Origin of the sequence: Chitinophaga sp. 22308, from assembly GCF_052045305.1 — a bacterium.
Lineage (GTDB): Bacteria > Bacteroidota > Bacteroidia > Chitinophagales > Chitinophagaceae > Chitinophaga > Chitinophaga varians_A.
Map to the genome: position 1 here is coordinate 115,343 of NZ_JBQEOP010000007.1, position 57,671 is coordinate 173,013.

48 protein-coding genes (2 of these 48 running past the window's edge) are annotated in these 57,671 nt (G+C 50.2%); 24 read left to right on the forward strand and 24 right to left on the reverse strand.

Translation table 11 applies throughout. The annotated features are described in order from the left end of the window. The 8 genes from ACTJJS_RS26415 to ACTJJS_RS26450 form a co-directional block, all read left to right on the forward strand. A protein-coding gene (locus tag ACTJJS_RS26415) for a DUF3823 domain-containing protein (protein ID WP_440666336.1) crosses the window boundary here: on the forward strand, nucleotides 1–62 show its end. The gene continues 661 nt to the left of window position 1, outside the view; 62 of the gene's 723 nt are visible here — the last part of the coding sequence; its start codon lies beyond the left edge, outside the window; it ends in the stop codon at nucleotides 60–62. Nucleotides 63–490: 428 nt separating this feature from the next. Then, nucleotides 491–2,164 (forward strand): ribulokinase, encoded by a 1,674-nt coding sequence (locus ACTJJS_RS26420; RefSeq protein ID WP_440666338.1) that lies wholly within the window; start codon nucleotides 491–493, stop codon nucleotides 2,162–2,164. Nucleotides 2,165–2,169: 5 nt separating this feature from the next. After that, nucleotides 2,170–2,868, forward strand: coding sequence for an L-ribulose-5-phosphate 4-epimerase (locus ACTJJS_RS26425; protein WP_440666339.1), 699 nt, complete (start codon nucleotides 2,170–2,172; stop codon nucleotides 2,866–2,868). An 11-nt stretch (nucleotides 2,869–2,879) separates the two neighbouring features. After that, nucleotides 2,880–4,358 (forward strand): L-arabinose isomerase, encoded by a 1,479-nt coding sequence (gene araA, locus ACTJJS_RS26430; RefSeq protein ID WP_440666341.1) that lies wholly within the window; start codon nucleotides 2,880–2,882, stop codon nucleotides 4,356–4,358. Nucleotides 4,359–4,442: 84 nt separating this feature from the next. Next, entirely contained in the window at nucleotides 4,443–6,125 is a 1,683-nt protein-coding gene (locus ACTJJS_RS26435) for a sodium:solute symporter family transporter (RefSeq protein ID WP_168874020.1), read from the forward strand. Nucleotides 6,126–6,178: 53 nt separating this feature from the next. Continuing rightward, on the forward strand, nucleotides 6,179–6,898 hold the full coding sequence (locus ACTJJS_RS26440; RefSeq protein ID WP_168874021.1) for an NUDIX hydrolase: 720 nt from the start codon (nucleotides 6,179–6,181) through the stop codon (nucleotides 6,896–6,898). Between the two features lie 142 nt (nucleotides 6,899–7,040). Then, nucleotides 7,041–9,020, forward strand: coding sequence for an alpha-L-arabinofuranosidase C-terminal domain-containing protein (locus ACTJJS_RS26445; protein ID WP_440666342.1), 1,980 nt, complete (start codon nucleotides 7,041–7,043; stop codon nucleotides 9,018–9,020). Nucleotides 9,021–9,028: 8 nt separating this feature from the next. Continuing rightward, the gene (locus ACTJJS_RS26450) at nucleotides 9,029–13,750 is read left to right on the forward strand and encodes a beta-L-arabinofuranosidase domain-containing protein (protein ID WP_440666344.1); all 4,722 of its coding nucleotides are present in this window, start codon (nucleotides 9,029–9,031) and stop codon (nucleotides 13,748–13,750) included. A 71-nt stretch (nucleotides 13,751–13,821) separates the two neighbouring features. Here ACTJJS_RS26450 and ACTJJS_RS26455 read toward each other — a convergent pair whose 3' ends face one another. Next, nucleotides 13,822–14,799: a hypothetical protein gene (locus ACTJJS_RS26455; protein ID WP_440666346.1), complete on the reverse strand. Its 978-nt coding sequence runs from the start codon at nucleotides 14,797–14,799 to the stop codon at nucleotides 13,822–13,824. Nucleotides 14,800–14,871: 72 nt separating this feature from the next. On the opposite strand from ACTJJS_RS26455, the gene ACTJJS_RS26460 reads away from it, so the two are divergent. After that, entirely contained in the window at nucleotides 14,872–15,213 is a 342-nt protein-coding gene (locus tag ACTJJS_RS26460) for a hypothetical protein (RefSeq protein WP_440666348.1), read from the forward strand. A 34-nt stretch (nucleotides 15,214–15,247) separates the two neighbouring features. On the opposite strand, the gene ACTJJS_RS26465 is transcribed toward ACTJJS_RS26460, so the two are convergent. The 6 genes from ACTJJS_RS26465 to ACTJJS_RS26490 all read right to left on the reverse strand — a co-directional run bounded on the left by ACTJJS_RS26465 (nucleotide 15,248) and on the right by ACTJJS_RS26490 (nucleotide 20,966). Next, nucleotides 15,248–16,084: an SDR family oxidoreductase gene (locus ACTJJS_RS26465; RefSeq protein WP_440666349.1), complete on the reverse strand. Its 837-nt coding sequence runs from the start codon at nucleotides 16,082–16,084 to the stop codon at nucleotides 15,248–15,250. A 75-nt stretch (nucleotides 16,085–16,159) separates the two neighbouring features. Beyond that, nucleotides 16,160–17,065 (reverse strand): helix-turn-helix domain-containing protein, encoded by a 906-nt coding sequence (locus tag ACTJJS_RS26470; RefSeq protein WP_440666350.1) that lies wholly within the window; start codon nucleotides 17,063–17,065, stop codon nucleotides 16,160–16,162. A 51-nt stretch (nucleotides 17,066–17,116) separates the two neighbouring features. After that, nucleotides 17,117–17,758, reverse strand: a complete 642-nt coding sequence (locus tag ACTJJS_RS26475) for a DUF2461 domain-containing protein (protein ID WP_440666351.1) — start codon at nucleotides 17,756–17,758, stop codon at nucleotides 17,117–17,119. Between the two features lie 144 nt (nucleotides 17,759–17,902). Then, nucleotides 17,903–18,718, reverse strand: a complete 816-nt coding sequence (locus ACTJJS_RS26480) for an AraC family transcriptional regulator (protein WP_440666352.1) — start codon at nucleotides 18,716–18,718, stop codon at nucleotides 17,903–17,905. Between the two features lie 15 nt (nucleotides 18,719–18,733). Beyond that, a complete protein-coding gene (locus tag ACTJJS_RS26485) occupies nucleotides 18,734–19,198 on the reverse strand; it encodes a hypothetical protein (protein ID WP_440666353.1) in 465 nt (154 codons plus the stop codon). Between the two features lie 49 nt (nucleotides 19,199–19,247). After that, nucleotides 19,248–20,966 (reverse strand): peptide MFS transporter, encoded by a 1,719-nt coding sequence (locus ACTJJS_RS26490; protein WP_440666355.1) that lies wholly within the window; start codon nucleotides 20,964–20,966, stop codon nucleotides 19,248–19,250. A gap of 170 nt (nucleotides 20,967–21,136) precedes the next feature. Between ACTJJS_RS26490 and ACTJJS_RS26495 the strand changes: the two genes are divergently transcribed. Then, a complete protein-coding gene (locus tag ACTJJS_RS26495) occupies nucleotides 21,137–22,564 on the forward strand; it encodes a S41 family peptidase (RefSeq protein WP_440666357.1) in 1,428 nt (475 codons plus the stop codon). 16 nt (nucleotides 22,565–22,580) lie between these two features. Here the strand turns inward: ACTJJS_RS26495 and ACTJJS_RS26500 are convergent, their stop codons facing one another. Beyond that, the gene (locus ACTJJS_RS26500) at nucleotides 22,581–23,276 is read right to left on the reverse strand and encodes a MarR family winged helix-turn-helix transcriptional regulator (protein WP_440666358.1); all 696 of its coding nucleotides are present in this window, start codon (nucleotides 23,274–23,276) and stop codon (nucleotides 22,581–22,583) included. A gap of 156 nt (nucleotides 23,277–23,432) precedes the next feature. Here ACTJJS_RS26500 and ACTJJS_RS26505 point away from each other — a divergent pair, with 156 nt between their 5' ends. After that, nucleotides 23,433–23,933 (forward strand): transposase, encoded by a 501-nt coding sequence (locus ACTJJS_RS26505; protein ID WP_440666360.1) that lies wholly within the window; start codon nucleotides 23,433–23,435, stop codon nucleotides 23,931–23,933. Between the two features lie 63 nt (nucleotides 23,934–23,996). On the opposite strand, the gene ACTJJS_RS26510 is transcribed toward ACTJJS_RS26505, so the two are convergent. Both ACTJJS_RS26510 and ACTJJS_RS26515 read right to left on the reverse strand, forming a co-directional pair. Beyond that, nucleotides 23,997–24,434 carry a hypothetical protein gene (locus ACTJJS_RS26510; protein ID WP_440666362.1) on the reverse strand — a complete coding sequence of 146 codons (438 nt, stop codon included), beginning with the start codon at nucleotides 24,432–24,434 and terminating at the stop codon, nucleotides 23,997–23,999. Nucleotides 24,435–24,677: 243 nt separating this feature from the next. After that, entirely contained in the window at nucleotides 24,678–25,817 is a 1,140-nt protein-coding gene (locus tag ACTJJS_RS26515; RefSeq protein ID WP_440666364.1) for a glycoside hydrolase family 43 protein, read from the reverse strand. 166 nt (nucleotides 25,818–25,983) lie between these two features. Between ACTJJS_RS26515 and ACTJJS_RS26520 the strand changes: the two genes are divergently transcribed. After that, nucleotides 25,984–26,445: a hypothetical protein gene (locus tag ACTJJS_RS26520; RefSeq protein WP_440666365.1), complete on the forward strand. Its 462-nt coding sequence runs from the start codon at nucleotides 25,984–25,986 to the stop codon at nucleotides 26,443–26,445. Continuing rightward, nucleotides 26,429–26,938 (forward strand): hypothetical protein, encoded by a 510-nt coding sequence (locus ACTJJS_RS26525; protein ID WP_440666366.1) that lies wholly within the window; start codon nucleotides 26,429–26,431, stop codon nucleotides 26,936–26,938. The genes ACTJJS_RS26520 and ACTJJS_RS26525 overlap by 17 nt, the downstream gene beginning before the upstream one ends. 156 nt (nucleotides 26,939–27,094) lie before the next feature. Here the strand turns inward: ACTJJS_RS26525 and ACTJJS_RS26530 are convergent, their stop codons facing one another. The 4 genes from ACTJJS_RS26530 to ACTJJS_RS26545 all read right to left on the reverse strand — a co-directional run bounded on the left by ACTJJS_RS26530 (nucleotide 27,095) and on the right by ACTJJS_RS26545 (nucleotide 32,542). Then, the gene (locus ACTJJS_RS26530; RefSeq protein ID WP_440666368.1) at nucleotides 27,095–27,277 is read right to left on the reverse strand and encodes a hypothetical protein; all 183 of its coding nucleotides are present in this window, start codon (nucleotides 27,275–27,277) and stop codon (nucleotides 27,095–27,097) included. A 39-nt stretch (nucleotides 27,278–27,316) separates the two neighbouring features. Continuing rightward, on the reverse strand, nucleotides 27,317–28,072 hold the full coding sequence (locus ACTJJS_RS26535) for an SDR family oxidoreductase (RefSeq protein WP_440666370.1): 756 nt from the start codon (nucleotides 28,070–28,072) through the stop codon (nucleotides 27,317–27,319). 159 nt (nucleotides 28,073–28,231) lie between these two features. Next, entirely contained in the window at nucleotides 28,232–30,352 is a 2,121-nt protein-coding gene (locus ACTJJS_RS26540; protein WP_440666372.1) for a sigma 54-interacting transcriptional regulator, read from the reverse strand. A gap of 51 nt (nucleotides 30,353–30,403) precedes the next feature. Next, the gene (locus ACTJJS_RS26545; RefSeq protein WP_440666374.1) at nucleotides 30,404–32,542 is read right to left on the reverse strand and encodes a prolyl oligopeptidase family serine peptidase; all 2,139 of its coding nucleotides are present in this window, start codon (nucleotides 32,540–32,542) and stop codon (nucleotides 30,404–30,406) included. Nucleotides 32,543–32,893: 351 nt separating this feature from the next. Here ACTJJS_RS26545 and ACTJJS_RS26550 point away from each other — a divergent pair, with 351 nt between their 5' ends. Next, nucleotides 32,894–34,321 (forward strand): T9SS type A sorting domain-containing protein, encoded by a 1,428-nt coding sequence (locus ACTJJS_RS26550; RefSeq protein ID WP_440666376.1) that lies wholly within the window; start codon nucleotides 32,894–32,896, stop codon nucleotides 34,319–34,321. A 264-nt stretch (nucleotides 34,322–34,585) separates the two neighbouring features. Continuing rightward, nucleotides 34,586–35,242, forward strand: coding sequence for an Imm19 family immunity protein (locus ACTJJS_RS26555; protein ID WP_440666377.1), 657 nt, complete (start codon nucleotides 34,586–34,588; stop codon nucleotides 35,240–35,242). Here the strand turns inward: ACTJJS_RS26555 and ACTJJS_RS26560 are convergent. Then, nucleotides 35,235–35,990, reverse strand: coding sequence for a response regulator transcription factor (locus ACTJJS_RS26560; RefSeq protein ID WP_343746599.1), 756 nt, complete (start codon nucleotides 35,988–35,990; stop codon nucleotides 35,235–35,237). The two genes, ACTJJS_RS26555 and ACTJJS_RS26560, sit on opposite strands and share 8 nt — an antisense overlap. Nucleotides 35,991–36,077: 87 nt before the next feature. Between ACTJJS_RS26560 and ACTJJS_RS26565 the strand changes: the two genes are divergently transcribed. The 4 genes from ACTJJS_RS26565 to ACTJJS_RS26580 all read left to right on the forward strand — a co-directional run bounded on the left by ACTJJS_RS26565 (nucleotide 36,078) and on the right by ACTJJS_RS26580 (nucleotide 40,144). Then, on the forward strand, nucleotides 36,078–36,815 hold the full coding sequence (locus ACTJJS_RS26565; protein ID WP_440666379.1) for a DUF3667 domain-containing protein: 738 nt from the start codon (nucleotides 36,078–36,080) through the stop codon (nucleotides 36,813–36,815). A 296-nt stretch (nucleotides 36,816–37,111) separates the two neighbouring features. After that, a complete protein-coding gene (locus ACTJJS_RS26570) occupies nucleotides 37,112–38,533 on the forward strand; it encodes a hypothetical protein (protein ID WP_440666381.1) in 1,422 nt (473 codons plus the stop codon). 186 nt (nucleotides 38,534–38,719) lie between these two features. After that, entirely contained in the window at nucleotides 38,720–39,538 is an 819-nt protein-coding gene (locus ACTJJS_RS26575; RefSeq protein WP_440666382.1) for an alpha/beta hydrolase, read from the forward strand. A gap of 114 nt (nucleotides 39,539–39,652) precedes the next feature. Further along, nucleotides 39,653–40,144, forward strand: coding sequence for a hypothetical protein (locus ACTJJS_RS26580; RefSeq protein WP_440666384.1), 492 nt, complete (start codon nucleotides 39,653–39,655; stop codon nucleotides 40,142–40,144). A gap of 79 nt (nucleotides 40,145–40,223) precedes the next feature. On the opposite strand, the gene ACTJJS_RS26585 is transcribed toward ACTJJS_RS26580, so the two are convergent. After that, complete coding sequence (locus tag ACTJJS_RS26585; protein WP_440666385.1) at nucleotides 40,224–41,705, reverse strand: FAD-dependent oxidoreductase; 1,482 nt, start codon at nucleotides 41,703–41,705, stop codon at nucleotides 40,224–40,226. A gap of 203 nt (nucleotides 41,706–41,908) precedes the next feature. On the opposite strand from ACTJJS_RS26585, the gene ACTJJS_RS26590 reads away from it, so the two are divergent. Next, nucleotides 41,909–42,499, forward strand: a complete 591-nt coding sequence (locus tag ACTJJS_RS26590) for a YdeI/OmpD-associated family protein (RefSeq protein WP_168874051.1) — start codon at nucleotides 41,909–41,911, stop codon at nucleotides 42,497–42,499. Between the two features lie 53 nt (nucleotides 42,500–42,552). Here the strand turns inward: ACTJJS_RS26590 and katG are convergent, their stop codons facing one another. From katG to ACTJJS_RS26605, 3 genes are all read right to left on the reverse strand, one after another. After that, entirely contained in the window at nucleotides 42,553–44,823 is a 2,271-nt protein-coding gene (gene katG / locus ACTJJS_RS26595; protein WP_440666387.1) for a catalase/peroxidase HPI, read from the reverse strand. Nucleotides 44,824–45,042: 219 nt separating this feature from the next. Beyond that, the gene (locus ACTJJS_RS26600) at nucleotides 45,043–46,191 is read right to left on the reverse strand and encodes an FAD-dependent oxidoreductase (RefSeq protein ID WP_440666389.1); all 1,149 of its coding nucleotides are present in this window, start codon (nucleotides 46,189–46,191) and stop codon (nucleotides 45,043–45,045) included. An 81-nt stretch (nucleotides 46,192–46,272) separates the two neighbouring features. Further along, entirely contained in the window at nucleotides 46,273–47,133 is an 861-nt protein-coding gene (locus ACTJJS_RS26605) for an AraC family transcriptional regulator (RefSeq protein ID WP_440666391.1), read from the reverse strand. A 101-nt stretch (nucleotides 47,134–47,234) separates the two neighbouring features. On the opposite strand from ACTJJS_RS26605, the gene ACTJJS_RS26610 reads away from it, so the two are divergent. The 3 genes from ACTJJS_RS26610 (at nucleotide 47,235) to ACTJJS_RS26620 (ending at nucleotide 50,642) form a co-directional block, all read left to right on the forward strand. After that, entirely contained in the window at nucleotides 47,235–48,461 is a 1,227-nt protein-coding gene (locus tag ACTJJS_RS26610) for a thioredoxin family protein (protein ID WP_440666392.1), read from the forward strand. 61 nt (nucleotides 48,462–48,522) lie between these two features. Continuing rightward, on the forward strand, nucleotides 48,523–49,080 hold the full coding sequence (locus ACTJJS_RS26615; protein WP_168874056.1) for an SMI1/KNR4 family protein: 558 nt from the start codon (nucleotides 48,523–48,525) through the stop codon (nucleotides 49,078–49,080). An 80-nt stretch (nucleotides 49,081–49,160) separates the two neighbouring features. Next, nucleotides 49,161–50,642 carry a hypothetical protein gene (locus ACTJJS_RS26620; RefSeq protein WP_440666394.1) on the forward strand — a complete coding sequence of 494 codons (1,482 nt, stop codon included), beginning with the start codon at nucleotides 49,161–49,163 and terminating at the stop codon, nucleotides 50,640–50,642. Between the two features lie 4 nt (nucleotides 50,643–50,646). Here the strand turns inward: ACTJJS_RS26620 and ACTJJS_RS26625 are convergent, their stop codons facing one another. The 5 genes from ACTJJS_RS26625 to ACTJJS_RS26645 form a co-directional block, all read right to left on the reverse strand. Beyond that, nucleotides 50,647–51,342, reverse strand: a complete 696-nt coding sequence (locus ACTJJS_RS26625; RefSeq protein WP_440666396.1) for a hypothetical protein — start codon at nucleotides 51,340–51,342, stop codon at nucleotides 50,647–50,649. 112 nt (nucleotides 51,343–51,454) lie between these two features. After that, entirely contained in the window at nucleotides 51,455–52,204 is a 750-nt protein-coding gene (locus ACTJJS_RS26630) for a hypothetical protein (protein WP_343746610.1), read from the reverse strand. Between the two features lie 153 nt (nucleotides 52,205–52,357). Then, nucleotides 52,358–53,506 (reverse strand): FAD-dependent monooxygenase, encoded by a 1,149-nt coding sequence (locus ACTJJS_RS26635; RefSeq protein WP_440666398.1) that lies wholly within the window; start codon nucleotides 53,504–53,506, stop codon nucleotides 52,358–52,360. Between the two features lie 96 nt (nucleotides 53,507–53,602). Further along, nucleotides 53,603–54,541, reverse strand: a complete 939-nt coding sequence (locus ACTJJS_RS26640) for an alpha/beta fold hydrolase (RefSeq protein WP_440666400.1) — start codon at nucleotides 54,539–54,541, stop codon at nucleotides 53,603–53,605. 77 nt (nucleotides 54,542–54,618) lie between these two features. Then, nucleotides 54,619–55,428 carry a GNAT family N-acetyltransferase gene (locus ACTJJS_RS26645; RefSeq protein ID WP_440666402.1) on the reverse strand — a complete coding sequence of 270 codons (810 nt, stop codon included), beginning with the start codon at nucleotides 55,426–55,428 and terminating at the stop codon, nucleotides 54,619–54,621. 125 nt (nucleotides 55,429–55,553) lie between these two features. Here ACTJJS_RS26645 and ACTJJS_RS26650 point away from each other — a divergent pair, with 125 nt between their 5' ends. Then, nucleotides 55,554–57,671, forward strand: partial view of an ABC transporter permease gene (locus tag ACTJJS_RS26650; RefSeq protein WP_440666403.1) — the 5' portion only. Its footprint extends 384 nt past the window's final position; 2,118 of the gene's 2,502 nt are visible here — the first part of the coding sequence; its start codon is at nucleotides 55,554–55,556; its stop codon lies off the right edge, out of view.

Here is a 57,671-nt window from a genome sequence, read left to right on the forward strand (position 1 = left end):
TAAAAACCTCCGGGGTGGCGGAAAGGATATACAGTACCGTGCAGCAGCTGAAGCTGCCGTAACCAGACAATAAAGCCGGAAAAAAGTCCTGATTGCCAGGTGTTCAGATTAGATGCGAAAGATGAATACGCTGACAATCCCTATGTTTTAAACTTTAGCTGTTAACAGAGGCGCCTCTTTTGGGGCGCTTCTTATTTTGGGTATTATGTACCGTGGGGATACAAAATGCTACCGGAAATGCTTTGCAGCTCAATGTTTTATCTTTTTTAAAAGTTTTTTTTGATGTTTTAATTGTAAATGTGACAATTATTTTGTTTTTTTGAATTGTCACAGCAAAAGAATAGATGCTGTACCGGTTTTTAGATCCATGTTATGAAAAGACGCCGCCGTTATGTATGCACAGTCATACCTCGGCCTGATGTTTTCCACGGGAGATAATACCTGCCAATTATTGCTGCCTTTTTAAATAAATGTCAATCAAATAATTAATATGAGCTCATCCTGGGTAATAGGAGTAGACTACGGTACCGACTCGGTACGCGCGATCATAGTGGATGTACACAGTGGAAATGAAATTGCCTCAGCTGTATTTTATTACCCGCGCTGGAAGGACGGACTGTACTGCAACGCAGCAGAAAGCCGGTTCCGCCAGCATCCCCTGGATTATATAGAAGGACTGGAAGCCACCATCCGGCAATGCCTGCAGCAGGCAGGCCCGGGAGCTGCCGCAAACATTAAAGCCATCTCGGTGGACACTACCGGTTCCACGCCGGTAGCGGTAGATGAAACGGGTACGCCGCTGGCGCTCACACCGGCTTTCCAGGATAATCCCAATGCCATGTTCGTGCTTTGGAAAGACCATACAGCACTGAAAGAGGCTGCGGCCATCAACGCTACCGCCGCCACCTTTCAACAGAACTACCTGCGTTATGTAGGAGGGATTTATTCCTCGGAATGGTTCTGGGCCAAGCTGCTGCATATTCTCCGGGCAGACGAAGCGGTACGGCAGGCCACTTACTCGTGGGTGGAACACTGCGACTGGATACCGTTTCTGTTGTCCGGCGGGAAACATATCCGGCAGATGAAACGTGGCATTTGCAGCGCGGGCCACAAAGCGTTGTTTGCTACGGAATTTTGCGGTCTGCCGCCGGACGCGTTCTTCGCGGCCATAGACCCGCTGCTGTCAGGATTTACCAAAAAGCTTTTTACCCGGACCTATACCGCCGGCGAAGCTGCCGGCCACCTTTGCCCTGAATGGGCGGAAAGGCTGGGGCTTTCCACTGATGTGGTGATCGGCATCGGCGCTTTCGACGCACATATGGGCGCCGTAGGCGGACAAATAGAACCATATCATCTCAGCAAGGTAATGGGCACTTCTACTTGCGATATGCTGGTGGCGCCTATGGAAGAAATGGAACACAAGCTGGTAAAAGGTATCTGCGGGCAGGTGCCTGGCTCCGTGATACCAGGCATGATGGGCATGGAAGCGGGGCAGTCCGCCTTCGGCGACGCCTACGCCTGGTTCAGCAATGTACTGGCATGGCCGTTACAGCACCTGCTGCCGTCGTCCACCCTTATCACTCCGGAGATCGCCGCAAAGCTGGCACAGGAGGCCTCCGCCAGGATGATCGCCGAGCTGGCCACACAGGCGGCGCTGATCCCGCCACAGGAACACGACGAGCTGGGCATCGACTGGCTGAACGGCCGCCGTACGCCCGACGCGGACCAGTCGCTCAAAGGCACGCTCACCGGCCTTAACCTGGCTTCCGATACGCCACGCATTTTCCGCGCCGTGGCGGAATCCACCTGCTTTGGCGCCAAAGCCATCGTAGAGCGCTTTGAAAGGGAAGGCGTGCCTGTGAAAGGACTGATCGGCATCGGCGGCGTGGCCAAAAAATCACCTTTCATCATGCAGATGATGGCCGACATTATGAACATGCCCATACGGATACACCGCTCGGAACAAACTTGCGCACTGGGCGCCGCCATGTTCGCTGCTACGGCTGCAGGCATCTTCCCCAAAGTGGAAGACGCCATGGAAGCCATGGGGCAGGGGTTTGAAGTCACCTATCAGCCCAACGCCCGCTATGCAGGCATATACGAAAACAGGTACCGGAAATATAAATCATTAGGGGCTTTCACCGCCACCGTCAACACTGATTAATTTGTATGCAACAGTATCAACATATCCGGCAGGCGGCCTATGAAGCCAATATGCAGCTGCCTGCGCTGGGACTGGTCATCTTCACCTTCGGCAACGTCAGCGCGGCAGACCGCGGACTGGGCGTGTTTGCCATCAAACCCAGCGGCGTTCCCTATGCGGAACTATCTCCCGAAAAAATGGTGATAGTGGACTTCGACGGGAAAACAGTGGAAGGACAACTGCGCCCTTCTTCTGATACCCTTACCCATGCAGTATTGTATAAGCACTGGGAAGATATTGGCGGTATCGTGCATACACACTCCACCTATGCCACGGCATGGGCGCAGAGCCAGCGCGATATCCCCATCTACGGCACCACCCACGCCGACCATAACACCATCGACATCCCCTGCGCCCCGCCCATGCACGATGATATGATTGCCGGCGATTATGAATACCAGACCGGTTTCCAAATTATCAACACCCTGGCGGAACGTGGATTGTCCTATAAAGAAATAGAAATGGTCCTGGTGGGAAACCATGCTCCCTTCACCTGGGGCGCTACACCTGCCAAAGCAGTATATAACAGCGCAGTATTGGAGTCGGTCGCACAAATGGCCTATCTCACAGAATCCATCAACGAGAATGCTCCCCGGCTGAAAGATGCGCTGATCAAAAAACACTTTGAACGTAAACATGGCCCCAATTCCTATTACGGGCAGTAAAACAAGCGAACATGATTGATCTGAAAAACTACGAGGTCTGGTTTGTAACGGGTAGCCAGCACTTATACGGCGAAGAAACATTAAAACAAGTGGCTGCCCACAGCCGGGAAATTGCGGCTTCGCTTCACCAGGATGCCCGTATACCCGTTACCGTGGTTTATAAGCCCACTGTTAAAACAGCGGATGAAATTTACGCGGTATGCATGGAAGCCAACAGCACGCCCAATTGTATAGGCGTCATCACCTGGATGCATACGTTCTCGCCCGCCAAAATGTGGATACGAGGGCTGAAAGCATTGTCCAGGCCCATTTGCCACCTGCATACGCAGTTCAACCGCGATATCCCATGGAGCGAAATAGACATGGACTTTATGAACCTCAATCAAAGCGCCCATGGCGACAGAGAGTTTGGGTTTATGATGAGCCGCATGCGTATCAACCGGAAAGTGATCACCGGCCACTGGCAGGACCCTGAAGTGCTGACAGAACTGGGCGCCTGGGCCAGGGTGGCCGCAGGATGGCACGACTGGCAGGGCGCACGCTTCGTTCGTTTCGGCGACAACATGCGCTACGTGGCAGTAACAGATGGCGATAAAGTGGAAGCGGAATCGAAGCTGGGATTCTCCTGTAACACACATGGCATCGGCGACCTGGTGCAGGTCATCAACGGTATCTCTGATGCCGCCGTGACGGCGCTGGTGAAGGAATACGGGGAAGCCTATACGGTTTCTGCCGCACTGCTGCAGGACCAGGCACTGAAAGACGCGGCCAGGATAGAACTGGGGCTGAAAACATTCCTGGAAGAAGGAAATTTTAAAGGGTTCTCTGATACTTTCGAAGACCTGCACGGCATGATACAGCTGCCAGGTATTGCCGTACAGCGGCTCATGAAAGCGGGGTACGGTTTTGCCGGCGAAGGCGACTGGAAAACAGCCGCGCTGGTAAGGGCGATGAAAGTAATGGGCAGCGGTTTGCCCGGTGGCAACTCTTTCATGGAAGATTATACCTATCACTTTGATCCGGCCAATCCTATGGTGCTTGGCTCCCACATGCTGGAAATCTGTGAGTCCATTGCAGACGGTAAACCCTCCTGTGAAAAACATCCGTTGGGAATAGGAGGAAAGGCAGACCCGGTGCGGCTGGTATTTAACTCCGCTGCTGGTCCTGCTATCAATGCTTCCATCGTGGACATGGGCAACCGTTTCCGCCTGCTGGTCAATGAAGTGGAGGCCGTGGCGCCGCCACAGGACCTGCCGAAGTTACCGGTGGCCCGCGTATTGTGGAAGCCATACCCGGACATGAAGCAAGGCTGCACCGCCTGGATACTGGCCGGCGGCGCACATCATACCTGCTACAGCCAGAACCTTACCGCCGCACAGATGCAGGACTTCGCAGACATGGCAGGTATTGAACTGGCCCTCATCGGCAAAAATACAGACCTGCGGGAGTTCAGGAATGAGCTTCGCTGGAACGATGTCTGTTATCGATAATCCCATTTGCGGCGGGCGTTCCCGGTAAAACACCGGGAATGCATGCTGCGGTATCACATGCCAACTTCCAACAAACAGCCCGTTATGCAAAACATTCTTTCCACTGGCGATATAATCGTCTTTATTATCTACTTCATTGTTGTTGCTGTATATGGTTACTGGATATACAGACGGAAAAAGAAAACTGATTCCGATACCAAAGACTTTTTCCTGGCCGAAGGTTCCCTCACCTGGTGGGCCATCGGCGCCTCGCTCATTGCTTCCAATATTTCCGCTGAGCAGTTTATCGGCATGAGCGGCGATGGTTATTTTGTCGGCATTGCCGTAGCGGCCTATGAATGGATCGCTGCCATCGCATTGATCATTATCGCGGTTTGGTTTATACCTATCTACCTGAAGAATAAAATTTATACCATGCCACAGTTTTTGAAGACGCGCTACAACGAAACCGTGGCGCTGATCATGGCTGTTTTCTGGCTGTTTCTCTATGTGTTCGTTAACCTTACTTCTATTTTATACCTCGGCGCGCTGGCCATCAACGGACTACTGGGCGGTGAGTACCTGCATGTGGTGATGATTGCCCTCTCTGTGTTTGCCATCATCATTACCCTGGGAGGTATGAAGGTGATAGGTTACACGGATGTGATCCAGGTAGGGGTATTGATCATCGGGGGGCTGGCCACCACCTATATGGCGCTGACGCTTGTCAGTGAGAAATTTGGCCTGGGGCACGATGCCCTGGCGGGTTTTAATGCGCTGATGAAAGATGCGCCCGATCATTTTCATATGATACTGGCCAAACCGACCACCGCTTCTTCACAGGAATATATCAACAAATACCTGGTGCTGCCGGGTATCCTGATGTACGCAGCAGGACAATGGATCGTGAACCTGAACTACTGGGGCTGTAACCAGTACATCACACAACGCGCGCTGGGCGCTGATCTGCAAACGGCCCGCCACGGCATCCTCTTTGCAGGGCTGTTGAAGATCATGATGCCTGTTATCGTGATGCTGCCCGGTATTGCTGCCTACGTATTGCAGAAAAATGGCCACCTGCCTGGTCTGGCCAGCAAAGACGGCGCCTACGCGGCCATCCTGGGTTTCCTGCCTTCGGGCCTGAAAGGTCTATCCATAGCGGCGCTGACTGCCGCAATCGTGGCTTCCCTGGCAGGTAAGGCCAACAGTATCTCCACCATTTTTACCCTGGACATTTACCGTAAATACATCAAAAAAGACGCTTCCGAGGCGAAGCTGGTGTGGACCGGACGTATCACCGTTATCACGGCGATGCTGCTGGGAATCCTCTTCACCTGGAACGATCTGCTGGGCATAGGCGGCGAAGGCGGATTTACGTTCATCCAGAAATATACCGGTTTTATCAGTCCGGGCGTATTTGCCATGTTTATACTGGGCATGTTCTGGAAACGTACTACCGGCGCGGCTGCCGTAGCCGGTATCATCACCGGGTTTACGCTGTGTGTGTTCTTTAACCAGTTTGCACCGGCGGTATTGGGGCATGAAACCATTTTCTATACTGCTTACCCTAACGGGAAAGGCGGCTATGAAATACCTTTCCTCATCTGTATGGGACTGGCCTTTATGTTTACCATGATCGTCATGGTACTGATCAGTTTCGCAGGACCGAAAGTCAATCCGAAAGCCTTTGTGCTGGACAAGGCCATGTTCAGGGTCACACCGGCTACCACTGTGCTGATCGTCGTTATATTATTGCTGTTGTCTGCTTTGTATATCCGGTTCTGGTAAGGATGTGGGAATTCCCGTCAATATATTGTACTTTCATCTCCTAATTTGTTTTTATGAAGAGATACTCGCAGCAGACCAGGTTGTTATTTGCCGTTGACTGTATCATTTTTGGGTTCGATGGCCAGGAGCTGAAACTGTTGCTGATACAAAGGGGGTTTGAGCCATGTAAAGGCAAATGGAGCCTGGTGGGCGGTTTTATACAGGAACATGAAAGTGCGGAAGAGGCAGCCAGCAGGGTCCTGAAAAATCTCACCGGACTGGATGGTATCTATATGGAACAACTGCATACTTTCAGCTCTCCGTCCCGTGATACCGTGGAGCGTACTGTGTCTGTCGCCTATACCGCACTGATTGACATACAGAAGTACAAACAGCAGCTCAACGAGGACTTTCATGCCGTATGGTTCCCTATTAACCATCATCCTGACCTGATCTTTGACCATAAGGAGATGGTGGACCTGGCCAAGGAAAAGCTCCGCTATAAGGCAGCCTTGCATCCGCTGTTGCTGGAACTGCTGCCGGCGAAGTTTACCATTCCTCAATTGCAGCAATTGTACGAATCAGTATACAATACCACGTTCGATAAAGGTAACTTCAGCCGCAAGGTCCTTTCTACCAAACTGCTGGTAAAGCTGGCAGACAAAGACAAGCTAAGCTCAAAGAAAGGCGCCTGGTATTACAAGATCGACCGGAAAAAATATAATGCCAACTTCCATGCTTTCCTGAACTTCGTTCCCGACCCGCATGTATTACAGCGGAACGGTACATTATAAAAATGTGTGTAAAAAAAGTGTTCCCCATCCCAGGGGAACACTTTTTTTGCGGAATAATATAATTGTTTAAATGACAATTAAAGTATAGCCATCGATATACCGTATTATATCGTATACTATAAAAAAACAGGCACAACCGCATATGAAAATACGACATATCATTACCTCACTGGCACTTATGACAGGCGCTTATGCGCTTCCCTCAACTGCCCAGCAGCCGCTGAATTTCACGGTAAAGGCAGGGGAGGTGAAGGCATCGGTGTCCCCCAACATGTGGGGCATCTTCTTCGAAGACATCAACTTCAGCGCCGACGGCGGCATTTATGCTGAACTGGTAAAGAACCGATCTTTTGAATTCAGTGTTCCGCTGATGGGCTGGACCGTCCCGGAAGGCGCCGTGTCCGACGGGCAGATACTGGTGGTCAATCGCCGGGAGGACAACAGCTCCAACCCTCGTTTTGCAAAGATAACCCTGCCGGCCGCACGCAGTTTTACCATGGTCAATGAAGGTTTCCGTGGCATGGGCATTAAGGCAGGGGAGCAGTATAACTTCTCGCTGTACGCCCGCCTGCAGCCCGGCAGCGCTGTAAAGCTCACGGTAAACCTGCTGGACGATGCCGGCAAGACCATCGGAACAACTACCATATCGCCGGCCGGTGACAGCTGGCAGTTATACAAAGCCAGTTTTACGGCAGCAGCTACCGCCGCAAAAGGCAAGCTGCAACTGACTTTCACAGGCAGCGGCGGGATAGATGCTGACATGATATCCCTGTTCCCGCAACACACCTGGAAAGAACGCGGCAACGGTCTCCGGGCCGACCTGGTACAATTGCTGGCCGACCTGCATCCGGGCTTCCTCCGCTTTCCCGGCGGCTGTATCGTGGAGGGCCGTGACCTGGCGAACCGCTACCAGTGGAAAAAAACGGTGGGCGATGTGAGCGAACGTGAACTGATCATCAACCGCTGGAACACCGAATTTGCGCACCGCGCGGCGCCGGACTATTTTCAGTCTTTTGGCCTCGGGTTCTTTGAATACTTCCTGCTGGCAGAAGACATAGGGGCGTCACCGTTACCGATCCTTAACTGCGGCATGGCCTGCCAGTATAACAGCGGGGAAGTGGTGGCTGTCAACGAACTGGACCCGTACATCCAGGACGCGCTGGACCTCATCGAGTTTGCCAATGGCGGTGTTACTACCAAATGGGGCGCGCTGAGGGCCAAAATGGGACATCCGGCTCCGTTTAACCTGAAAATGCTGGGCGTGGGCAATGAACAATGGGGGCCACAATACGTGGAAAGATATACCTTGTTTGCAAAAGCGATTAAGGACAAATACCCGGACATCAGGCTGGTCAACAGTCTTGGCCCCAGTCCGTCAGGCGACAAGTTCAATTTCCTGAACGATACTCTCCGCAAATTACAGGCGGATATCCTCGATGAACATTATTATAGTCCGCCGGAATGGTTCCTCGGCAATGCGGCCCGGTATGATGCCTACGACCGTAAAGGACCTAAGATCTTCGCCGGCGAATACGCTGCGCATAGCAGGGGCACCGAGGGCCTCCAGCGCAATAACTGGCAGAGCGCCCTGGCGGAAGCAGCGTTCATGACGGGCCTGGAACGCAATGCCGATGTAGTGACGATGGCGTCTTATGCACCGCTGCTGGCACATGTGGACGGATGGCAGTGGGCACCGGACCTTATCTGGTTCGATAACCTGCGCGCGTACGGCACTCCCAACTACTACGTGCAAAAACTCTACGCCAATAATAAAGGCACCGTGGTAGTGCCCATATTAAAAGATAACAAAGTGATCAGCGGACAGGACAGCGTATATGCTTCTACGGTAGTAGATGAAAAAAGCGGTGAACTGGTGATCAAGCTGGTCAATGCGGCGGGCACGGCCCAGCCGGTAGCAGTGGCGGTGGAAGGCGTAAAAAGCCTGGCGGCCAGCGGGCGGCTGACTATCCTGCGAAGCAACAGCCTCCAGGCGGTGAATTCGCTGGAACAACCAGTGGGCATTGCTCCCGAGGAAAAGAACATCACCGTCAAAGGAAAAACGGTCCGTACTGAAATCGCGCCATGGTCTTTTTATGTGATCAGGGTTAAAATAAACAAGTAAGTGTTGTTATGAAGAAGTTGTTTCTTGTTTTGCTGGCGTTACATGCAGGACTGACCGATATCGCTGCGCAATCTTATGTGCCCGGCCTGCATGATGCTGTCGTGAAAGTGAAGCCGGTGGTGCCTTTGCAGGCATATACCTTTTCCCTTCGGGACGTAGAGGTATTGGACGGCCCGTTTAAAAAAGCCATGGAAGCCGATGCCGGCTATCTGCTGATAGTGGAACCTGACAGGCTGCTGGCCGATTTCCGCAATCATGCGGGTTTAAAGGAAAAAGCAGCACGTTATGGAGGCTGGGAATCCACCGGGCTGGCCGGTCACACCCTCGGCCATTACCTGTCAGCCTGCTCCATGCAATACGCTGCCACCGGTGACAAACGATTTCTCGACCGGGTGAACTACATGGTGGATGAACTGGCGGTATGCCAGGAGCACCGCAAGACCGGCTACCTGGGCGCTATCCCGGGTGAAGATACTTTATGGGCACAAGTGGCGGCAGGTAATATCCGCTCCCGTGGATTTGACCTGAACGGCGGCTGGTCGCCCTGGTACACTGTACACAAAATAATGGCCGGCCTGCTGGACGCCTATTTCTATTGCGGCAATAAAAAAGCGCTGACGGTAGAGAAAGGCATGGCCGACTGGACAGGGACAATCGTTGATCATCTCCCGGATTCACTGGTGCAAAAAATGTTGTTGTGCGAATATGGCGGCATGAACGATGTGTTGGTAAACACTTACGCGCTGACCGCCGAAAAGAAGTACCTGGACATGTCTTTCCGGTTTCATGACCGGCGTATCCTTGATTCCCTCGCTGCACAACTGGACGTATTGCCCGGCAAACATTCCAATACGCAGATCCCCAAAGTGGTAGGCTGTATCCGTCGCTATGAGCTTACCGGCAACAGGAAAGACAGCACCATCGCGGCTTTCTTCTGGAACACGGTGACAGGGCACCATTCCTATGCGCCTGGCGGCAACAGCAATTATGAGTACCTGGGGCCGGCGGACAAACTGAACGACCAACTGACGGACAACACCATGGAGACCTGCAACACCTATAACATGCTGAAGCTCACGCGGCACCTGTTTGCCCTGCGCCCGGCAGCCAACCTGATGGATTATTATGAACGCGGACTGTACAATCATATCCTCGCTTCACAAAATCATCAGAATGGCATGATGTGTTATTTTGTTCCGCTGCGAATGGGCGCCCGCAAAGAGTTCAGTGATTCGTTCCATACGTTTACCTGTTGCGTAGGCTCTGGCATGGAGAATCACGTGAAGTATGGTGAAAGCATTTATTTTGAAGGAGCAGACGGTAGTTTGTATGTGAACCTGTTCATCCCTTCCCGCCTGCACTGGCGTGACCGGAACGTTACCATAGAACAAACCACCCAACTGCCGGCAGACAATAAGGTATTGTTTACCATTCATACACGCAAATCCGCTTCGTTTCCTTTGCGCATCCGCCAGCCGCGGTGGGCAAAGGACGGCATGCAGGTATCTGTTAACGGCAAGGTACAAACGAACATTACTGCCGGTGCCGATGGTTATATTTCCCTGCAGCGTAAATGGAACGATGGCGACCAGGTAACACTCACGCTTCCGATGGGCATTTACAGTGAAGCCATGCCTGACAATCCCGGTCGTATAGCACTGCTGTATGGCCCCGTGGTACTGGCAGGCGTGCTGGGAGACAAGGAGCCCGACCCGGTTACCGGTATTCCTGTACTGGTTACACCGGAACGCAATCCGGCGAAATGGGTAATCCGTGGTCCGCAACAACCGCTGGTATTCCATACCCGCCAGGCAGGGCAGCCCAATGAACTGCAATTGGTGCCTTTCAGCACCGTGCAGCAGGAACATTACAGTGTGTACTGGGACATCTTTACGCCACAGGAGTGGGCCGTTCAACAGGAAAGATATGCCGCAGAGAAAAGACGGCAGCAGCAGATAGAGGCCAGCACCGTCGACATCCTGCGCCTGGGCGAAATGCAGCCGGAGAGGGACCACCATCTGACAGCAGATAAAAGCAGCACCGGCGAAGACCACGGCCGTAAATGGCGTATAGCCGAAGACGGGGGAGCGCTCACGTTCACCATGAAGGTGGACAGCAGTATGGAGAACAGTCTCCTCTGCAACTATTGGGGAATGGACAACCGTTACCGTACGTTCGATATCTTTATCGATGACGTAAAGGTCGCCACCGAAGACCTCAATCAATACAAAGCCAGCAAATTCTATGAAATCATATACCCGTTGCCGGTAGCCGTTACCCGTGGTAAACAAACGGTAACGGTTAAACTGCAGGCCCGTCCCAATAACAGCGCCGGCCCTGTATACGGTCCGGTAAGAATGATCAGGCACACCTCCGCCGGAGGGCAGTTGAAGCAGGATTATCCCATTCAGCCGGTACCGTTCACGCAGGTACATGTGTCTGATAATTTCTGGGCGCCGAAAATAAAAGTAAATGCCGAGGTGTCTATCCCCTACACCCTGGAGCAATGCCGGAAAACAGGTCGTATCGACAATTTCCTGCGGGCCGCCGGTAAACTTCAGGATGATAAAATGACCGAGTACACCTTTGATGATACAGACCTGTATAAAGTGATTGAAGGTGCCTCCTACAGCCTGCAGGTGAAGAAAAACCCGGAGCTCGACAAGTACCTGGATACCCTGATCGCCATTATTGGCGCCGCACAGGAAAAAGACGGGTACCTGTATACTTTCAGGACCATGAAAACAACGCATCCGCATGAATGGATGGGTGCCAAACGCTGGGAAAAAGAAGAAGACCTGAGCCATGAACTATATAACTCCGGTCACCTGTTTGAAGCCGCTGTAGCACATTATCAGGCTACCGGCAAAAGGTCGCTGCTGGACATCGCCATCAAAAACGCAGATCTGCTGGTGAGCGTATTCGGATTTGGCAAAGAAGAGCGTTTTCCCGGGCATCAGATCGTTGAAACAGGGCTCACCAGGATGTACCGGGTGACCGGCAAAAAGGAGTATCTCGACCTGGCTAAATTTTTCCTCGATGTACGGGGTCCGGGCAAACCCAACAGTGGCGAGTATAACCAGTCCTATAAAAAAGTGACCGAGCAGCACGAAGCTGTAGGACATGCTGTAAGGGCAGCGTATATGTACACCGGTATGGCCGATGTGGCGGCGCTGACCGGCAATCAGCAGTACCTGTCGGCCATTGACGATATCTGGCATGATGTGGTGGACCGGAAATTATATATTACCGGTGGTATTGGCGCTACCGGTAACGGCGAAGCGTTCGGCCACGCCTATGAGCTGCCCAATATGTCCGCCTACGCGGAAACCTGTGCGGCCATTGCCAATGTGTACTGGAACAGTCGCATGTTCCTGCTGCACGGCGATGCCAAATATATTGACGTGATGGAACGTACCCTGTACAACGGCCTGCTGAGCGGCGTATCGCTCAGCGGGGACCACTTCTTTTATCCTAATCCGCTGGCTTCCATGGGGCAGCACCAACGCAGCGCATGGTTTGGGTGCGCCTGTTGTATTTCCAATATGACACGCTTCCTGCCTTCCATGCCGGGTTATATCTATGGACAAAATGCCAACCATCTGTATGTGAACCTCTTTGTTGGCAATACAGCCGAGATAACCCTGCCTGCCGGAAAAGTAAAAGTTACGCAGCGTACCAACTATCCATGGGATGGCAGAACGGACATCACGGTAGCCCCGGACAAAGCCACTGCTTTCGCGCTGCACGTCCGTATTCCGGGATGGGCGCAGAACAAGCCGGTACCGGGAGAGCTCTATTTCGACGCGCCCGGAACGCCGCAAAAAAAGATCAGCATCCTGCTGAACGGTCGGCCGGCGCAATACCGCATGGAAAAAGGTTACGCCGTACTGGACCGCACCTGGAAAACGAACGATAAGGTGAGCCTTGATTTTCCGATAGCAGTGCAGAAAGTGATGGCCGACAGCCTCGTGGAAGCAGATAAAAGCCGTTTCGCACTGCAACGCGGCCCGCTGATGTATTGCCTGGAAGCGCCTGACAACAAGGATGCCACGGTGCAGAACATCATCGTCGATAAAAATGCGGCGGTGCATGCTGTCTATAAGCCTTCGCTACTGAATGGCGTCACGGTGCTGGAAATGAAAGGAATGTCCGCCAGCCGGCAGCTGAACAGCCAGGAGCTGGTAAAGTCGGCCCAAACGGTAACGGCTATACCATATTATGCCTGGGCCAACCGTGGCCCGGGGGAGATGACCGTGTGGATTCCCTTTGAAGAAGCCGCCGCCCGTCCCAAACCTGCGCCCACCATCGCTTCTAAAAGTAAAGTCAGCGCTTCTGCGCCTAACAAAAAAATGTACATGGCTCTGAACGACCAGTTTGAACCCAGGGATTCAAAAGATAACAGCACCCTGTATTTTCACTGGTGGCCCAAACAAGGTACAGCAGAATGGGTACAGTATGATTTTGACCAGGAGTACACTATCTCTTCTTCCAGTGTGTACTGGTACGATGATGGTCCATTCGGTGGTTGCCGTGTGCCCGCTTCCTGGAAGCTATACTACAAAAAGGGTAATGAATGGATACCGGTGCAAAATGCCGGTAGTTACGGCACCGCGAAAGACCAGTATAACGTGGTGCGATTTGACCCGGTAAGAACCACCGCGTTAAAAATAGAAGTGCAGTTGTCATCGGAGAACTCCTCCGGCATTCAGGAATGGATGGTTAAATAGGTGTATCAGCGATAAAAAGGATGTCCCGCCATATGATGGCGGGACATCCTTTTTTAAACAAACTTCCCCGGTTATTTTTTCTGATTCAGTTTTCCTTCCAGTTCCTTCATCCGGTTGTCCAGCTGAATAATATACAGGCTCATTTCCTCCATCTTCTTTACCAGGATTTTATTGATTTCTCCAACATCCTGTCCCTGTGTTTCTACTTCCTTTGCGGCTGGTAAATCCGGCAGGTGTTTGTTTTCCGTGATATAGCGTGCCAAGTCGGAAATAGGGCGTAACTCAAACTCAGGACTAAATACATAGTCCGGCCAGTTGTCGGTGCTCACCTTTACCTTGTTCGCAAAAACATCACCATTAACCATCAGCTGTGATTTTTTTGTGGGATAGCCAATCGTGACATTACCGGTGGTATAGTTGGTACGCAGTGCATTGGAGAGGTTGACATCATTTTGCACCGTGAGGTTAAACGGAACGTCATATCCCTGCGTGGGAGCGGCAGTTATTTGCTCCAATCGCTGATAGGCGCCGCTAATCGTTACTACTTCATAAATAGAGTAACCAACATAACCACCATGATAAATATAAATATCATAGGAGGTAGGTGCCGCCCCGGCTACATTGGGGATGATCTTTATCAGAGATACAGGTGCTATATAACCGGTGCGTGTAGCATACGCGCTGAAAGGAAAGCCGTTGACCATAGAAGATCCGTTACTGGTACGGATGTACAGCTCTGTCTGTCCCATCTGGGTTATCCCTGCGTTATAACCGGTGCCTCCATGGAAACGGATAGTAGCAGTTGAACCTTCCTGTGGCATCGTCAGTGTGCCAAGTTTGATCCATGCGTAATTAGCGGTGTTGGCGTTATACATATGACCTACTATGGTAGGGTTTTGCGCGCCGGCCCGGAAGCCTGCAAGACACAAGGGAAAAATAAATACCAGTAACAGGCTGCTTTTTACCTTGCAACGGATAGCCGGGTTTTGCGAAAAAAAACGTAATGGGAGTGTAGCTACCGATAGGGCTAACTTACTTAAGTTTATCATGTTGTATAGGTTATAATTAGTTGGTGACAAAAATAAAAAACTAACGTTACATTTACTCAATACAAACAATAAATGGATACCCTATACCCCGAACTGGAAGACTATATTTATCGGTACTGTGAGAAATTTATGACGGAAGATGAGTTAGACTCGAAGAAGGCCATCAGTTATGGTTTCAACACGCAGTCTGAATCAATTCTTGCCATCATGCGGCAAAAAGGATGGATCAGTGACGATCCAAGAATATTGACCATGATAGCAGATGGTAATCAGGCATTGAAAGACAGTATTATAAAACGTGTATGGAATGAACACCGGCATGAGTTGCCCTTAAATCTCTGTCCGAAGTGCCACAAAATTGCCAGGACGCCACAGGCCCGTCAATGCCGCTATTGTTTTCATGACTGGCATTAGAACGGGCCTGTGGCAGGGAGATGCAATGAATACGCTAGGCTGTAAAATCAGTTGAAAATGTATCTTCCTTCCGGCTTTCCATTTGTGCCTGCAATTGCGTGATCCTGGTGGTGGCGCGATTGAATGCATCACTGCCCAGAAACAGGTCCATGGGGGGATTGGGACTAGCCACCAGTTTCAGGAAGACAGCTGCCATCTTATCCGGATCGCCCGGCTGGGCGCCGCTCATGTTGCTGATCTTATCATGGTATTCCCTTAAATGGGCATAGTCCTCTATGTGACGCTGGCGGTACGCGATAGAATCTGCTTCGGCAAAATTCGTTCTGAAGGCGCCCGGCATTACATTGGTCACATGAATTCCCAACGGCTTCAGGTCCGTTACCAGGGCGTTGCTAAGGCCGCTCACCGCAAACTTAGCGGCGCAATACACGGTCCATCCGATGCCCGGCGCAAAGCCTGCAATGGAAGAGATATTGATAATATGCCCTGACCGCTGTTTTCTCATGTAAGGCAACGCCTGCTGTATCACCCGTACCACGGCGAAAAAGTTGACCTGAAAATTTTCCTCGATTTCTGCGGAGGTAAGTTCTTCCAGCGCGCCGCCCAATCCATAGCCGGCATTGTTGACAACTACGTCCAGCCGGCCGAATTTTTCTACGGTTTGCTGAAGTGAACTGGCCACTGACTGCTCGTTTTTCAGGTCAACATGTAACGGCAAAAAACTGTCGCCATACGATTTAAATGCTTCCAGTGCCGTGGTGGACCTTGAGGTGGCAGCCACGCTATGGCCTTGTGCTAACAGATCTTTCACCAGGGACAGTCCCATTCCTTTGGATGCGCCGGTGATGTACCAGACTTTTGTGTCGCTCATAAGTTTCTTTTAAGAGCAAAGTTACCGCGTCGATAGCCATGGTTTTTGTGGGATACAAACCATTATTTGTTAAATTCAAACCTGTCTGAAGCCGGAGGGATTCATGGAGGTCTGTTTTTTGAAAAAGTTGTTGAAGTGTGCCTGGTCTTCGAAACCCAGCACGTAGCTGATTTCGGCAATGTTCCAATTGGTATGCCTTAGCAGGGCTTTGGCTTCTGCGGTAAGGCGCTCGAAGATAAGCTCGGTAGTGGTGCGCCCCGTGGTTTTCCTGATGGCCCGGTTGAGATAATTGACATGAATGGAAAGTCTTTCTGCAAAGGCTTTCGGGGAGCGCAGTTCAAACCGTTGCGATGCGGACTCAATAGGGAACTGACGTTCCAGCAGTTCTGTAAATACCGCGGTGATCCGGGAGGCTGCATCAGGATGCTCATATAAATTATTCGCCGGCTGGAGCTTCATCGCGAAATAAATTAGTTCGCTGACGTAGCTCCTGATCAGCTCGTACTTAAAGACGTAGTCCGAGTCCAGCTCCCGGATCATTTTTTCAAAAATACTTTTTACTTCTTTCGTGGTTTCATCGTCCAGGCCAAATACGGGCTTCGATGCCATGGTAAACAAAGGCAATCTGCTTACGTTCAGGCGCGCGTATTCCTTGAAAAATTCATCCCTGAACACGCAGAAATAGCCGCCGGTATCAGGATGCAAAGGATCGTGGGTGTACGGCACCAGCGGATTGAAAAAAAATAAGGTGTTCCCGCTTACCGGAATACTTTCGTCGCCATAGTGGAACACATTGTCCCCCTGAAAAAGCATGATCTTAAAGAAGTCCCGGCGGATAAAACTGGGCGAAGTAACGCCCTTACGGACCCTGTCTTCAATCCTGAAAACATTGAACTGTCCGATGTTCTTTTGGAGGTCCTCCGATAAGCTGCCAAACTTATCTCTGTAAAACTGTTCGAGCGATTCGGGTGCTTTTGCCATAAATCAATATCACTTGCAAAAATGAAACTTTTTTTGGCAACCTGCTAAATTTTACAAAAAGGGAGCGTTCAGAAAATCATTTAGCGGTTTCAGGCATTTGTATATGGCAGCAAACTTTTTAGGAGCATCGTTTTCCAGCAGCTCCTTATCAGTAACAGGGCGCACGGCCACAAAGTGTTTCAGCTTCAGGTATTCCGCCATGGGATCATCTTTGTCAAAGCCCAAAGGAACACGTTTGAGTTTATCATCTTCACTCAAACCTCCGAAATGGTCACGGAAATTTTTTCCAAGTATAATCTTTTTGAATGCGTCAGCATTATATGAAATTTCTTTCCGGAGCTCTTTGAGTTGCGTATTGTCAAGCATATAAATGCCGCCGGCCAGAAAGGACTGCCCGGGCTGGATGTGGAGATAGTAACCTGCATGGCCGGAGCCAATGCTGGCGCCGAAATTGGTTTTGTAAGGATCTTTATTAGCAGAGAACCTGGTGTCGCGATATATCCTGAAAAGTGATTTTTGGGCGTCCACGTTACCGATTGAGGGATCGAATCCGGACATTTCCTTTATCAGCTCCTCCACGAACGAGGCACAGTCTTCACGGGCGCTGGTATAGCTGTTTTTATTCGCGGTAAACCATTCCCGGTTGTTGTTCTTTTCCAGGTCTTTCAGGAAATGCAGTACAGATATTTTCATTTGCTTTAATTGATGGAGTGTACCGCCATTTTGTTTCCTTCGGCGCCTATGAACATGCCGATGGGCCCGCCTGGCGGTTGGTATGTGTATCGGCAGCAAAATTATCGCCCGGCCTAAACATAAAATTGTAAAAATGGGACATCGTTAATTCTGGCTGTCAAAAATCAAGGACATCTTCAGATGGTCTCCGTAAAATTCTTTAGGGGTAAGCCCGGTGAACGCTTTAAAATCTTTGATGAAATGCGCCTGGTCGTAATATTCACCTTCATAAGCTAAGGCAATAAGGCGGGTACTCTTCTGATGTAGCAAGGTTTTGAGCATGGCCTGCAACCTGATGGTTTTTGAAAGTTGTTTCGGGCTTAAACCGATGGCAGATGAAAATTTGCGTACCAGCTGTCTGCGGTGGATGTTATTTTGTTGGGAAAGTGTGTCAACGGAAAGTTGCCCGTTGGCGGTCAGAATAGTGTCTACCGTGGACTTTACAATGTTGTCGATGGTGTGGGCGTCCGTTAACCGGTCTGCCAGGAACGTTTCAATAAATTGTATTCTTTCACTGGTGGAACGCGCGTGTAATATCTTCTGGCCGATGGCCTCACCGGCTTCTCCAAACAGTTGGTCCAGCGGAACGGCCGTATTTTCCATTTCCTTTATCGGCGAGGAACTGAAAGGTAAAAAGCCGTAAGGGTGAAAGCATACGAAAAAAGTACCGGTTTCTCCGGTGGGCGCTACTTCCAGCGGCCGCGTCAGTTGCCCGATGACAAAACATTTTGGCAAAACGATGCTATCGCCGTTGTCGGTGTACCGTTTGTACGGATCGCCATAGTGGAAGATCATTTTCATTCTGCCATCGGGAACGATGGTATTTTTCAAGGGCGTTGTTTCTTTCGGGCTTTCCAATGTCCAATAACATTCAACAAGCGCCGACAGGTCGGTATGCGGTTCGTATATCTGACGGTCCATTGGATGGGTGGGTGTTTAATAGATGGTTATGATCTTCTCTTTTCCCTTAAAGGTAAATTCATCTCCTGTTTTTTTCTGTAGTAGTTGCAATGCCAGCGGGGAGGCAGGAGAGAGGAACACAACAGTTTCCCCGTTGACGATTTGTTTACCGAGGCCGCCGCCAATAAAGAAGCAGGTGGTGGTAGACCGTATGAATGCGCCCGCTGCCGGAGCGTTATAGATTACCTGTACATTGATCATACGAAGTGTATGCAGGCTTTCCTGGTGGGCCAGCAGTTGTCTGGCATGCATATCTTTTTCCAGGTGGCTCATAGCCCTCGCTGTTTCATATTTATCGCCGGCAGAACTTTTCCCTTCCTGGTTGGCGGCAGCCTGGGCCTCGTCCATGGCCTGCTGTGTGATAGCGATGCGTTGAAGGATAATCTGCTCACAATAGTTTTTAAGTAGAAGTTTATGAGCGATCTTTTCTTCCATCATCATGAGAATAACTGAATTTTATGTTCTGTGTATACCGGGTGAAGATAAGATTTTATTTACGGGCAGCCATCAGGGCCGATAACCATTTTGACATCATCAGTAACACGATCGCAGATACGCCACCCATGGCCACAAACAGCAGGAAGAAATCATAAGCATTGCGGATGGCATATCCCAGGAAAATAACCGTCCTGCCATGTTCAGGGTACAGGGTGCTCAGCACGCCGGCAAATTTGTTGGCAGCGGCCGTAGCCAGGAACCAGACAGCCATCATTAAGGAAGAAAATTTAAGCGGCGATAACCTGTTGACAAGGGAGAGGCCTATCGGTGAGAGGCAGAACTCTCCAAACGCGTGCAGGGCGTACATCCCGGTGATCCAGATAATGCTCACTTTGGTGCCGGGCGCAATGTCCTTTACACCAACAGCGATCCACAAATAGCCGCATGCCAGTAATAACAGGCCAATGGCCATTTTAACGGGAGCGGAAGGTTCATATTTTCCCAGCCTGGGCCATAACCAGGCAAAGAAAGGCGCAAACAAAACAATGTAAATGGAGCCGAGAGAAAGGAAGAGGCTGGGTGGTATTTCTCTTATTAAAAGGCTGTCTTCCTGTCTTATCAATAAATATATGTCCGTTCCCGTTATGCCCGCCAGGAAAAACAATAGCAGTCCGTATACGGTCAGGCGCAACGGCCGGTCTGCCGGTGACGACAGCCGCTGTTGTGCTTTACGGAACAGGGCATACAATGTGTACAGCAGCAAAGCCGATACCAGCTGAATACACCATATGGGGATGCGCCAGTTCAGCTGCCTGTCAGTTTGTTCATCTGTGAAAAATGTCAGCGAAGCGCCGGCCTGCTCGAACGCCGCCCAGAAGAATATCACAAAAAAGGAAACGATAAAAATCACTTTGATGCGCTGTTTTTCCGCATGGGTGAGCGACCTGTCCCTGAAGATAATCACTGCTATCAGCACCACCGCGGCCAGCATCAGGTAAGAGAGATAATTGATAACGGTGGCGTCCAGGTATAGCAGCCCGATCATCAATAACGCGAAAAGCGCCAGCCCGGCGATAATAGCGGCAGGCTGCAGCAGTTTTACCGGTACGCGTTCGGGCGTAAGCCCCAGCACCTTGCCATCGGGAGCCGTCACATACCGGTGATGGAAAACCACCTGTACGGCTACACTGATGATCATACTGATGCCGCCGGCTAAAAAAGCCCATTTAAAATCAGCAGGATTACCGGTATCGCCTGCCAGCCCGCAGATAATAGGCCCCAGCGCCCCGCCGGTATTAATGCCCATGTAAAAGATGGTATAGGCGGTATCTTTCCTGTTATCTCCGTCGGGATACAGCTGACCTACAAGCGATGAAATATTCGGTTTAAAAAATCCATTGCCGGCAATCATGCAGCCCAGGCCGGAGAAAAACAACAGCAACGACAGGGAAGGGTAGCTATGAAACAGCGAAGCACTGGCAAAGAGGATGATTTCCCCCACTGCCATCACAACACCTCCGATAATGATAGAACGTTTGTTGCCCCAGTAGCGGTCGGCGATATAGCCGCCGAGCAGGGGCGTCAGGTAAATGAGGCCGGTATAACTGCCATACAGGTTGGCGGCAAATACCTTGCTGAACAGCAATGCCTTGGTCATAAACAGGATCAGCACTGCACGCATCCCGTAGTAATTGAACCGCTCCCACATTTCAGTGACAAACAGGATATAAAGACCTTTAGGGTGAGATACCGGTCCGGAAGTTTCAGGCATAGCGTTATTTTTTTCAGTACGTGGTCCAGGATATAAATATGCTGTTTCCTGACAGATATGGCTTCGCAGTAATTAGCAGAATATACTTTCATTTTAACCAGCTTATCCAGTCCTGTCCGGTCTTAACACCTTTTTAACCCTTCCACGGTTATTTTTGAAAGAAAAGAAGAATGCCCAAAATATTATTGTCCCTTTCTTTTATCCTGGCTGTCCACACGCTGTTTGCCCAGAAAGCGCTCACAAAAAGATATCCCCGTGATATATGCCTTCGCGTTATTGACAACGCAGCTGAAGCGTTGGCAACATCTCAGCCCGGAGTTTACCGTTACCATTCCAGGACGGAATTTAAACGATACCTTGACTCTCTGAAGACTACCGTCAATGCACCTATGACGGAACTGGAGCTATACCGCAAGCTGAAACCAATGGTGGCACGCATCGGCTGCCTGCATACCGATCTTATCACCGGCGCAAACTATAAAGGCTGGTTGGACAAATCTCCCAACCTGTTGCCTTTACAATTATACTGCGATGGTAACCGGGCATTTGTGGTAAAGAACTATAGTACTGACAAAACCATTGTTCCCGGAGATGAGCTGCTGGCCATCAACGGCAAAAGCATACCGGAAGTGCTGAAATTGCTGCTGCCGGCCATTCCGGCGGACGGCTATAATCAAACCATGAAATATCGGGCGCTGTATCATATGTTTCCATCCTGGTACCGGTCCGTCATAGAGGTGACAGATACTTTTGCGCTTGCTGTGAAACAACATGACCGCGAGGTGCTAATCACCGTCCCGGCAGTAATGAAGAAGGATATCGCACAGAACGGGTTTCTGAAGGAATTCAGCTATTCGAAGCAACTTGCTTTTCAGGTGACAGGCAACACCGCAATTCTGACGGTACATTCTTTTGCCAACTCGGCGATAAAACGGGGAGACCAGCGGTTTAAGGAATTTATGGACAAAACATTTGAGGAGTTGCATCAAAAAGGTATTCCCAATCTGGTGGTTGATTTACGGTATAATACTGGAGGCTCAGATGTAAATGCCGCTTATTTTTCCGGTTTTTTCTTCGATAAACCTTACCGGTATTGGGACCGGATTGAAGTGACGGATAAAATCGCAAAAAAAATCAAAGGGATAGCGGGCATCTGGTACAGGAAACCTGTCCTGAAAGATTCAGTCTGGCTGTGGCAGAAGGGTAAGACGGTGAAGGACTTTGATTTTTTTGAAGTACAACAGCCATCTCCCTACGCTTATAAAGGGAAGGTGTATGTGTTGATCAACGGCTTTTGTATGTCGTCCTGTGCGGATGTGGCCAGTGTGCTGAGCAGCCATAAAAGAGCTGTTTTCGTCGGTGAAGAGACAGGTGGCGGATACCAGGGCAATAATAGCGGTCTTATGCCGGGCGTGAACCTGCGCCCTACGAAAATGGTGCTCACCGTCCCTTTGCAGGGATATTTTACCGCTGTCGATCCCAAAATAAATTTCGGCAGGGGAACAATGCCAGACTATCCCGTGAAAATGACAATAAATGATATCATCAGCGGGGTGGATAAGTCTATGGAATTGACCATGGAGTTGATTGCCGGGTAGTCAAGACAGGAAGTTGCTATTTCTCTTTGAGGCGTTTGGCATTCCAGTGCCTGAACATTTTTTCCCGCTCCTGCATGATAGCCGCCATTTTTTCTTCCCCTAATGTTTCTGAGAGAAGGTCATCTATTGACTTTTGTTTGACGGCAGACAGTATTTCCTGGTGTTTGGTTTCGGTGTCCTTCAGGATATTGACGACCACTTGTTTGTCTTTGTGATCAATGTCATTGTACATCAGCAAGGTGGGTTTGTGCAGCAGCTGGTACACTTTGAAAAGGATTTTTTCTCCTGTTTTGGTGACGCTGACCAGCTTGGCCCGCTTGTCTTCCGGGTCAGTTCTCTCGGCAATATATCCCAGGTTTTTCAGTTTGTTGAGTATATCGATGCCGGTAGTCTGTTCCGTGAAATTGTATTGTATGACTTGTGTTTTCCTGACTTCTCTCAGGTGATAGATGGTATTCAGAAAATAAAACCATTCCAGCTCAAACCCCGGCAGCTCTTGCAGCGCCATTTTGGAATAGGCCGTCTGCATATTTGCCAGCCTTCCGATCAGTTTCGCAAAGGTGGTGTCTATATCAGGAGGCGTCAGTCCGCCGAACAGGTCATTATTGCTTTCCTGCGCTAAATAATACATGCAAAATGCGGTGGCTGAGGCAGTACCGTTTTTCTGCGTGTATTCTTCCCAGGCACTGATGAGTTTCGTGAGTTCTCCCATAATTTATATCGAATTCGAGGTAAAAATAGCAAAATAATTTGCTAGAACCGATTTTATGATGATATTTGTATCGAAATAGATGTATTTTAAATTAAAATGGGACGAAAACGATTGAATTGTTCAGTTGTCTTTCGTTTTAAAAAGACGATAAAAAAGATGAATATCACGACAAGCTACCTTACAAGGGCGGAACTATGGCTGTATATCACCACGCTGGTATATTTTCTGATGAACGGGGCGCAGATATTTGAGACACTGGTATTTGTGCCCAAATGGGCCGTGGCGCCGCCGGACAACTTCAAACTATTACTGGACGGGAGAGGGGCGAGCCTGAAAAATTTCTGGATAGTATTCCATTCACTGCATGAGGTCACCTTTATACTGGCGATTATATTTTGCTGGAAAATTGACTTCGCAAGAAACTGGTTGCTGGTATTGTTTGCCATCCACTTTGCGGTCAGGGCATGGACACTTGCATTTTTTGCGCCCAACATTATCAATTTTCAGCAGATAGCTGAAACACAGGCTGTGGTAAAAGACCTGGCAGCGAGAACAGCACGCTGGCAGCTGCTGAACTATATTCGTGTGGCCATTTTTATGGCAGTGTCCATAGGGCTGGTTCCTTTATGTGTCCGGTTATTTAACCTGCGCCCATAAAAGATAAGCCTTCAGGCACCATCGCCTGAAGGCTTATCTTTTTATATAGCACGGCAACTATTATTATTTGCAGGGGCCGGTCATGTCCATGGTATTTCTGGACGAGAGGCTTTGGTTCAGTGCGTTGCGCGCCATTTTTTGTACATAATCCCGCCTTTCATCAGTGGAAGCTGTCACCAGATTGCCCTGAACAAGGACAGAGGAAATCGGGAAGCCTTCTTCCCCTTTAATGATTTGTACCTGCCAGGTGCGGCCACCGCCCGCAATAGCGCCCATTACTGCCAGCCGCACAGAGCCGCAGTCGATCCGGAAAGGAGGAAGTTTCCATAAATCAAAAAATGTCAGCTGGTCTATTGCGCTTTGCGCATCGCTGATGTTATTGTCTGCAACGTTATCCGGATAGTAGGATATACCACCTTGCGGAGTGATGGTGATGGTACAATTAGGGTCGTTTGATAGCTCGGAGCCTATGGCTTCAACGGGCTGTGCTTTTCCTGTCATAGTGATAGATTTAAATTGTTAGGAAATGGTTATGAGTGTGAGATGATCTCAACTGTATTGTTAAAGAGGAGGATTATATGAGATATTTTACTGTGGTTACTTTGAGAATTGAAAAAATAGTTGAATGCCAATGACAACCAAGATCGAATTTAAACAAAAAAAATACTTCCGCGAAGCAGGTGGAAAGATAATGTTACCTTATATATGATGTAATGGTGATTTGACTTTCTTCGTGCGTTCGTTTCATTTATGTTTAGGTACTGGCTGAGGCCCGGTTGTGGGTCCTTCCACCACCAGCCTGCCGTCCGGCAAGACTTTCATCCGGTCTATAAATACCACCCGTTCTTCACCGGTGGCCAGCGTTCGGGCATGATACACACAGAACATCTCCTTACCGTCAGGTGAATACGTAATGCTGTTGTGGCCTGTTCCTGTCACTACGCCACCTTTATCTGTATTTTTCTGCAATACAGGATTGTTGGCTGCTTTGACAAACGGGCCGAGCGGGCTTTTGGAGATGGCATATCCCACGGCGTAGTTCTTGCCGCCGAAATAATTGGCGGAATACATCATGTAGTAGGTGCCCGCTTTTTTAAAGATGACAGAACCTTCTGTCCAGCGGCGATTGACTTCTTTGGACGTAACGGAGCGGCTCTCCCATTCCGCTTGTTTATCGTCCATCTTCACCGGCGGACGAAGCAACAATACCGGTTCTCCGATAACCCCGCTGAAATCCGGTTTAAGTTCAACACCATATACCCAGCTTTCTTCTATCGTATCAAACCAACCTTTTTTTCTCGCCCAGTCAGCCACCTCGCTTTGCACCGGATGTTTGTAGCAACAGCGGGAGTAATAGAGATAAATCTTACCGCCGGGGTCAAACAACACATTGGCATCAATCACCGGATAACCCGGATCAAAAACAGGTTTGTCGGACAGGTCGGTGAAAGGCCCGGTAGGGCTGTCTGATACGGCCACTCCTATACGAAAATTTTCCAGTTCTTTGCCAGGATTGTATTTCCACTGCGCGCTATAGAAAAGATAAAACCGCCCCTGATGTTCATATACTTCAGGAGCCCAATAGGCGCCCTTCCAGGCGGCAGTGGAATCGCTCCAGCCGTTGCGGTTACTTGCATGAAACACCTGGCCCTCGTCTTTCCAATGCACAAGGTCGGTGGACGAATAAGCGGCAAATCCATTTTTGGCCACACCTCCGGTGCCGTACATATAGTAGGTGCCCGCTTTCGTTTGTAACACGTAAGGATCACCAAACTTCACCGGCAGCGGGTTCCGGAAGGAGCCCCCCGACTGCGCAAATGATCCGGTGTATTGGAAAAGGCAGGTTAACAGCAGGACTATCGTGGAATTTTTTACTTTGTTCATGGCGTACATGTCAGGTAGACAAATATAACCGCTGAAAATCAGAAATGAAAGCGATTTTATGTAAATTGCGCCCGCCCAACGGGTACGGCTGTACTTTTTACAGTGCTGTAGCGCCCATAGCCCGGATGAATTGAAAAATCTGATTATATAACCCGAATATTAAAAAATGGAACAACCCAAAGGATTTACCAGAGAAGGTAATGTGTACAAAATGAAGCCCCAATACGGATTTAGTATTATAGTCATCACGCTGACGCTGGGCTTTGCCTATTTTGGCTTTCATGTCAAATCCGCTGCTGTAATGTGGCTGTTCCTGGCCGCAGCGGTGATGTTTATATTAAGCGCCTTCACCAAGTCGCTGGTAATCGACATGGACAGAAAAGTGATTGACGTGAAAATGGCCCTGTTGAGACCGGCCTATACCATACCTATTGAGGATATTCAACATTTTGAGTTGTATTCTATCAGAAGGAATTTCATTACCACCAATACCACCCTGAACGTATATTTCCTGAAGGATGGAAAGGAAAAATCAGCGTCGCTGGCGCAGGGTATCACCAAAAGGGCCATGCAGAATATTTTAAATGATATTGAGGAAATAATTGGTGCGCATGAGTCTTCAAGATAAGTTGAATGTAAGGGTAACGCCTGGCATGATTTCCTTGCAGCCTAACCGCCGGTTGGCATCCAGCCTGAAATGGTACGCGATCATCGCTACCGTGACGGGCCTTTTCCTGGCTGTCTTTTACTCCAGGCTGGGAGACACGCCCATAGTACTGTGCTGCGCCCTGATTATCTACCTCGTTATTCAAGGTTTGATAGATTATTTCTTCCGGTATAATGTCCGCTATGAGTTTGACAAGGCCACCAATGCTGTATACAGGGAGAACCCGCCATTCGGGAAAAAACAGCTCATGCAGCTGGACGAAATGGCAATCATTACCAGTTCAGAATCTGGCGACTGGCACTATGCGATAGGGATCAAAAAGCAACAGCTGGTAAAAAACTATAAGATCAGTCCCACTTTTGGCGGGGGAAAAGCTTCCGCTATTATGGTAGCTGAATTTGAAGAAGGGATACTGGGCCCCATCATGGCATTGCTGCCGTCGTCTTCGCACTGAAAAGAAACAACATGATACTTCCTGAGATCCGTGCCAAGCGATTTATCACCGTCCGTGGTGGTACGTTATTTACCAAAACCGGATTGAAAGCGCTGGTGCCGGTCCGGGCGGGCTATAGAGGCCGCTCCGTATCAGGAGCGGCCCCGGGGAAGATCGTCAGGCGTTGTTCATCTGGGCAGTACTGTTGTCATCCGCCGGCAGGAAGAGGTCTTCCATACGCAGGGCGTCATCCAGAAATTCACCGCCTTCGCCGGTATTGTGCGGGGCTGTATGAAGCGGTACCAGCGAATGATCGTCGTGTAACTTTAGTTTGAACGGATGCAGAAAAGTGAAATGCATGACTGTTCAGTTTAGAGGTGAAACATGTCGTGATGAGTGTCAGGCATTGGCCAGCTGGCTGCTCAACCAGTTTTCAAAATCGATGGCGCCCAATTTCGCCTGGCCGGCAGGCACCAATGCTGCATAGCTGATCCTGGCCCCATAGTATTGCAGGTTTTGGTTGGGCTCGACTTTACGGGGATCGCTGCCTGCTTTGAGGTAACGGGTAATCAGTTCTGGCATGGTAAAGCGGCCGGGCCCCGCAATTTCCTGAATGCCGTTGACGGGCGCTGCCAGCGCGGCTTCTGCCACAAAAGTAGCCACGTCTTCTGCTGCAATAGGCTGAAACTGCAGATCAGAGACATGTACCACGTTGCCTTCTGTGGCCTGATTCGCAATACCGCCAATGAACTCAAAGAACTGCGTACTGCGGATAACGGTATATGGCACGCCGGATTGTTTGATCAGGTCTTCCTGTACCTTTTTTGCGCGCATATAACCGCTTTCCTGCATGAGGTCTACGCCTACGATGGAAAGCGCCAAATGGTGTTTTACACCTGCTTTGATTTCTGCTGGCAGCAGGTTGTTGCCGGCAGTGCGAAAGAACGCCATCACTGCGTTGTCTTCAAAAGAAGGGGAGTTGGCCAGGTCCACTACAACATCCGTACCTGCCAATGCCTGGTCCAGTCCCTCTCCGGTAATGGTATTAATGCCTGTTGCCGGTGAAGCGGCGATGACCTCGTGGCCTGCCTGATTAAGTTTGGCGACTACTTTGCTCCCGATGAGGCCTGAGCCTCCGATGACTACAATTTTCATAAGTTGATGTTTTTCGTTTGCAGTCAGGAAGTCCAGTTAAATGCCATAAGTACAAAACGTTGATAATCAGTTTTGTGCAGAATTTCAGACCATTCTTTTTTCCCTGTATTTCGTGAAAGCACGATATTGTTCACGATATTTAGTGAGACGTCCGCTCCGTCAGTTACGGGCGAAATAATCAGCCTTCGTGATGCCCAGCTTTTTTATTTTGGAGTGCAGCGTGTTACCTGGGACCTGTAAGATCTCCGCAGCGCCCCCGACGCCGGAAATCTTGCCGCCGCAGCGTTTCAGCACTTCGATGATATAGCTGCGTTCCACCTCTTCCAGTGAGCGGTTCGTGGGATAAGCCGGACTTTGTTGTACTGCGATGCTTTTCCGGGGAATATCAATGTCCTTCAAGATGCCATCGGGTGATAGCAGCACGCTGCGTTCTATCAGGTGCTCCAACTCGCGTACATTACCGGGCCAGCTGTAACTGCTTAATTGTTGTATGGCCCCCGGGGCAATCTGACTGATTTTCCGGCCGGCATTGCGTGCATATTTTTGAACGAAAAAATTGGCAAGCGGTGCAATGTCTTCGGGCCGGTCACGCAAGGGCGGCAGCGTGACAGGAAAGACATTCAACCGGTAGTAGAGGTCCTCCCGGAACTGACCTTTCCGGACAGCCTCTTCAAGGTGGCGGTTGGTGGCGGCAATCAGCCGGACATCCACCCTGATGGTTTGTTTACCGCCGACCCTTTCCAGCTCCCGCTCCTGGATAACGCGCAATAACTTAGCCTGCGCTTCCAGTGGCAGTTCTCCGATCTCGTCAAGAAACAATGTGCTATGGTTCGCCAATTCAAACTTGCCGATATGCCTGTCTGTAGCTCCGGTAAAGGCGCCCCGTTCATGTCCAAACAACTCGCTTTCTATCAGATTGGCGGGCAGCGCGGCACAGTTGACCTTCACCATCAGTTTGTCCTTACGCGTGGAGGCGTTATGAATTGCACGGGCAATCAGCTCTTTGCCGGTGCCGGTTTCGCCCAGTACCAGCACTGTGGTGCTGGATGTGGCCACAAGCGATACCAGGCGGTAGACCTCCTGCATGGCGGCTCCGTTGCCCACGATTTCAGAAAAATTATAGAAGGTCCTGATCTGTTCTTTCAGATAATCGTTTTCGTCTTCCAGCTGTTTTTTGTAGGCCAACAGTTTTTCATTGGCCTGTATATTGGCGATGGCGATGGATATCTGCGCGCAGATACCTTTCAGTAATAATTTACTAAGCTTATTGGCCAATAACCAGATAGTGCCAATATTTCGGTCACCCACCCGCAACGGGAAGCTGTACATGTTTTTTAAGCCGGTAGTTGCCCATAGTCTGGCATAGTCATTACCACTGCTGATTTCTTCTGCTACATTGAATATCAGTCCTTCTCTGCTGGCCAATACCTTCGACGTATAGGGTTCTTCTATAGTGATCTTCTTACTCGACATCTGGTCAAACGTGGCTTTAGTGCCGCCAAATAACGTCGGATCACACATGAACGTAGACAAATGGATATTATCATCGTCAATCAGCCTGATCATAGCCAGTTTGGTGCCCATGGTCTTATCCAGCACTTTGAAGATGGCGGCCTGCAGGTCAGTCTGGGACCTTACGAGCGCGATCTCATTGCTGAAATCCAGCAGAAAAGACTTCTCCCTCTCCGTTTTGTGGATCTCTTCATTTTTGATGATATTGGACACCGCACCAGATAACTGGGGAACAATACCATTGATAACACTTTTGAACTCATGGGTGAAGCTCCCCGGTTTGTCGGTGTACATATGAATAAAGCCCATGGGTTTGTCTTCCATCATGATTTTGGTCATGAGGATTTCTCTTACCCCTTTTTCATAATTGACCTTCAGAAAAACAGGGCTTCCCGGTTGGTCCATGATGTCTTCCAACAGGAATGAGACAGGGCCTTCGGCCTGTAATACAGCCTGTATAAAGGGCTCATTCAGGCGGAAGTGGGCCTGAATTAATTCAGGGTACATGGGATGTTTCCGGATGGGAGAGGATTCATTGTCCAGCAGAAAAGGCGTATAAGTTCCGGCCTTTTCATCAATAAGGGTGATGATGGTATGGGTGAAATAAAAATAACGTTTGAGGCGCCTGGAGAAAAGGAACAGCAGATCGTTTTTATCTCTGACCCTGGTGATATCATTACCCAGATCAAGCAACATCTTTCTTTCCTGTTCGAGCACTGCCTGGGAGAGAACAGGCAGCTGAGGCCCCTGAGGTTTGTCTCTTTTCATGAAGTCGCGTTAAGTCAGGTCTAAATATAGTGAATAAGCTGGCAGTTATACTCACTCGTTAGTATTCCTGTCCGGCGGCGTAACTTTCAACAGGTGCTGCACAAAGAAGTCATTGCGCCTGCTCCGGCCATAAGGGCCGCCATCACTGTGTCCCATGCCGGGTATGGGAAGGAAGTCAAAGGTCTTGTTGCTTTTGATGAGCGCGTTGATCACGCGGTAAGTGGATTCTGGCGGTACGTTGGTATCTGCTTCTCCCACTATCAGCAGGAGATCGCCTTTCAGTTTACCGGCATTGGTAACGTTGGACTGTTCTTCGTAATGTTTGCCAACAGGGTAGCCCATCCATTGCTCATTCCACCACTGTTTATCCACGCGGTTGTCATGGCAGCCACAGGAGGACACTGCCGCCTTATAAAATTCCGGATGATGGAGCAGGCCGCCGAGCGCATTTTGGCCGCCGGCTGAAGTGCCGTACAGTCCCACTCTGGAGGTGTCCACAAAAGGGTATTTTTCAGCCAGGGCTTTTATCCAGCGGATACGGTCGGGAAAACCGGCATCGGCGAGGTTTTTCCAGCATACGTCGTGAAATGCCTTGGAACGGTTGGCGGTGCCCATACCGTCTATCTGTACAACGATAAAGCCCAGGTCGGCCAGGCGCTGCATGTCGATATAGTAACTCATAAAGCTTTTAGGCACAAAAGCGTCGTGCGGCCCGGCGTAGATGTTCTCGATAACAGGGTACAACCGCGTACTGTCATAGTCTGTGGGCCGGCACATTATACCCCAGATGTCTGTTTTGCCGTCCCTGCCTTTGGCATGAAACGGCACCGGGAAAGGTACGCCGGTGGCCTGCCAGCCACTGACGTCGGCCCGTTCGAGCACAGTGATGAGCTTTCCGTCGGCGGTACGGCGCAGTTCATTTACCGGCGGAACATTTACCTGGGAATATTTATCGATATAGTATTTCCTGTCGGGAGAAAAATACACCTGGTGATTTCCTGCCGCGGGCGTCAGTTTTGCCAGCTTGCCATCGTCTATGCCTATACGATAATAATGAACGAAGTAAGGGTCTTCTGCCTGCTCCATGCCGCCGGCGCGGAACCATATCTCCCGTTTTTTAGTGTCTACGCTATCGATGCCGCGTACCACCCATTCGCCCCGGGTGACCTGCCTTTTAATAGCGCCGGTGAGGGTGTTGACGAGGTAGATGTGCCGCCAGCCGTCTTTTTCAGAGGTCCACAACATTTCATTGGTCTCTGGCAGATAATGTGTATAGAGACGGGACTCATAAATAAAAGTAGGCGATTGTTCGTCCAGTACGGTACGGGTATTACCAGTAAGTGCATCTGCTTCAATGACACGAAAACGCTGATGGCCCCGGTCCACTTTTTCATATAAAAAATAGCGAGGCTGGTTGTGCCGCCAGTGTAACACCGGCGGACCGAAGAAGTCCAGCGGTTCGGCATCTGCCCTGATCACCTTTTTACCGGCAACGGAAAAAATGTATAGCTGATAGACCGGAAAAGGATCGCCGGGTTGTTTGTAGGACTGGGAACGCAGCTGTCCGCGGGTAGTGCCGGCTACATCTGTCAGAATGTGGTACACCGGCGAATCTATGACAGGACGGGTGAGATAACCGACAAGATATTTGCTGTCCGGCGACCACGCGAGCGCTTCATAGCGGGCTGCCTGTCCGCTGTCAGCCCCATTGGTGGTGAGCTGTGTCAGTGTACTGTCTTTGGTGGATTGAATGAAGACGTTGCCGTTAATGATACGCGCTATCCATTGTTTGTCCGCGGATACAGAATCCGTTTCAAAGTCCTGCCACCGGGAGGGCGCACGCTGTGCAACCGGTGACTGCGGCGTGCTGCCGGCTGTCAGCCGGTTGATCCTGGCCGTGTCTCTGATGACTTCCTTACGGCCGGTGAGGGCATTGACCAGGTAATAGATTTTCGTAGAGTCCTGACTGTTATTATTCACGGCATACCAACACTGTTCTCCTCCGGGAAACCAGCTGGCCTCCACGTTATGCCGTACTATCTTTTTGCGGGTAAGGCTGTCCAGCAACTGCACTTTCCTGTAGCGCTGCATCATTTCCGCATGATCGGGCAGATAAGGTTGTTGTGCCAACAGGGCGGCGTAGGAGAGGCAACAGGTGGCCAGTGCTCCCCAAAATAAGCTGTATTTCATAATATCTATCGTGTGTAGCGCGTAAATATAGGGATCGTAAGGTTCCGTTGTTAGCGGTTATTGATGAATTGTACGCGTATTTTGACCTAAAACGGGGGACTACAAAAATATCAAGTGGCAGAAATTTTTTATCAATTTTGATTTATTGACTAGCTTAGAGATGGAACTCTTTAGTTGTTAAATTTCTAAACCTGTAGCCCAACTATCCAAATATCAACACTGATCTCATATAACCGTTAACCTGTGCGGCAGTATCCTGTACGCCTGATATTATGTTACCCACATTGTTCCTGTCATGAAAATGACGCTGGCTCGTTAATCATTATTGTTCATAAAACCCTCAGAAATGCCATGAAATCTACCATCCTTTTTTGTTTTGCTTTCTTCTTCTCCCTGCTGGCACATGCGCAGCTGATAGGGGAGACCACGGTATGTCCGGATACGCAGTATCCCTATTTTTATGCAACCACCAGGCCGTATTGGACGATGAGCTACACGGTGATCGATGGCTATGGTAATGTCCAGCCGACAGGTACTACCTGTTATATCAGGTTTCCGAATGATCAACCCAAAAAACCGCGTATCCTCACCAGAATATCGTGGGCCGATGGAACAACATCGTATGATACTTCCGGAGTAATTACTGTATTAGCCATCGGTAACCCCATAGCCTATACGACCATGACAAAGTCGTTTCCCTGCTCTTTCCGGGGGGCCACCACCATTACCATTAACGGTGTTCCAAGAGGAGACTTTTACGATGTGACCAATGATGCCGGCTGGCCTATGACCCGTGTCAGCGCCAATCAATTTACCATGGACATCAATAGTGGCGCCGAAGGTACGGTAACGCTCAGTGCGCGGAAAGACAGTTGTAACAGGACGCGCAGTGAGACGGTCAGGATAGCCAGGCCTAAGCCTTTATTGGGCGCTATTACGGGCCCTAATGTTGTTTGTGATAATAGTTCGCAGACATTCACTGTGCCGCCCTTTCCCTCCGCTGTGTCCTATACATGGAATGCAGATAATGCCAATGTCAGGATTAACGGTCAGGCTCCTCCTGTTACAACTACAGGAGCCGGTGGTAACAGTGTTCAAATATCGTCTGTTGGAGGCATTTATCAGGCCAGCATTAGTGTAACTGCTTCGGGCGAATGCGGTAACAGCAATACAACTGCTAAAACTGTAGGTACCGGTACACCACCCATTGACTTTATTTCAGGGTTTGCCCGTAACGGTATAATCTTTAATGGAGGGGCGAGCTATGAGTTTTCTGTAGCACCGCCTGCAAACAATGGAACAATACTGGATATTGAATGGGACGTGATCGGGGGAACTATAGAGGACTATTACAATAATAAGCGTATGATTTATGTGCGGATGAACAATGTTTCCAATCCTACTTTCCCAGGATCGGTCTCTATGTACGTAAAGTGGAAGAACGAATGTGGGTGGAGTACGGCTTTAAACAGGACAGGCAGGCTCAGCTCCGGTGGCGGCAACACTTTCATGGCCAGTCCTAATCCGGCCAACAACTACCTCAATATAGAAATGTCCGGTACTACCGCCACCATGGAAAAAACCGCGGGTGTACAAGACGCCAGTGATATCATCCTGTATGATATGTATTATAAGGAAATCAAAAGAATGAAGCTGTCCCACGGGGCTACCAGGGCGGTGATGGACGTACAGAACGTAAAAGAAGGAACTTATATCCTGCAGATAACGAACGGAAAAGAAAAACAGAGCAAGGTGGTGATCATCTCTCACTCACTGTAATCACTCAAAATTGTATCACGTCCTGCGTTCAGTTAAATATTGAACGCAGGACGTTCCATTTTCTGACCATTGCCCGTCGCAAATATACCGGCTACATACATCTTTTCACAAAACGCTTACCTTTGACAAGGAATTAAAAGGCAATACCGAAACCGTGACCCGTGACCTGCTGCTGACAGAGCGTTTCTTTTATCAGCTGCGGAAGCTGTTACAGGCCGGCCGGTGAAGTATACCGGTTGCCTTTCTGTAAATAAATTTAATAGCATGGAACTTCAGTTATCAGATAAAAATTTCTGCCTGTTTTTATTAGCGCAATTCCCCTTTGCTTCCGATGATGAGTTGGAGATGACGTTGACGGACTATTTACCGGAAATCTTCGATATGCCGGCAGGGGAGTGGCTGGATGAATTGACAGGTCCGGCAGAAGGCGACTGGAAAGGATATACGTACATGCACCGCCTCAATGAGACGGTCACATTTTACGCGGAGTTTCATCCCCATGAAACCGTTTATTTTTTAAACGATACTTACTTAGGTAATACCGGCGGGCATTTTCACCTTTCCCTGTTGAGTTGGGAGGAATTGCAGGCTATCGTAAATAATGACAGGACAGACCCTTCATTGTTGTTTTGGCTGCTGCTGCCGCTGGCGGTTGGAAAGGAATCAGAGCAATCTGCCATAGCCGCAGCTATCGGCGAACACCTGAAAGCTACCGCGCTGGACCTGCAAGATGAACAGCGGCGTATGCTCACAAACTTTCTGACGCGCCACCTTATTTTCCCGGACGAGGAAAGCAATGTATTTGAATACAAAACGGGTATCGGGCTGGTGACCAGCCGGAACCACTCGGAAAGGAACCGTAATAATGACGCTGCAAGCCTGGTAAAGGTCAATGAAGTGATCTATTCCGCCGTCAGATGATTTTGCTGTTAATGGCGTAGGACAGCGCTTCTGTCATGTTGTCAACGTTCAGCCGCTCAAAGATGCGCCGGCGGTAGTATTTGACGGTATCGGGCACCACATGCAGCCGTTGGGCGATTTCGCTGATGGTTAACCCCTGCGCATGCAATCGTAATACCTCCGTTTCTCTTTCCGTCAGTGTTGGTTTGTCTGACTTCCGCCAGGTGTTGTTCGTTAACCCCAGGTCCCATACTTCATCCGACCCTTGTTTATAGATGCGGACGTTGCCTGCCGTCTGGTGGTGTGAAATGGAGACAATACACAGGGCCTTCCATATTTTCCCTTCGCTGTTAAGGAAAAGAGGCGTCAGCTTATGATTGATTAATTCCTGCTTGCCGTTCCGGTCAATCAGGTGAAAGTCGTAGGTGATGCTGTACAACAGCCGTTCTTCCGCCGGGAGCTGCCGGTAGAAGTTAAATCCCGCTTCATTGAGGGTGGTCAGCAGTTGCAGGTCTTCCGGCGGAACATGCTTAAAGTAGAAGTCATATCCTGCCTGAAGTACTTCCGCTGCGGAATAGCCGCATAAAAACAGCGGGTTGTCCGAGACATAGTCGAAAGACATGTCCGTATAGTCGATCACGTAAAGGCTTTGATACGTCAGTCGTGCAAATGCTTTCACGACTTCGAGGTAATCTTTTGGTTGATCGGCGCCGGGAGTATTGCCCAGCTTGTTTTTTGTCAGCAGACCGGAGTATAGGTTGTTTTTCATGTGTATAACTGAACAAGACAAATTTACACTAAAGTGTAGGCATTCATAATATTTTTGTTTTGATTTTTGATGTAAAGATTTTTTTTCATGAGTGAGCTGTCGATATCAACCTGTACCAACTGTGAAACCCCTGTTAATGAAAAATTCTGTGGCCATTGCGGGCAACCTGCCGCATTAAAACGTATCGATAGCCACTATGTGTTGCATGAGGTCCAGCACCTGTTGCACGTGGAAAAAGGACTGTTATATACCATTAAGGAATTGCTGCTCAGGCCTGGCCGTAATGTCAGGGAGTATCTTACGAAGAAGCGGGACAAGCTGGTGAAGCCCGTTGTCTATATCATCATCACGTCTTTGGTGTACTCTGCCATAGCCCACTTCTTTCATATTGAAAAAGAAATCGCCGGCACAGCGACATCAGCCACTATCGGTATTTTCCGGTGGGTGGAGCATCATTACGGCTATGCCAATATCATAATAGGCCTATTCATCGCCTTGTGGCTGAAGCTGATATTCAGAAAGTACCATTATAATTTCTTTGAGATAGTGGTCCTGCTCTGTTTTACCATGGGAACGGGTATGCTGATCATGGCCGTGTTCGCGCTGGCGCAGGGAGTACTGCACGTCAGCCTGATGACGGCAGGCAGCATTCTGCCATTCATTTACTGTGCCTGGGCCATCGGCCAGTTTTTTGCCGGCAAAAAGCCGCTTGGCTATTTACTGGCTTTTGTGGCCTATATGCTCGGTATGTTCTCCTTTTACCTCGTAGTTGTCTTCGTTGGCACGATGGTCGATGTGCTGGCGAAAATGATGCACGCGCAGTAATGCCCGTCAATCCGGTTAGCTTTTGACCATAGTTTGATAGCCCTGCCTCGATCACGGCATTGGAAGGGATCTTGGGTAGTGAATACAATTGGGGGATTGTTCTTAATTGCGTGGAATTACGTATTTTCCATTGCATTAAAACGTATATGGTAAACCGTCCTGTTCTCATGTCGCGGACTAATACTGGTATGGCTGATGTTGCAGGGTGCATTATAAAAGCATCTGGAGGCAGTATTCGAATAATATCGAAACGAATCATAACAACAATTGCTGTAACGGTCATACTGGCCGGCCTGATGGCGTTAACCCCCTCGCCTGAAGAAAAAGACACCTCCCGCCGGGTCAGCGATTATTTCGAGCAGATACGCCATGATCCGCTTTTGCTGACGGTATTCTTCTCCGCCATGCCGAAAGGGGGCGATCTCCATCATCATTTTTCAGGATCTGTTTATGGAGAAACGTATTGGCAGGTACTGTCGGACAGTAACGGCTGGGTTAACACTGCCACGGCGGAAGTGGACACGCCGGGAACGGAGCATCTGGCGCCATGGAAGCGTTTCGGGGAACTGCCCCGCAATGCGCGTTTTGATTCGCTTAAACAGGCGTTTCTGCGGATGGCTTCTGTAAAGGATTATGAGGAATCGCTGCGTCCATCCGATGAACATTTTTTTGCCACGTTCGCGAAAATGTCGTTCGTAGCGTCGTTCGGCATGGCGCATGGCCTGAGGGAGCTAAAAGAAAGAGCTGTCAGCGAACATGTGCAGTATATAGAAACGCAGGTGGGACAACTGGACACGGCGATCAGGCTGCCGGAAAATACCGGTTGGGAAAAAATACTGACCGCAGCCTCGCTGAAAGACAGCCTGGCGGTATTTGAGATACTGGATAAAGCCCGTGCCGCACTGCTGGAGCGTGGAGTTAGCGGAGCGGTGGACAACTTCCTGCATCGGTTGGAACGGTTGCATTATCAGGCTAACTTAGATGATTCAACGTTTATGTTGCGTTATCAACTGGCAGCGTCCAGGTCGGATGCCCCGTTGGATGTGTACCGGCGGCTGCTGCTGGCTTTTGAGGCAGTGGACCGGGGCTCGCTGGTGGTGGGAGTGAACCTGCTGAAACCTGAAGACGGAGAGGTGTCTATGAGAGATTATAGTCTTCATATGTTGATGTTTGCCCAATTGTCCCGTCTCTATCCCGGCGTGCCATATTCACTGCACGCCGGAGAGCTGGCCATGGGAATGGTAAGGCCGGAGCAACTGCGTACACATATTACGGATGCCGTGATGACCGCCGGCGCCAGGAGAATTGGCCACGGTGTGTCTGTTGCCTATGAAACCGCCTGCAATGCGTTGCTAGACACCATGGCCCGGAGAAAAATTCCGGTGGAAATCAACCTCAGCAGCAATGAATTTATTTTGAAGATCAAGGATGAGCAGCACCCCGTTCTGCTGTACCATACCCGCCAGGTACCTGTTGTTATCAGTACCGATGATGCCGGCGTGCTCCGCACAGACCTTACCCGGCAGTACGTATTGTTGGCTGCCCGCTATCCTTCGTTGCGTTATGCGGATATTAAACAGATGATCAGAAACAGTATTCAGTACAGTTTTATACGGCCCGCAGCGGTTAAAAAGCAACAGCTGCAACGTCTGGACGCGGCGCTGGCCGGGTTTGAAGAACAGGTGCTCCGCACTCACCGGCTGCTCATAAAGAAATAACAGCTACTTTGTCTTACTCCTCATGTTCGTAATGAACGCTAAAAAAAATCTACAGACATCAACATATGTAAATGTTTATGACAGACAACCATTCTAGTTTTGCCCCATACTGTTGAAAACCTCCGGAGGCCAAGGGTTTCGGAGGTTATTGAACGGTTGTTTTTGTCATCTTTTAAAACAGAATATATGAAACAATCAATCATCGCCCTGTGGCTGGCGCTGGTACTAATGCCTGTAGTGTACGTGAAGGCTGCCACTGTGGATACCCTTGCTGTTTTCAGCAATGCTATGGGAAAACCGGTACGGACGCTGGTGGTAGTCCCGGTGGCATCAAAGACCGGCCAACGTTTCCCTGCGGTATATGTATTGCACGGGTATAGCGGTAACCCGGACCGTACTTTAAAAGCTGATATCCCGTCTTTGCCCCAGATGGCAGATCAATATGGCATATTGTTCGTTATTCCCGACGGCGGATTTGACAGCTGGTATATCAATAGCCCGGTTAAAAAGGACAGTCAATATGAATCGTTTGTGGGCGGAGAGCTGGTGAATTATGTGGACCAGCATTATCCTACCATCGCCACGCGCGACCAGCGAGGCCTGATGGGCTGGAGCATGGGAGGCCACGGTGCGCTGTATGTGGGACTGAAACACGCCGGTAGTTTTGGTGCGCTGGGAAGTATGTGCGGCGCGGTGGACTTCAAGCCGTTTGTGATGGATTTCGGTATTGATAAACTGGTGGGGGCCGACAGTACTAAATGGAAGTATTATAATGTGCTGGACAATGCGCGGTATTTTGTATTCAGCCAGCAACAGCTGATGATCACGTGCGGCACCGCAGATCCTTTCCTGGCTTACAACCGCCGGCTGCACGAATACCTGGACAAACATCACGTGGCGCATACCTATATGGAAACGGAAGGAGCGCATGATCATGCCTATTGGTCGAAAGCCGCTAAATACCAGGTTTTGTGGTTTAACCTGTTCTTTACAGCGCCCCGTTAGTAGTCAGACACCAGTCCCCAAACCAGTAAAGGAAAATGCTGGTTTCCCGGTATTGTCACGGGTGTAGCACCAGCCTACCTTTGCTACATTCATTCTAACCTTCAATACACATAAATGGGAACTAAAAAAGCGAAAAACATTGTTTGGGGACTGTGCCTGGCTGCCGTTGCCACTTTTACCTTCACTGGTTGCAGTAAAAAAGATGATCCGGCTCCTTCAGCTAACAAGATAACGATCAAATATACCGTTGCCGCTACTGGTGTCTCTGACATGGACGACCTGTCATTTTCTGCACAGGCGGCCAATCACGACGCCAGCCAATATGGTGCACCCGTATGGAAAATCAATGGCGACGGCCAGGGAAATCAGGACCATGTTGTTGTAGACGATAAAAAGTTTTTGGGAAGCACCAAAACCTATGTTTTAGAAACAGTTAAAGCCTTTGATTTTGGTTCATTGAGGGTGGTATGCACGAACATGGACGGAGAGCCGATTGTATTAACCTATAAGGCCGAAATAAACGGTCAGGTGCAGACAAATGAAACCGCCACGATCGTAGCAGGTGCGGGCTCGTACATCAAAGATTTCACCTACAAAGGGCAATAGATAATTTTCAGCGGTGTCAGCTGATCTTTATAATCGCAGATAAGTCAAGCGGTGTACGTCGGTACACCGCTTATCTGTTTTATGCCGGTTGGATTGACAATGCATGATGAAATATATTCAACGGGTCCCATTTGGCTTTCACCTGTTGCAACCTTGGGTAGTTGTCTTTGTAGTAAAGTGTATACCACGGCGTGCCTGACTGGTTCAATGCCGGGTCGGCAAGGTCTGTGTCAGGGTGATTGATCATGGCGCCGTCAGTTTGTTCATTGGGGACCGGCACACCGCCGGAGCCGGTGAAAAGGTCTTTATAAAAATTACGTACCCAGGCAAGACTGGGCTCGGCGCCCTTTGGGTCCACCCAGCCGGTATTGCAGGCCACGTCCATGATGCAGCTTCGTTGAGCCGTGGCCGTGGCATCGGGTGCAACGGCGTTTACTTTGCCTCCATAGGTTGCCATGCCCAAACCTCCGCCGATAGGCGCTTCTACGGTCAGATACCGGTAAGCTGTTGCCATCTGGCTGTCTGTCAGTGGTTGACGGAAGTAGGCATCCTTCACTTTAGCGGCCACACTGTCCATACCCGGCTGAAACAGTTCCGGGAACGGATTGAGCGCAAAACGCAGCCATGGGCTTTCTTCTGTCTGTAAGGCATACGGGACACCAACGGGTACGGCTATATCTGCCAGGTGATCATCTATAAGCTGACGGGCATTGGCTCCGGTAACCAGTCCTTTTATCTCCAGCTTACCAATGTTCCGGTGGTTCAAAAAAAGTATACTGAACAAGGGAAGGCTGGGAGAGTGGGCCCCACTGTTCTGCTGACACCAGGTGCCGAAATTTTTTGCCAGGCGGTTAAAAGCTCCTTCATCAACCTGTTTCCAGTCCCACGATACCCTGAAGGTGGTCACGGCGGCCGGTGCTTTAGGCAACGCGGTATAAGGATCATTGCCTGTGGCATCCGGTGAGCGTAACCAGTAGCGGGTGACGATACCGAGGTTGCCGCCGCCGGCGCCGGTATGCGCCCACCAAAGCTCACGGTTAGGGTCATTGGTTTCCCTGGTGGCTATCACGGCATGCGCTTTCCCTGAAGCATCTACAGTCACCACTTCCACGCCGTAAAGATAATCCGCTGCGAGGCCATATTCCCGGCAGAGAAAACCAAAGGCGCCGCCCACAACGTGCCCGCCCATGCCTATGCCCGGATGTTCTCCGGCAGGCAATACCACGCCCCAGCCAAGAAACAGCCTCCGGTACGTTTCGCCAACAGTGGCACCGGCTTCTACCATAAAAGCAGCCCGACCGGTATCATAACTGATGTTGGTCATCATCGACATATCGAGCAGTACCTGAACGGCCGGGTCTGTCACAAAGCCTTCAAGACAATGCCCGCCGCTGCGTACTACCAGCCGTCGTTTACTGTTCACCGCTTCCTGTACCGCTGCTGTCACGTCTGCTGTACTGGTTGGCAAAACAATATATTCGGGCTTTCCTGCAAAACGTTTGTTGAATCGTTTGTCCGCGAGATCGGAATAACGTATATCCTCAGGAGTTATTTTTTCCATAGCATGAGTTTAACAAAGATATGTTTGACGAGGGTGATAATACCTGGTTTGCATGACCATGAAATAAAGATAAGGATTGCCAGAAAACTAACAAACGCTTTCCGGAACATGCCTGTAATTGCATATTTTCCGGATACAGATTATATTGCGAAGGAAAACCAGTTCAGAAATCAAATCATAAAATCCAGCGTAAACCTACTTCTATGGCAAAAACCGGCGCAGAAAAAGTCGATGCATTCATGGAGAGATCCGACAAGTGGCGTGAAGAGTTTGAGAAACTGAGAGAAATCCTGCTTGATTGTCAATTAACGGAAGAATTAAAATGGGGCGTACCCTGTTATACATACAACGGTAATAATATCGTTTTGATGCACGGTTTCAAAGAGTATTGTGCCATATTGTTCTTTAAAGGTGCGCTGATGGCCGACCCGGAAGGTATCCTGGTGATACAGACAGAAAACGTACAGGCTACCCGCCAGGTCCGTTTTACCAATGTGCGTGAGATCGTGAAGTTGACGCGTGCCCTGAAAGCATACGTCTATGAAGCCATAGAAATAGAAAAGGCCGGCTATAGGGTGGAGTACAAAAAGACAGAAGAGTTTAACATGCCGGAAGAGTTTCAGCAGCTGCTGGATAAAAAGCCGGCGCTGAAAAAAGCTTTTGAAGCCCTGACGCCAGGGCGACAAAGAGGTTATCTGTTGTATTTTTCAGCCGCCAAACAGTCCAAAACAAGAATATCCAGGATCGAAAAATATATCGATCATATCCTTGCAGGGAAAGGATTGAACGACTAAAACAAAACAGCCTCCTGATGGAGGCTGTTTTGTTTTAGCTCTTATGAGAAAGATTATCTGTGTAAATCGAACCGGTCGAGATTCATCACTTTATCCCATGCGGCCACGAAGTCTTTGACAAATTTAGGTTGTCCGTCTGCGCTGCCATATACTTCTGCAACAGCCCTCAGTTCAGCATTGGCGCCGAATACCAGGTCTGCACGGGTGCCAGTCCATTTTACTTTTCCGGTGCTGCGGTCGCTGCCTTCGTACACTTCCTTGTCCGGACCGGTGGCTTTCCATGCGGTTCTCATATCGAGGAGGTTGACGAAGAAATCGTTTGTCAGCTGGCCCGGACGGTCGGTGAAGACACCGTGTTTGGAGCCATCATAGTTGATGTTCAGCACCCGCAGACCGCCCAGCAGCACGGTCAGCTCAGGGGCCGTGAGGGTGAGCAGCTGCGCTTTGTCGATCAGCAGTTCTTCGGTGGACACCGGGATTTTTGCTTTGCGGTAGTTGCGGAATCCATCTGCCAGCGGTTCCAGGAAGCCTGCTGATTCAACGTCTGTCTGTTCTTGTGAAGCGTCCATGCGGCCGGGCGTAAATGGTACGGTGACTGCCAGGCCGGCGTCTTTGGCGGCTTTTTCAATCCCTGCGCAGCCAGCCAATACGATCAGATCAGCCAGCGATACTTTTTTACCGGTGCCGTTGAATTCTTTCTGGATGGTTTCCAGTTGGCCCAGTACTTTATCCAGTTGAGGTGGATTGTTGACCTGCCAGTATTTCTGTGGTGCCAGGCGGATACGGGCGCCGTTGGCGCCGCCGCGTTTGTCGGAACCGCGGAAGGTAGAGGCGGAGGCCCATGCAGTGGACACCAGTTCAGATACAGTGAGGCCGGAAGCGAGGATTTTTGTTTTCAGCGCTGCGATGTCCTGCTCATTGATCAGCGGATGGTCCACTTCAGGAATAGGATCTTGCCAGAGCAGTACTTCTGCCGGCACGTCGGCGCCGAGGTAGCGGCTGCGCGGCCCCATATCACGATGGGTCAGTTTAAACCATGCTCTTGCAAAAGCATCTGCAAACTGGTCCGGGTTTTCCAGAAAACGCCGGGAGATCTTCTCGTACACCGGGTCAAACCGAAGGGAAAGATCGGTGGTAAGCATGGTAGGCAGGTGCTTTTTGTTGCCGTCGTAAGCGTCGGGGATGATGCTGTCGGCATTTTTTGCTACCCACTGGTGCGCCCCGGCCGGGCTTTTGGTGAGTTGCCATTCGAAGTTGAACAGGTTCTCAAAGAAGTTATTGCTCCACTGTGTGGGCGTTTTGGTCCATATTACTTCCAGGCCGCTGGTGATGGTATCGGCACCTTTACCAGTACCATGGCTGTTGGCCCAACCAAGGCCCTGTAATTCCATATCTGCGGCTTCGGGTTCCTTGCCTACGTTGGTGGCAGGAGCGGCGCCGTGGGTTTTACCGAAACTGTGGCCACCGGCAATCAGGGCAACGGTTTCTTCATCGTTCATCGCCATGCGGCCGAAGGTGTCGCGGATATCTTTGGCGGCAGCTATCGGGTCAGGGTTGCCATCCGGGCCTTCAGGGTTTACATAGATGAGCCCCATCTGAACGGCTGCCAGTGGTTTTTCGAGATTACGAGCATGCACATCGCCATCTGCATCTTCATCCGTTACAGTCACGCCGTGGTTCTCCACCACGCCGGGGGAACCGTGGGCGTAACGGATATCGCCGCCGAGCCAGGTCCTTTCTGAGCCCCAGTATACTGATTCGTCCGGTTCCCATGCGTCTTCACGACCGCCTGCAAAACCAAATGTTTTGAAGCCCATGGATTCCAGCGCTACGTTGCCGGTAAGGATCAGCAGGTCGGCCCAGGAAAGTTTATTGCCATATTTTTGTTTCACAGGCCACAGCAGCCTGCGTGCCTTGTCGAGGCTCACATTGTCGGGCCAGCTGTTCAGCGGCGCAAACCGTTGCAGCCCTGCACCCGCACCACCACGGCCATCACTCACACGATAGGTGCCGGCACTATGCCATGCCATACGAATGAATAATGGACCATAGTGACCGAAGTCGGCCGGCCACCAATCCTGAGAATCGGTCATCAGCGCATGAAGGTCTTTCTTTACGGCTTCCAGGTCAAGACTTTTGAAGGCTTCGGCATAGTCGAAATCTTTCTCCATCGGATTGGACAAGGCCGAATTTTGACGGAGGATACTTACTTTTAACTGATTGGGCCACCAGTCGGGGTTTCTGGTGCCGCCACCGCCAACATTGTGCTTCATCGTGCCATTATGAAATGGGCATTTACTGATGTCTTTTACTTCATTTTCCATTTGTTTCAATTTTGGGTATGGAAGGAATAATGTGCTTACACCGGTGAAGGTGTGGTCGGTAAAAGTACGGGTAACAGGGATATAGGAAAAATCAATTAGTTCTATAATCTAATAGTTAAAACCTATTCGTAGGACAAGCCGCCGGTTGTGGTCCATCTATATAACACAGAATACGCCACGGTTTCCAGAGTGCTACTTCTAAATATACTAAATTTCAATTTATTCCCCGCTGTTGTAAAGCAATGCGCTGCCCTTTTTTGATGCGGCTATGGCTTCAGCACTGTAAGTCAGCATCTGGTCTTCATAATTTAATAATGTGTTCATTAGCGACAGTCCACTGTCAATGGATTTTTTCAGGTGTGCTGTCAGCGCGGCGGCATCACGCAGCGCCGTATTGGCGCCCAGTCCGGCGGCAGGGCTCATGGTATGAATGGCGTCGCCCATCACGGTCACCGGTGCCTGGCCTGCCCGCCGCCCCTGTACGGAATGCCGCACGGGAACAATAGCGCTGGCAGTCACGGCGGCACCGCTGAACAACGGGTCCAAGGCAGTAGGGAAAGTACTGGTGGCCTGCGTAATCGCTTCCTGCAGCTCCGCGACAGACAGCCTCAGTGACTGATCGCGCTGCATCCCGAAACTGCTGCGCTGCCCAATCAGCGCCCAATAGAGATAATCTTCCGGTGGCGTCACAATGGTATGATGGTCCCGGTTAAATGTCATCACATCAATAATACCCGCTATATTCTCCCCGAAAATAACGCTGGTGCCGGGAGAGAGCAGCTGCCGGCGCTGCTCGTCCCACTGCACTTTTCCATAGATGCACACATTGCCGGTGTCATGCAACCCGGTGCCGGGAAAACAGCTGCCCGTAAGCGCAGAAGCGGCGCCATTGGCGATCACCAACAGATCTGCGGTAATGGTTTCCCCATCTGCAAAAAAACATTGTATGCGTTGGTCAGGTTGCACACGGTAGCTGGTAAGGTCTTTGTCAAACACCACCTGATCTTCAATGCCGGTGATAAGCACCCGCCGCAGGGTATGACGGTCCGCTTTCAGATCGGCAGGTATTTCTCTTTCATCTTTTATCCACTGGTCTACCCATTTGTTCTCCAGCGCCTGCATCCGCGTGTCCATTGTATACACCGGTGCCGGCAGCGCAGCGCTGTTTTCAAATGCGGCATACAGGTCTGCAGGGAGACATGCTGCCAGCGACTGCTGACCGGCATAATCAATCCGGATACGGTAGCCTTGTGTCCTGCTGTTGAAGGAAGCGTCTTTTTCGAATACGGTAAAATCTATTCCGGCTTTTTTCAGGCCCTGTGCCAGACAAAGGCCACCGAGGCCGGCGCCTGCAATTATTACTTTCATTGCCATGGTTATATGTATTTGCCTGCAAAGCTCCGGTACAAACCGATGGCAAAAAATGGACAAACACGGGGATGGCTGGTACTATTTTCGGGATTGGGCGCGGAACTGCTGTGGGGTGATGCCCGTTTTTTTCCGGAACAGGCGGGAGAAGTAAGCATGGTCTTCATACCCCAGCCCGTGGGCTATTTCTTTGATGGTATCATCGGTATGGTACAAACGGCGCCTGGCTTCCAGCATCAGTTGCTCATGTATCCAATGGTTGACCGTAAAGCCGGATTGCGCGGTGACGATTTCACTGAGATAAGTGGCGGAGATATGCAGCGCTGCGGCATAGGCCGACGGGGTCCTTAAAGTCAGGTAGTTATTTACCAGCAAAGCCTTGAACTGGCGCATGATAGCTTCCGGCCTGCTGCCGGGATTATTTATCTGCCGGGCATTTTTGTAGGCGCCGGTAAAAATACCGGTACAGATATCGATGCCGCCGTTCAGCATCTGCTGGCGGAAAGGCCGGTCAGCCGGTTGTTCCAGCAATTGTTCCAGCAGCTGCAACCCCTGCGTCAGTATGCCAATAGAAGATATATCGGGGAGAAGCGGCTGCTGCATACCATTGACCGCCTCCAGGGCACTGCTGTAGACAGCCGGTATCTGCTCCGGTGCCAGGGATAACGCTGTCGCCTGTACGTGATCGGCATGAACACAGGCATGTACCTGTCCCGGATATACGTAGATAATTTCTCCCTGCCTGATCTCATACTGCTCAAAGTCGATCATAAAGCGGCAACTGCCGCTTTCCACCAACAGGAAAAGATAGTGATCGTCCCGATGGGCTTCCGGTTGATAAATGTCCCCCGCACCGGCGGCTTGCAGCCGTCGTATGGCAATGCCTTCCCCATGGGCCGTTTCCAGTGTATGTATGGGTATGACCGTCTTCTTACGCCCCATCGTGCTACGTTTTATCGTTGCAAGATCCGCTTTTTTTGTTGACTTGCTCCCGGTGTTTTTTCTATATTTACCCGCGATTCCACCATAATACCTTCCCGACGATGAAAAAGTTGCTCCTCTTTTGTTTCCTGATTTTCGCCGCCCCGACTTTATCGGCGCAAAGCGGTATACAGTTTTTTAAAGGCTCCTGGAGAGAAGTACAGGAAGCAGCCCGCCAACAGCAGAAGATGATATTTGTGGATGTATATACGGAATGGTGCGGGCCCTGCAAATACATGGACAGGGAGATCTTTACCGATGCGGCGGTGGTGCGGAAATATGCCACGCATTTTATCGCCTATAAACTGGACGCGGAAAAAGGTGAGGGCGTGGAGTTATCACGGAAGTATAACGTTGGCGCCTATCCGACGTTTCTGTTCCTGAACAGCGGCGGATATGTCGTTCATAAGGTGACTGGCGAAAGAGAGAAAAACCCTTTCATCGCGCTCGCAGACGCGGCAGTACAGGCGGGCGCCGATAAAAATAATCCGGGGAACCTGGAAAAGCTGTTCGCAGACGGTGACCGCAGTCCCCGGTTCCTGCGGCATTATCTCCAACGCCTCGCAGAAGCCGACCTGGACAATAGCGAAGTGCTGGATGCGTACTTTAAAACCATTCCTTTAAATGTATTGAATGATGACAGTACTTTATTGTTTTTGGCCCGGCACCTGAATGGAACACGCTCCGCAGTTGCCATATACCTGATGGGCCACTACCCGCAACTAAGTGATACTGCCAAAGCAAAGGTGAGTGGCCGTCTCTTTGAAAAACTGGTGAGAAACGGCGCCGGCCTGGCGTTAAAAGAGAAACGGCTGCTGGAATACAATGCCCTGGCGGCATTCGGACGGCAGTTGGCCGGCCTCAATGCTGGTCAACAGGCCTTCCTGAACCGCCTCGATCTTCTTTACAGCAGTCTCACCAGAGATTATGACCTGTTGAAGAAAGCCGGCTACATTATGGCTGCGCGGCCCTTTGCTGTTGCCATTGATTCCATCCGTTCGGAAGACAAACGGCGCTATAATGAAATCATGCAGCCTTTCTTAACCGGCGTCCGGGACAGTACTAAAATACCAGGCTTTGCTGAGGAAAAACAAATCATCGCCAAAGTTTATTCAAGGGAAATCAGTGAACAGCTGTATACAGCTGCACAAGCCTTCGCCCAGTTGCCGCCTTCGGAAAATAAAGCACTGGCGGATGCCTTGCTCTGGGCGAAACGGTGTGATGCGTTGATGCCGGGAACAAAGCCATTTATAGATTTGATAAAGGAACTGGAACAAAAAAAGAAATGATATTGTAGACTATCTGTGAGCGCTTATCTGTAATTTTGAAAAACCGTTATCCTATAACATCATGCAGAAACAGTTAGCTACGCTGGACCAACACCTGTCACAATTAAGGCCGGAGCTTTATACGCATCTGAATGCTCCGCTGACGGCAGACGCAATAGCCGCCCTGGAAAAGACATATGCCATCACCCTGCCGGAAGACCTCAAAGCGCTTTATCAGTGGAAGAACGGGCAAAGGGATGATTGCTACGAGGCGTTTGTCAATAATTCCAGTTTCCTGCCCCTGCAGGAAGCACTGGAGGTGGCAAAAGAAATGACCGGCATGATCGGCTATGATTTTGAGGTGGAAAACTGGTGGAATGCCGCCTGGATTCCCATTTTCCACAACGGCGGCGGCGATTATATCTGTTACGATATGGCCGGCGTTTTCACAGGCACGAAAGGGCAACTGGTGGAGTTCTGGCACAGGGATAACGACCGCAACGTGATCGCTCCTGATCTGGAAGGCTTTTTCCAGGTCGTTAATCAATACTATGAAGAAACCCCACCGGCTTCTTTTGATGACTTCTTCACCCTGGAACACTTTATAAAAGGCTATCCCAGGAAGTTTCATGTAAAATAGACAAACGAAATTATCCAGCGCTACAGGATTTAACATTCTTTTAGAAGAGCGGTTTTTAATTTGAGGGTAAATCCTCGTTTATGCTTGCACGTACTATCCGTTGTGTAGTCCTGTTTTGTTGTCTGGCCCTTCCCGCCTTCTCCCAGCAGTTTGAGCGGGTAGTGGTGGATTCCACCGCTTCTTCCACCGGTTATTATATCGCCTTGCGGCCCGCATCTGGCCAGATTCAGGGCGTTATGGTGCTGATGCCGGGCTTCAATGATCCTCCGGAAGCGGTATTCGCCGCCAGCAAGTTGCAGAACATCGCCTGGACTAATGACATACTGACCATCGCGGTCGGCGGAGGCCCCAACCTGATACTCTCGGACGAGTTACAGCAAAGGCTCAACGCCGTGCTGAGGGACGTAGTGCAACGGTACAAGGTAGCGCCTGACCGGTTCGTGATCGGTGGGTTCTCTGCCGGAGGATCGCTGGCATTGCGGTACACGGAACTGTGTAAAGAGAAGCCGGCTGTTTTCCCGGTACAGCCACAGGCGGTATTTTCAGCAGACGGTCCGGTAGATGTACCGGACCTGCTACAGCGATACGATAAATTCATCAAAAGGAACTACAGCGCAAGAAGCACTAATGAAGGAAAGATGATAAAAAAAATGCTGGCAGAACAGTTGGGGGAACTGCCCGCCAATCTCCCGCGTTACGTGGCCGTTTCCCCGTTTTATATGGACAGTGAAGCGCCGGGCAACGAACGTTTCCTGCAACACGTGGCAGTCAGGAGCTACCATGATATAGATATGGGCTGGCAAATGAAAGAAAGACGCAACAGTCTCTATGATATCAATGCCGCTGCCGCCTCTGAAATGATCAGCCGCCTGCGGCAACAGGGCAACGAAGACGCTGAACTGATACAGGCCAAATCCCCTGGTTACAATGCCAATGGCGAGCGTAATCCCCATTCCTGGTCCATCGTGGATGAAACGGAACTGGTGCAGTGGATGCGGCGTAAACTGCATTTCCTTCCGGAAAACGTACCGGGCAACTATCAGCTGGGCATACCCGCCGGATGGGCGGTGGAAAGGATGAAGTTTCCCATAGAATTTGCACCTGTCATCAGTTACCAGGGATATGAAGACCTGCGCTTTTTACCTGGCTGGGGAGATCAGAAAAGCGAAGAATACTGGAGCTACTGCTTTCTGTGGTGGCTGGAAGGAAAACCGCAGCTGGACAAAGCCACGCTTGAATCTTATTTGAAAGCATATTACGAAGGACTGGTGGGCCGTAATATTGTTCCCCGGAAAATACCGGCAGATAAGGTTGTGCCGGTGAAAGTACAGCTGACGCCCGTAAAAAGCCTTCCCGGCGATGCACAAACATTCAACGGTGAAATAGATATGCTGGACTATATGGGCGTACAACCCATACGGCTACACGTTGCCCTGCATGTGAAAGACTGCGCGGCGGCCCGGCGGAAAGCACTGTTTGTGGAACTGTCGCCCCGCCCGGCCGGCCACGCGGTATGGCAGCAGATGGACCAGCTATGGAAAACGTTTGAATGCGGGAAATAGCAGGTTATTCAAAATCGTAACCTTGATGTTGGAATGTCAGGCATTGCTGCAGGTAGAATTTACCGGTGATCAGTTTGTCGATGTTGGTCAGCTGTTCCTGTATAGCCCGTTGCTGGCCGCTGGCGCAATCATCTTCGATGCTCATCTCGTCTGTGGCCATTTGCCGTAGCATGGCCATGTAGTGACGTTTCTGAGGCGCAATATCGTATGTCTTCTCAGTCTGGTATTCAGGATAGTAGTAGGCCGCATAGACTGCGTAGGCAGGCAGCCTTTCGTGACGGTGGCCAAAATAGGTGCCGCCACAATGTAACCTGCCTTCCACGTCATTGATGGCCGAAAATAGCTGCTGCAATTGCAGGCTGACAGCATTCTGCGCGATGGCTTTGGGTTGCTGCATCATAAAAAAATAATACACTTCACAGAAATAATCGCGCCCTGCTTCGCTTTCAAATACATCAGTATTGCCACTCCTGGAGAGATACAATACATCCGGATGTGTAGCATAGGAAGGGGACAACAAAGAAGGAAAACAGTCGGCAACGGTATTGTATACTTCTTTTGTAAGACGAAGCGTATCGCGGTTGATAGTGGTCAGCAGGGTATCGTGATCAATGTGTTGGTTTGCTGGCAGCGTGTCTTGTTTTGCCGACGATGAGTTGTTTGCTGGTTTGATTTCACAGCTGCTAAGGCTGTACATCACGCTTGCAAAAAGTACTAGAATGCTGCTAAATGGAAAATGACCAAAAACACACTGGCGCATAACTGAATATTTGGAACGGGGCTAATATAAGTAAGATAACTGACAGGCAAGGTCACAGATAAGTGTTCACTTCAATTTTAGCACCAGATATGTTCAGATAGCCTTGGGTTACATGATTATGAAAGAAGACAATGTAATGGCCGTCAACGGTCTGAATAACGGTGTCGTCGTATGTCCAGAGGCTTTTGTCACAGATAGTGTCAAGATGTACAAATTTACCGTTTTCAATTTTTGAAAGATAGGTCTGCCGGTAATCCGAAGTAACATGATAGAGCTGCCCTTCATAGGGAAAGCTGACGATGATGGTCATACCTAGCGTACCTGCAAGAGCTATGGTACCTTTGGATGACCTGGACTCATCATCACCAGCAGATCTTATAATGACTTGGCCTTTTCGGGTTTTTTGTTTGGGCTTAAAAGGTTCATAAATTTGCATGGAATCCGGATGGTCGATTTGAACAACCCTGCAGATACCAGAAAGGTGATTAAGGGAGCTGGAAACAACATATCTCCCGTCTATTTTATTGACAACAACTGGACATGTGGCTCCACATGCATATTCAACTCCTGTTTTTTTGCTTTTAAAAACGATAGTGCCGCCCCATTCTCCGCTACAGGTCTTTCTTACTGTATAATTTTCATCCTCAAAGAAATGGAGCGTTTTACGGATAAAATCCTTTTCAGTCTTTCTAAGAGTGGTATCCTTGATATTGATATGTACAATATCGAATAATTTGGTGGACTGGGCGGTCACAGAAAGATGTCCCATGACCAGTATTGCTATGAAGAATGTGCTTTTCATATAGTAAAGGTTGTGAACAGACAAGTTACCAAAATGAAACAGAACACGAAGTTCTCATGTGCGAAATAATCCTTATCCACCTTGCCTCCATCACATGTTTTTTCCGTTTATAGGCGTACGTTGTTGAGGGAGGCGGCACTTTCGGTCATGCATTTACAGTTCAATATTATACAAAAAATCCAGTTGACGTTTAGTCGCGTTGGCCGGCATGTTGCGTACCAGGAAATTCCTCAGCCCTGCTGCAATGCTCCCTTGCCAGTTGGTCAGCAACGCCAGCTGCCACGACATGCGCACAATTTTATGGGCACGTTTCATCCGTTTCGCTACATAGTGGCTGAAAGCCGTATCAGGGGCGTAATGGAGGAAGAGACTCTCAGCTAGTGCATATGCGTCTTCGATGGCCTGACTGGCGCCCTGGCCCAGGTTAGGCGTGGTGGCATGTGCAGCATCACCCAGTAATACTACGTGACCTTTGTGCCAGTTTTGGGTGGGCGCAAGGTCATAAAGGTCTGAACGGATCAGTTTTGACGGGTCGATGTGTGCCACGACTTCCTTCATATGTCCGCTGAAGCCCGACAGTTCCCGTTGTATCAGCGCCAATGCCTCGTCGTTGGTCAGGGGAGTGCCTTCGGGCAGCCTTCTGGTAAACCAGAAATACACCTGGTTCCCACCCACATGCATAAATGACGCCCTGACGCCGTTGCCCTTGCCGCCCCACACTTCGGAGGTGACGGTACGCTCTGCCATGGGGAGGTTCATGGTGACAGTAGTACGCCAGCAGGTTTGTCCTGAATAACGATAGCCATGGCTACCGATGTATTGCTCACGTACGGCGGAACGGATACCGTCAGCAGCAATGAGGATGTCGCCTTTGGTTTCGCTGCCGTCTTCAAAACGGGCGATGACGCCGTTCGGCGTGTCATCAACGGCGACACATTTTTTTCCTGTTCTGACAGGTGTATTAAGATACCCCAGCAATGCGGCCTGAAGGGTGGCCCGGTGTATGGGAACGCTGCGGGAACCATATTGTTGTTGTAACAGGTTGTTGTCAATCTGCTGCAGCACTTTTCCCTTGTAGTCTTTTATGTACAGTTGCTCCAAATGTCCGCCCTGTGCTATCAATGCGTCTGCTATGCCCAGCTGTCGATACACCTTCATGGCATTGGCTCCCAACAGGATACCGGCCCCCACCGCTTTGTATTCCGGCGCAGCTTCATATACCTCGTAATGCCAGCCCCGTTGCTGCAAGGCAATGGCAGTCGTGAGGCCGCCTATGCCGCCCCCGATGATAATTGCTTTCATAAAACACTAATTTAGGTCAAATGTACTAATTTTTTCGAAAACCATGCAACGGGATTGAATTTTCTTCGAAAAAGGCTTTAAAGGAAATATTATCTATCAGTCTGGTTGAAGTATTTTATCACGGATGATCTTTTGTATGGAATCGGCTTCCGTGATCATCACCATATGCGTGGCGTCTTTAAACCAGTATAACTGTTTGCGGGGAGCGATCAGCTTTTGATAATAGCTTTTGGCAATTTGGGCATTGGTCTGATAATCCTTCCCGCCCAGGAAGAAGTAGACGGGACAACGGAGGCGGGGCAACGATGTCAGCAGGTTCTGTGCAGCCGCTTCGTTCCAGGGAGGCAACCACGTTTGTGACCACGTGGCAAAGTATGACCGTACCATCGTTGTATCGGAATAAGGTTGCCCGTCCATGGCATGCATCCATTTCCGGGAATAATACAGCTGGTCGCTATTGGCGAAAGGAATTCTGACGACACTTAACTCGCGCAGGGCCAGGGTATTTTTATTTTCCTTCGCCCATGTTTTCATTTTTTCCAGCGCCATTTTTTCGCTGGGTTCCTGGTTGATCACCGGGCACACCACCAGTAAGCCCTGTAACAATTCAGGATGGGTGGCTGCCACATGGAAACCAAGCACTGTGCCCCACGATTCGCCCATGAGAAAGAGCTTTTGCCGTTTGAACCGCTGCAGCAGGGCCTGTACCAGTTCATAAGTGTCTTGTTCCGCCTGTTGCAGGGTAACGGGCAGGGGAGCACGATTTAACGCCAGGGTTTTACCGGTTTCCCGCTGGTCCCACATGACAATGAGGGCATGTGGCTGGAGTTCGCGGGAGATCGTTTCTGCCTGCGGCATACGCGATTCGCCTGGCCCTCCATGCAGGAACAGCAACAGAGGACCATCCGCATTTCCCTTTACTGAGATGACCTGCCGTATGCCTCCGATCCGGAGCGTATCATAGTAATCAAGTGATGATTGCGCATGCGCTGCCACATGGAACGAAAGCAAGAGGGTGAGAAGGGAGTATTTCATTTAAAAGAATGATGTTCAGCAATTAAAACAATCACCTGATGTGAAAGGTTCTGCGGAAAGACCATCCTCTTTTGTTATTATACCAACAATTTATAATAAGGCAGTTCCCGGGAGATATCGAAGCCCAGTTGCTGCGCCAGCCTGCGTGAACCGGTGTTATTGCCCCGGCAGGCCCATATCGGCTCGAGCCCTCGTTCCAGGCAGTAGTCGATCAGTGCGGCACAGGAGTGGTAAGCCAAACCTTTCCCGCGGAAGGGTGTGCAGGTTTCAATGGCTATCTCCAGTACTTCATCATTGACAAATGCGGCGAAGGCGAGGGACGCAAGGGTATTATCGTAATACACGCTGTAACCAACACTCTGGCTCACAAACTCGTCGGCATCAGCCCAGAAATGCACCGGGATGACGGTCCCTGTCATCTGCTCATAATCATTACGGGTAGCTGTTACGATCTGAACAGGCGCATCTGCCGGCAGTTGTTTGCGTTGTTGGCGGTATTTGTCCGCATTAAATTTGAAATTAAGGCGGGTATCCCGTTCCACGTGGGCCACGGGCTGTTGCTGTTCGTCCCTGAAAAGGTTGTCCAGCACCGCGTCCCAGCTGTCGGGGAACGCCTGTAGCCATTCTTCGCCCCGCCGTACGCCCTGCACATTGGCGACGTAGTCTTTGAGCTGCCGGTGAAAGTCCTCATGGCTGCTGTCTCCCCACAATAGCGACATGCCATAGGGGTGTACAATGTAAAAAGTGCGGGGATCTGCGGAATTGTTCGTATATACTTTGCCGTTAACCTTTCCGTCCACTACTGCCTGTGCGAAAAGGGTATTGATAGGGGCGGTTTTCAATGCTGCTGCCAGCGCGGAGTATGCGGTCGGGTCTAATGGTTTCATGGTTTCAAAACTGATTCAGCGCAAGTATACGGATAAATCTACCGGCAGCAGTAGTCCGATGCAGAGAAGCATAGTAGTCCGGAGAATGTTTTATCGTTGTCCGGAACCGGACAATCACCGTCCAGATGTGGACAGGCATTAATCTCCTCAAATGCCGGAAAGCGGCGGTAACAGCGTATCTTCAGGAAGCGGCAGCATTCTTGTTGCCGGTAAGTCAAATAGTCACCGCCATGTTAGGGAATTATTTCAAGATCGCCTGGCGTAACCTGTTACGCAACCCGGGGTATTCCTTTATCAATATCTTCGGCCTGGCCACAGGGCTGGCCTGCTTTATCCTTATACTGCTGTTTGTTCAGCATGAGTGGTCGTTTGACCGTTTCCATGCCAATGCAGACGGGATTTTCCGCGTGGTACAGCAACGCCCTGTTTCCAAAGGTCAGGACTACTGGGCCACCACTTCACCGGCGCTGGCAGGCGCATTGTTGCGCGAGTTCCCGGAAGTGAAGGCTGCCACTACCATAGAGCAGGCCAATAACCCGCTGCTCACCGTGGGCGATCACCATTTCAGGGAACAGGGAATCTTCGCAGATACGGCATTCCTGCGGATATTCACTTTCCCCTTCCTGCAGGGCGACCCGGCTACAGCGCTGAAAACGCCCAACGGCATTGTACTGACAGCATCCCTGGCACGCCGGATATTCGGGGAACAGGACCCCATGGGCAAAGCACTGCTGTACCAGCACGACCAGCCGCATATCGTGACCGGCATCCTGGCTGATATACCGGCAGCTTCGCATTTACAGTTCCGGTTTATTCTCCCCGTTACTGCCGATCCCCACTATATGGACTGCTCGGTGAAAGATCCGTGGATGAACAACGGCATATACACTTACGCCGTGCTGGCCAATCCCGCTGATGCGCCGAAGCTGGAGCAGAAACTGCATACCTATATCGATGAACATCTGTCACGCTGGCGCCCGGAAGACCGCCTCCGCTTTCAGCTACAGCCGCTGAAAACCATTCACCTGCAATCGCAGCACCTCGATACCCTTGAGTTTGAACAAAGTGGCAGCGATAAATATGTATATCTTTTTCTGGCCATCGGCTTTGTGATCCTGCTGCTGGCCTGTGTAAACTATACCAATCTGGCGGTGGCCCGCTCTGCGCGCCGCGCGCAGGAAATAGGGATGCGCAAGGTGGCTGGCGCCCTGCGCGGCCAGCTGATGATGCAGTTTCTCGGCGAATCCCTGATCATGACAGCGCTGGCACTGGTGCTGGCATTGGGACTGGTGCATCTTTTGCTGCCGTTTTTCAGTCAGCTGATGGACCGCTCCCTTCACCTGGATTACCGGAGCAATCCTTTCCTGGTGCCGGGACTGCTGCTGCTGGTGCTGCTGGTAAGCCTGTTGTCCGGCAGTTATCCTGCTTTCCTGATGACGGCCCTGCGCCCGGCGCAGGTGCTCAAAGGCAAGCAAGGTGTCCGCGCCGGCAGCTTTTCCCTGCAACGGGTCCTGATCGTCGGCCAGTATGCGGTGTCTATCGTATTGGTGGCGGGCAGCTTTATCATCTACCGGCAAATGCAACTGGTACAACACCAGCAACTGGGATATAACAGGGAACATGTGCTGGCCATCAGGGTAAACGACGAGGTGGTGACCCGCAACTACAACACACTCCGTAAAGAACTGCTCAGTCACCCCGGTATCCTGTCCATGAGTTATTCGCTGTACCTGCCCACCGGGTTTAATACCAACCAGAGCATACTGAACTGGCCCGGCAGCAACGGGGAAAGAGTGAACAGCCGTACGACCGGCGTCGATTATGATTTCATGAACGTATATGGGCTGAGCACCGTCGCCGGCCGTGGTTTTTCACGCGATTTTGGTACAGACACGCTTGGCGCACCGATAGCCCTGATCAACGAAACGGCAGCTAAAGCCCTTGGCTGGACACCGGAAGAAGCCATCGGAAAAGGGTTCGATTATTCCGATGGACACGGAAGAAGAACGGTTATCGGCGTAGTGCGCGATTTTCATTTTAATTCCATTCATCATATAGCCGGTCCGCTGGTACTTACGCTCGACCAGGCGCCTACAGGGTACATCTCCGCCAGGGTGCGCCCGGAAGACCTTCCCCGCACCATCGCGCTCTTTGAGCAGGCCATCAAACGGTACACGCCCTATCCCTTCGAATACCAGTTTGTCGATGATCATTTCGATCAACTCTATAAAAAAGAGACCCGG

Coding starts and splice junctions, on each gene's coding strand:
- ACTJJS_RS26420 (WP_440666338.1), top strand. CDS start 491: ATGAGCTCATCCTGGGTAATAGGAGTAGACTACGGTACCGACTCGGTA.
- ACTJJS_RS26425 (WP_440666339.1), top strand. CDS start 2,170: ATGCAACAGTATCAACATATCCGGCAGGCGGCCTATGAAGCCAATATG.
- araA (WP_440666341.1), top strand. CDS start 2,880: ATGATTGATCTGAAAAACTACGAGGTCTGGTTTGTAACGGGTAGCCAG.
- ACTJJS_RS26435 (WP_168874020.1), top strand. CDS start 4,443: ATGCAAAACATTCTTTCCACTGGCGATATAATCGTCTTTATTATCTAC.
- ACTJJS_RS26440 (WP_168874021.1), top strand. CDS start 6,179: ATGAAGAGATACTCGCAGCAGACCAGGTTGTTATTTGCCGTTGACTGT.
- ACTJJS_RS26445 (WP_440666342.1), top strand. CDS start 7,041: ATGAAAATACGACATATCATTACCTCACTGGCACTTATGACAGGCGCT.
- ACTJJS_RS26450 (WP_440666344.1), top strand. CDS start 9,029: ATGAAGAAGTTGTTTCTTGTTTTGCTGGCGTTACATGCAGGACTGACC.
- ACTJJS_RS26455 (WP_440666346.1), bottom strand. CDS start 14,799: ATGATAAACTTAAGTAAGTTAGCCCTATCGGTAGCTACACTCCCATTA.
- ACTJJS_RS26460 (WP_440666348.1), top strand. CDS start 14,872: ATGGATACCCTATACCCCGAACTGGAAGACTATATTTATCGGTACTGT.
- ACTJJS_RS26465 (WP_440666349.1), bottom strand. CDS start 16,084: ATGAGCGACACAAAAGTCTGGTACATCACCGGCGCATCCAAAGGAATG.
- ACTJJS_RS26470 (WP_440666350.1), bottom strand. CDS start 17,065: ATGGCAAAAGCACCCGAATCGCTCGAACAGTTTTACAGAGATAAGTTT.
- ACTJJS_RS26475 (WP_440666351.1), bottom strand. CDS start 17,758: ATGAAAATATCTGTACTGCATTTCCTGAAAGACCTGGAAAAGAACAAC.
- ACTJJS_RS26480 (WP_440666352.1), bottom strand. CDS start 18,718: ATGGACCGTCAGATATACGAACCGCATACCGACCTGTCGGCGCTTGTT.
- ACTJJS_RS26485 (WP_440666353.1), bottom strand. CDS start 19,198: ATGATGATGGAAGAAAAGATCGCTCATAAACTTCTACTTAAAAACTAT.
- ACTJJS_RS26490 (WP_440666355.1), bottom strand. CDS start 20,966: ATGCCTGAAACTTCCGGACCGGTATCTCACCCTAAAGGTCTTTATATC.
- ACTJJS_RS26495 (WP_440666357.1), top strand. CDS start 21,137: ATGCCCAAAATATTATTGTCCCTTTCTTTTATCCTGGCTGTCCACACG.
- ACTJJS_RS26500 (WP_440666358.1), bottom strand. CDS start 23,276: ATGGGAGAACTCACGAAACTCATCAGTGCCTGGGAAGAATACACGCAG.
- ACTJJS_RS26505 (WP_440666360.1), top strand. CDS start 23,433: ATGAATATCACGACAAGCTACCTTACAAGGGCGGAACTATGGCTGTAT.
- ACTJJS_RS26510 (WP_440666362.1), bottom strand. CDS start 24,434: ATGACAGGAAAAGCACAGCCCGTTGAAGCCATAGGCTCCGAGCTATCA.
- ACTJJS_RS26515 (WP_440666364.1), bottom strand. CDS start 25,817: ATGAACAAAGTAAAAAATTCCACGATAGTCCTGCTGTTAACCTGCCTT.
- ACTJJS_RS26520 (WP_440666365.1), top strand. CDS start 25,984: ATGGAACAACCCAAAGGATTTACCAGAGAAGGTAATGTGTACAAAATG.
- ACTJJS_RS26525 (WP_440666366.1), top strand. CDS start 26,429: ATGAGTCTTCAAGATAAGTTGAATGTAAGGGTAACGCCTGGCATGATT.
- ACTJJS_RS26530 (WP_440666368.1), bottom strand. CDS start 27,277: ATGCATTTCACTTTTCTGCATCCGTTCAAACTAAAGTTACACGACGAT.
- ACTJJS_RS26535 (WP_440666370.1), bottom strand. CDS start 28,072: ATGAAAATTGTAGTCATCGGAGGCTCAGGCCTCATCGGGAGCAAAGTA.
- ACTJJS_RS26540 (WP_440666372.1), bottom strand. CDS start 30,352: ATGAAAAGAGACAAACCTCAGGGGCCTCAGCTGCCTGTTCTCTCCCAG.
- ACTJJS_RS26545 (WP_440666374.1), bottom strand. CDS start 32,542: ATGAAATACAGCTTATTTTGGGGAGCACTGGCCACCTGTTGCCTCTCC.
- ACTJJS_RS26550 (WP_440666376.1), top strand. CDS start 32,894: ATGAAATCTACCATCCTTTTTTGTTTTGCTTTCTTCTTCTCCCTGCTG.
- ACTJJS_RS26555 (WP_440666377.1), top strand. CDS start 34,586: ATGGAACTTCAGTTATCAGATAAAAATTTCTGCCTGTTTTTATTAGCG.
- ACTJJS_RS26560 (WP_343746599.1), bottom strand. CDS start 35,990: ATGAAAAACAACCTATACTCCGGTCTGCTGACAAAAAACAAGCTGGGC.
- ACTJJS_RS26565 (WP_440666379.1), top strand. CDS start 36,078: ATGAGTGAGCTGTCGATATCAACCTGTACCAACTGTGAAACCCCTGTT.
- ACTJJS_RS26570 (WP_440666381.1), top strand. CDS start 37,112: ATGGCGTTAACCCCCTCGCCTGAAGAAAAAGACACCTCCCGCCGGGTC.
- ACTJJS_RS26575 (WP_440666382.1), top strand. CDS start 38,720: ATGAAACAATCAATCATCGCCCTGTGGCTGGCGCTGGTACTAATGCCT.
- ACTJJS_RS26580 (WP_440666384.1), top strand. CDS start 39,653: ATGGGAACTAAAAAAGCGAAAAACATTGTTTGGGGACTGTGCCTGGCT.
- ACTJJS_RS26585 (WP_440666385.1), bottom strand. CDS start 41,705: ATGGAAAAAATAACTCCTGAGGATATACGTTATTCCGATCTCGCGGAC.
- ACTJJS_RS26590 (WP_168874051.1), top strand. CDS start 41,909: ATGGCAAAAACCGGCGCAGAAAAAGTCGATGCATTCATGGAGAGATCC.
- katG (WP_440666387.1), bottom strand. CDS start 44,823: ATGGAAAATGAAGTAAAAGACATCAGTAAATGCCCATTTCATAATGGC.
- ACTJJS_RS26600 (WP_440666389.1), bottom strand. CDS start 46,191: ATGAAAGTAATAATTGCAGGCGCCGGCCTCGGTGGCCTTTGTCTGGCA.
- ACTJJS_RS26605 (WP_440666391.1), bottom strand. CDS start 47,133: ATGGGGCGTAAGAAGACGGTCATACCCATACATACACTGGAAACGGCC.
- ACTJJS_RS26610 (WP_440666392.1), top strand. CDS start 47,235: ATGAAAAAGTTGCTCCTCTTTTGTTTCCTGATTTTCGCCGCCCCGACT.
- ACTJJS_RS26615 (WP_168874056.1), top strand. CDS start 48,523: ATGCAGAAACAGTTAGCTACGCTGGACCAACACCTGTCACAATTAAGG.
- ACTJJS_RS26620 (WP_440666394.1), top strand. CDS start 49,161: ATGCTTGCACGTACTATCCGTTGTGTAGTCCTGTTTTGTTGTCTGGCC.
- ACTJJS_RS26630 (WP_343746610.1), bottom strand. CDS start 52,204: ATGAAAAGCACATTCTTCATAGCAATACTGGTCATGGGACATCTTTCT.
- ACTJJS_RS26635 (WP_440666398.1), bottom strand. CDS start 53,506: ATGAAAGCAATTATCATCGGGGGCGGCATAGGCGGCCTCACGACTGCC.
- ACTJJS_RS26640 (WP_440666400.1), bottom strand. CDS start 54,541: ATGAAATACTCCCTTCTCACCCTCTTGCTTTCGTTCCATGTGGCAGCG.
- ACTJJS_RS26645 (WP_440666402.1), bottom strand. CDS start 55,428: ATGAAACCATTAGACCCGACCGCATACTCCGCGCTGGCAGCAGCATTG.